A 57,671-nucleotide genomic window follows, 5' to 3' on the forward strand; every position below is an offset into this window, starting at 1 on the left:
GCGTGAAACCGACTTTTGTATCAATGCCTTAGGAGAGAAAGGCAAGTTAGTTGAGATGGGCTTTGAGTACAATTCGGGCACGAACCCACATTTCCTTACCGGTGATGACATCATTCTGCTGGATAGCAAGGCATGATCCCTTACGGAAGACAAGATATCAACCAACAGGATATTGATGCGGTTGTCGAGGTGTTGTCATCGAACTGGCTGACTCAAGGGCCTAAGGTGCCAGCCTTTGAGCAGGCAGTGTGTGAATATACCGGCGCTAAGTTTGCTGTGGCGGTAAACAGTGCGACTTCGGCTTTGCATATCGCTTGCCTCGCTCTGGGAGTGGGCCCAGGCGACAGAGTATGGACTTCGCCCATTACCTTTGTTGCGTCGGCTAACTGTGCCCTATATTGCGGCGCCCAAGTCGATTTTGTCGACGTTAATCCCGAAACAGGTAACATGTCTCCCGAGGCGTTGAGGGCTAAGCTCATTGAGGCTAAGCGTCAGGGGACCTTGCCTAAGGTGGTGATCCCTGTTCATCTGTGTGGTCATAGCTGCGATATGGCTGCCATTGCCGCGCTGGGTGATGAATATGGCTTTAAGATCATCGAAGATGCTGCCCATGCAATAGGAAGTCGCCACGATGGGCATAGATTAGGTAGCTGTCAATACTCGGATATTACCGTGTTTAGTTTTCACCCCGTCAAGGTGATCACCAGCGCAGAAGGGGGGATGGCAATGACCAACTGCGCAGACATTGAGGCAAAGCTGGTGGCGTATCGCAGCCATGGTATCGTCAAGGGCCCTAATGAAATGGTGCGTCCCGATGAAGGTGGTTGGTACTACGAGCAGCACGAGTTGGGATTCAATTATCGCATGACGGATCTCCATGCGGCGCTTGGCTTGTCACAGCTGAGCCGACTCGAGCACTTCGTTGCCGAGCGTAATCGTCTAGCGGTTATCTATGATAGTAAGTTTAGTGATCTCCCCTTAACATCTGTCGATCCCTTACCGGGCTCAGAGAGTTCCCGACATCTCTACATGATACGTCTACATCAGAGTGAAAGGCGACGTGAGATCTTCGATACCCTGCGTGCCGAGGGGATTCAGGTGCACGTGCATTACTTCCCTGTTCACCTGCAGCCCTATTATCTGGAACGTGGTTTCAAGGAAGGAGATTTTGTTCATGCCGAGGCATTTTACCAGCAAATTTTAACCTTGCCACTCTATCCCACATTAACGGTGAGCGATCAACAAAGAGTTATCGACGAGCTTACTACTTGCCTGGCATAACTTGTCAGGCCATCGCTTAGGTTATGTGAAAGGTTTCTCAAAAAACGATTTTCCCTTAATTTGTCTCGATCTCAGGTCGAACCGTGTCGTTCCTCATTGTCAATAATCAGCCATCAGCATCTTGATCTCTTCCATCAGCTGTTTTATTCCCCGATGATCCGCAAAGACCTGTTTGCTCTGGGTTTGTAGCGCCTCTCTCAACGACTCGCGCGTGACCAAATCTGTGAGCATTGCGCAGGCATGTTCAAGTGACTCGCTGATGATACAGCAGTTCTCCGCTCTGAGTCGCTGTAGCTCATTTAAGTCAACTAAGTGTTTTGGTGGCAGTAGTAGGGTCGCGGCGCCAGAGTAGATAGCTTCAAATAGCGACAGACCATAGCAGGTTAAGATCACTTCGGCGCCGGCAATCAACTCATCTAAGTTTTTGGGATCCTGTACCAGCTTAATATTGCTATGTTGCGGGATATCGGGCGTGGGGGCCAAAGGGCCCTGTATCCAGGTTATCGGCCAGTCCAAATCTAGCTCTGTTAACATGGCGGGTAACTGTGCGCCATAGCCCAGTGCGTCGCTTCCTCCGGTTAACACTAAAACCTGCCGTTGCTTCGTGTTGTTTGGCCTGGCTCTAAACAGGTAGTTTTGCCAGCCATAGGAGACTTTGTTATCTGTTAAAGCCGTATAAAAACTCGGAATGAATAACCTGTCGAGAGTTTCAATCAAGGGAGATAGCTTATCTATGCCAACAAGCTTAGCACCGTGCTGTTTAGGGGCTTTTAAGGCCTGAGTGAGCGAAGTCGGTGCTATGAACTCTGGGTGAAAATCGAGGAGCAGTAGCGGATTCTTATCCTCACTCATGGCATTTAACAGAGATTTCTCGGTTTGATACCAATGGATCTTGGCTGAACTGCTAGATAAGGGTTCACCATCGTATAAGACGTGTATGGTGGAGCCTATGCCTAAATACTCTTGCAACGCATCGGCGATGAGCTCTATACGCCTAAAATGACCTAACCCAATATCTGCGCCCAGATGGCAATAAAGGCTGGCTTTAGCATATTGTTTATCTGCGGCCTTTTGGGTGACATGGGCGTTGATACTGGCCAGCTGAGGGTCTTGCAAGAGTTGTTGGTGTACCCAGGCTAGGCTGACGATGGAATCGGACTCATGATTCGTATACCAACGCCGGTACGTCTCGGCCATGAAACGATAATCAGCCTGAGTATCTACCGAGATTCTGTGTGATATTTGGCCATAATCACCGCTATCACAGATGGCGACTCTGTCGAGTACTGGTGTTAGTTTATCGGCGTAACCTACATGCTCTCTAGACATGGTGCATTGGCTTGCCGCCAGCAACTTTTTCCAACCATTGCGGCTATAAAAAGAGAGCCCTTCGTGTAGGGTTTTTATGTTTTCCTCTAGCATGATGGCATCTTTGCCTGAACGCTTTAGCGCTTTCAGTCCATGATCGATAAATTCTGGATCGATCAGCGGGCAATCACCACAGACGTAGAGAATATAATCTGGGTCTTGCCTCTGGATGATCTTATCCAGCCTTGCCATCAGGTCGTTGACGTCTCCTTCAAAGGGGTGGCAAATGATCTGCTGTTCGTTTGCCCAATCGACGAGAGGTTGGTTGAAACTGTCGGCCGTTGTGGCCAGTTCGCTGCAATCTACTTCTTTGCATTGCTCCAGACGACGCCAGATGTGGGCAATCATAGGTTCGCCAGCTAACGGCAGCAGATGCTTTCCTGCGAGACGACTCGAATTGAGCCGGGCACCGACAAGGGCAAGAGTCTTAGTCACTATTTAGGCTCCTTGGTGGGAGTGATGCAAAGCGTGATATCGAGCAGCTTTCCGTCCGATTTAAGGGTTTCATCGGCCTCGGCGAGTGAGAACCAGAGGCGGTTTAAATACTGAGCATCTATCTGTTTCGAAGAGAGCATGGGCAAGGCTGCGCAATGGGCTGGATCCCAGCAGACTTGTATTCCTCGATTTTGATTACCAAAGCGGAGCATCCCATTGGTGGCTCCCAGGGCGCTGCTACTGGAGACGATAGAGGAGATAGGCGCACCCTGATCTATGTCTTGGGTAAGCTGGAAAAACTCTGCATTAATGCCGCCAAGATGGGTCTGATACCAGGCGCGTTGCTGGCAATTGAGTAGGGTCATGTAGCCAAGGCGTATCGAGGCCTCAGGCCTGTTTGTATCGCCGAAATGAACGCCTGTGTGAAGGCTTTCGCCATCGAGACGATACCATTTCAGTATGCTACCGCTCTTGAGTGTTTGTCGGCAGAAGATAACCAGACAGCCGTTTTGCTCACCTAACTGATACTCCACCCGGTTAAGATCGGCCACCCTGTCGCGATCTCTAAAGCGTTCGAGTAGCAGATGATTACTATAGAAATCGGCGCCATAGCTGATGTGGTCGAAGTAACCATGGGATAGCGTCCCTATTACTGGGACAAATTCGTGGCTGGAAAATGCCAGAGAGTCGATGGCTAATCCCCGGTGACCATTAAGCGTCAATTTGATCCATGGTGTCGTGACATGCAGCCTGCGGCGCTCATCATCGTACTGAATGTCGATATCCTCTCGGGGTTGCCAAGGGGCAAAGATGGGCGCGCTATTTTGGACGGGAGGCAGTGACAAATCATCGTAGCGACGCTGAGTCAGATGGGTTCTTAGATCGCTTGCCCAGAGGCGACACAAGCTCCGCCATTGATTGTCATCACCTTGGTTTGTTTCCAATTGTCCTAATTTCTGATGACATTCGGTGTTGAGCAGCAGGTCGTTACGACCGCTGATGCCCCAACGGCATATGTTGTATTTTGCCTGTTTCTTCACCGAGATTGGGTGCTGGGCATTCGTCAGTGCCAGAGGTTCGCCGTTCTGCCACAGAGATAGTATTTGTGAAGGGGTCTTCCAGCAGTAGGCTTTCTGGCTCGCCAGATAGATAAAGAGTTGCTTTATTCTTTGCCATTCGCCGCTTATTTTTTCAGCCTCGGTATGGTAGCGACCAGGCCTGAAGTCGAAGACTTCGGCGTCGCTGCCATAGACGGGGAATGCGAGGGTGTCTGGTTGGAGAATTTTCTCAAGGTAGTGGCCGTAGTCGGCGAGGGTCAATTCACCATGGACATAGCGCTGAAATTTTTGAAAGGCGATGGCGTGGTTCCAGATAGCCTTGATCTCGCGACCGCTGGCACTCTTTAAGCTTTGCGGCCTATGTAGTAGGTCGGCGTGCCAGTCGCTGTTATGAGAGTAGGGGTTATCCCACTCAACGACGACGGCATCAAAGTCCGCATCTATGTAGATATCCAATAGTCCCGCCGAGACCGCCTGTTCGTTGAGATAGGCTATCTTAGGTGTGATACCCAATATCGACTGATAAGTAGACTGACCCAGTCTGAGATTGGCTTGATTCACGCTTGCCGGGATCAGGGGGCCAATGATCTGGCTGTCACCACTGGCGATTAACTCGCACTTGCCTTGATGTAGCAGCTGTTTAAACCTTTCGACCCAAGCCTCATCGACCGCCAGAATCGACTCTAGCGTATAGGCGGTCATCTCGATCCCCAGAGGAATTCCTGAGTCGACTATCTCGAGCAGCGGCCAGTAACAGGAGCTGACCACCTCTTTATGGCTGGCGGTATCGATAGAAGAAAAGGCCAGGTTGAGGTGAAACACTGTGTATAAATGAGTGGGGGACTGCATTGTGCTGCTCTGTTTCAATAATGTCTCTGTCAAGGTCTACTTCCGCCCATATATGCAAATTTCTCGGCCAATATTAAGTGTGGCGAAGGCTTGATAGAGGGCACGTTTAAGATCATTTTTACCTGCTTTTGCAAGCTGACTTTCGAATCGAACGCGTTTGTGATGGCAGTTGCGACCTAGTTTGCCGTTACCAATATAATTGTCACCCATAAGAAGAAACATATCTAACGGAAAGCTGGATTCCTTATGCACTACGGTAAACTCTTGCCTTTCGAGTAGTCGTTGCAGGCTATCGGGGGAAAAGTAGTTGATATGGTGCTTGGGACATACCCACCAGGGTTGGTAGTCTTCAACCTCAGTAAGTGTTTGTTGAAATGGGTTGTAATCGTTGGGCGTACTAATGCATAAGATGCCGCCATCATTGAGCATGTCATACATGAGCTCAATTAATTCGATAGGGTTGGGAACATGCTCCAGCACTAGACTGGCGTTGATCACATCGAATTTGCCGAGAGCTTTGCTGGTTTCGCTGGTGAGATACCCTACAATTTCGTCGACCCCCATCTGTTGAGCATAGGTTACCGCATGAGGAGAGGGTTCGATGCCTTTTACCTTCCAGCCACGTTGTTGACCATGCTTTAGGAAATAGCCAGCCCCTGCGCCGACGTCTAACAGTGTACGTCTAGTATTCGGTAAGTATTGCTCGAAAGTGTCGTATCTATCTGAATACTGTAAATTTAACCAAGCCTCGTCTTCTTGTTTTTGTTTGAAGAATTCAGGCTTTTCAGTCACGTAGAATTCTTCCTTGTAGAATTTGTCCAGTATTTCAAATGAGGGAAGCGGTGAGATATGGGTAAATCCACATGTCTCACATTCGATGATGTCAAAACCCTCTTTTGAGTCCAGTTTGCGGCCTATGTGCTCACTCATTATTTAGTGTCCTTTCCGGCTCTGAGGTAACTGCATAAGAGGAGTGTCTAGAATGGCTGTTGGACGTCCCGAGTACCACTCTCCATCAATCCTAAAACGTGCATGGCTATAGACTGACTCTATCTGTTTTTCTAGCTGCGGTAATGTTTTTGCGGTCAAGACAAAGACACCGCTGCGGTTCGCATGAGACATGATTGGGGGTAATTGATCGCCTATTTGCGGATAGAACTCGAGCTTTTGACAAAAGCCTTGCTCACGGGTCCATTCCAGACCTTCAACGGCCTCTAACTGGCCAGGAGGAAGGAAAAAGTAGCGATTTGCGACCCATAATTGATGCTGAGCGTTAAGTTCTGTTAGATCGACTGGGTTATCTAATGCGATATCTATGACCGTCTTAACATAGTTGATCCCACTGGACAGCGGCACGAGACTGGCAGAAAAATCGCCGCCACTAAGGCGAGCGGCCATTTCGATAATCATAGGGCCACGCTTGGGACAGACGACAATATCTCCTTTCGCAACCCCTTTTTCAATGCCAAGCGCGCTGGCGGCACGCTCTGCTAGCGCCGAGATTTGGACCTGGGCTTCTTGGCTATGACGACTCGGTAACCAACCACCATTTTCCATTATATTGGGCCAGAAGCATTCCATACCTTCGTAGACCCTGTCTGCAAAGCCTGGTGTCGCTTTCTGTTCGTTGACTATGATACTTTCGGTGCTGATTTGGGGACCATCAATAAACTCTTCTAATAAGATCTCGCCATTTAGTGAGAAAGACTTTGCGTGGGTTAGCGCCGCGTTGACCTCTTCCTCTTGGCGAATAATTCTAACCCCTCGGGAACCCGCCCTATCGGTTGGTTTTATGATGAGCTTGTCGCAGCCCCACTCGCGCCATCGCGCCATAATATCGGCTTCGGTTTCAACTTGAGCGTAAAGCGGGATCGGGATACCCATCTGTTCGAAGCGCTGTTTCATCGCCAATTTGTGGGTTGCCCAATAGCCTGTTTGTTCGCTGGGGCCAGGCCAGCCAAAATGTTTGGCGATAGCGGCCATGATATGCGGTATGTCACTTCCCATGGTAGATACACCGCTGAGCTCTACGCCTTCTTGTAGTAGTTGGTGGCAGTAGTCGATGACACTTAACTTATCGGAGAAATCGATCGCACGTGCATAATCGGCTAGCTTTAAACCGGGGGCTTGTGGGTTAGCGTCGACGGCAACCACGCAATAGCCCATCTGCTGCGCGGTTTGTATCATAAAGCACTGATCTGAGCCCGCACCCAACACTAAGAGTGTTTTTGTTTGCGGTCTCATACTTGCCACTCCCAGCGCTCAGCCGCTTGCTGATACACACTGTCGGTATCAATGGCGCCCATTTGAGCTAGAGTCTGTTTATCGCCTGCGGGTAATATGCCTTGCTCTAATGCGCTGACTAAAAGATCGCAAGTGAGTTGCTCTTCATTGATTAGCTGATTTATCGCGACACCAACACCTGTATCTTTCAGGCCTTCTTCTAAACTAATGACATTTTTATGGGTTTGCAGCAGCGGTACAAGGCTATTAAGGGGCAATGGTTTTAGCCACCTTAGGTTTACCACCTTAAAGACTTGCTTTTGCTCTGACATAATTTTTTCGCGTAATGCGATGGCGGTCTGTAGCTGATTGGCCACGGCGATAATTAGGCCATCGTCACCAGGGCAAACGATTTCCACCTCTTCCAATGGTGTGAGTTCACTTGGTAAGTAGCTCTCTTCTTGTGCCGGCACAGTTTCATAGGGATGTAGCACTATCATTGGGCCTTGGGCGATAGATGTGTGTGAATCGGCTAAGCGAGCCTGCATAATTGCCTGAAGATCGCGGGCTGTGCCAGCATAGAAGACTTTTATATCGGGTAGTGTACGTAGCAGGCCAAAATCATAGATGCCATGGTGAGTGGGTCCATCAAAACCAGCGAATCCCGAACGGGCACTAATCACAGTGACGGGGTGCTTTGGAAAACAGATATCGTGAAATAGCTGATCCCAGGCGCGCTGCATAAAGGTGGATTGGAAACACATGAACACCTTATTTCCGGCCATGGCGAGTCCTGCAGCCATGCCGACGGCATGTTGTTCGGCCATACCGACATCGATCGCGCGCTTGGGAAAGGCCTTCATCAATGCTTCCACACCAGACGCATAGGGGGTAGCTGGCGTGAGAGCATAGACAGTTTCATCTTCTTCCATATGCTGCATTAAGGCGTCACCCACTATGCCTTGATAGGTTTTCCCTGTTAGCGTAGCGGCAACACCTTCGCCCGTTTCAGGATTGAATGGCATAGAAAAATGCAATTTATAAGGGTGATTGTGCGCCAGTGCGAGTCCACGTCCTTTCTCTGTTTTGACATGAATGATAACTGGCCCTGTTTGTGGATGTTTTGCCACTTGTTGGGCTTTTTCCATTCCCTCAAGTAGCTTGCTCATGTCGTGCCCGTCATCGATTGATACATAGCCAAAGCCCATGCCTTCGAACCAATTTGCGCAGCGTCGCTGCCAGTCTGGTGCAGAAAACAGGTTATGCAAGCCTCCGACATTGGGTGGAATGCTCATGCCGTTATCGTTGATCACGATAAATAGTGGGAGTTGGTACTCGGCTGAGAAATTTAGTCCCTCGAAAGCCATCCCTTCAACCATGGAACCATCGCCGATGAAGGCTAGTACACTGCCTTGTTGCGCATTTTGCAACTTGCTAAAGGCTAGGCCGCAAGCGATAGGTATAGCAGTGCCCGCATGTGATGCTTCCATCAAGTCATATTCGCTCTCGTGATTTGATACGAATCGCGACATACCGCCCATCTGGTTGAGGGTGTCGAAGGCTGCCATTCGACCAGTGAGAAGTTTATGGGTGTACCCTTGATGACCGACGTCAAAGAGTATGCTGTCACCATCTGATGCCGCAGTAGGCTGAATATTGAACGCGTGATGGAGTGCTATGGTGAGCTCGATAACCCCCAAGTTTGCACCGATATGTCCCCCGGTTTGGCTAATGCTATCGATGAGGAAATGTCTGATTTCCGCAGCTAATTGTACTAACTCAGATTCGGTAAGTTGTTTAATATCATTGGGTTGTTGTATTGCGTTTAATCGTTTCATCCGAAGTACATTCCGCCATTAGTGTTGATGCAGTGGCCAGTGATATAAGAGGCCGCGTCAGACAGTAAAAAAAGCACGCTATTTGCGACTTCGTCGGGTGTTCCCATTCGTTTCAGAGGGATCACGGCTTCGGCCTGTTGTTGTAATGCATCTAATTGTTGTTTATTGAAAATTTCTGTTTTAATCCAGCCGGGAGCAACCGCATTTGAGCGGATATTCTTCTCTGCCCCCAGTCTGGCAACAGAACGGGTTAGACTGATTAAAGCTGCCTTAGTCGCTGCATAATCGGGCGCCTTGTTGCCACCCGTCTGACCGCCCACAGATGAGATATTTACTATGGCTGCACCTGACGCCGCGTGTCGTAAGAATTCTTGGCTGAGTATAAATGGGCCTTTGAGGTTAACCGCGAAGGTATTGTCCCACTGTTCATCACTGAGCTGATTGAAGTCACCTTGTTGTAGTATGCCTGCATTGTTGACCAGCAAATGAATGGGCTGATTGAAGTGTTCCTGCGCGTGAGTAAACAAATTTGCGGCTTGTTTGCGACAGCTAGCATCACTCTTAACTAAATAAAAATCATCACCGAAGTGATTAAACGCTTGGCGGCATTTGTCTGCAGCAGCGTCGTTGCTGGCGTAGGTGCCTATGACCTTGCAGTTGGATTCGAGTAACGCATGGCAGATAGCTTTACCTATCCCTCTGGAAGCGCCAGTGACTAATGCCACTTTGCCATTAAAATCAAACTTAATCATAGTAAGGTGCCTTCAAATCGATTTGAAAAAATGGTCAAAAATTGATCTGCCTCTTGTCGGTTATTAAATGCTATCCAGAAAAAACCTACCAGGCTGGTGTTGTCGCTATGTTGCTGGTGTTTTTTATAGCGTCGTGGTTCATAAAAAAATTCCAACATGGCCGAGTGATCATTCAAAAACTGTTCGACCTCGGTAAAGTCTATGTCAGGTGCTAGTGGAAATAGCGCCTTCCACATCACGACTCTTTCGGGGGCCGCGGTACTTGATGTAAGAGTGTCTGTGCCATTTAGTAAAGAAAACCACCGAAGAACAGGACTTTGAGCATGTGAAAAAGGGATGAGTTTAGTGGTAAAGACATCACCATGAAAGCGTGGTGAGACCTCCAATAAGGTAAATTTGCCCGCTTTGTAGAGTAAATCGGCTTTTACAGGGGCATTGTCTATACCTAGAGCGCGACAAGCTTGCTCTGTCAGGAGATAGGCCTGTTCGATGTCATGGGGGGGGAGTGCACTTGGCGCAAACCCGTGGGTTGGAAAGTGGTAAGGAGGCTTAGAAAAATAGCGATCACCAATGCCGCAGGGAATGAACCTTCCTTGCCACATGATGCCTATAGTGTCGATGCCGAAGCCATCGAAGTATTCCTCCATTAGTACCTGCTCACCATACTGCATTGCTAGCGCCACAGCATCGGAGACGGCTTCAGGCGAGTTGACTGAGGTCACTCCTTGGCTACCACAGGCATCAAGTGGTTTTATGATGATAGGGTAAGCTAGTTTGAGTAATTCATCTTCTGGTGGAACCGCGTCCCATAAGGCCATCTTTGGCGTTGGCAACCCTTGAGATAGCCATACCTTTTTGGCAGCTGATTTGTTGAGTGACAGAGTGACTGCTTCTGGAGAGCATCCTGGGAGCCCAAACTTTTGGTGGACCTCTGCCACTGCCGCCAGGCCGAAATCGCTGCCTGAGTAGGCGCCGATGAAATTAAATTTTTCATTGAGTTGATTAGCGAGTGCCGACAGTGCCTCGACATCACTGCCGCCGATCTGGTAATACTCATCGGCCATGTCGATTGCGGGGGCATCGTTGCGAATATCAGTGACTATGGTTGCCAGGCCGAGAGATTTGGCCCAACGAATATGTTCACGTTGCATATGGCCAGCGCCAATAATGAGAATGGCTGAGGGGAGGTTACTCATCGGATAAGGGCTCCTTAGTGTTGTTAAATAGCTTGAGAAGCACTGATAGTTGGGTATCTTGATAGAGTCTTGGGCCGTCTTCTTCAAAGCGGATAGCGGTTGGGATAAGCTTTCCCTTGGTAAAGTCAGGAAAGTGCCTAGTCAACAAACCTTGGACAATATCTGGCAATACCTCCCGTTGGGCGGCGGCGGGTATTAGTCGATCTAGAATCAAGTCGCCAGTCAGATCGGCATGAACTTCGATGAGTCTGGCTTGTTGCTGTTTATCGATACGAAAACTAAAGGCCAGCAGATAGTTTAAATCGGGGAAGCCTTTGGCAAATCGCGTTGCCGCGTCAATAAGCTGCATTTTGATACTCTCTGCTACCTGAGTCGGAAATAGGAGTCCAATCGCCCTTAATTCACCTTGATTAAACTGGTTGAGTTCTTCCCACCAGGCGATGGGGGTGACACACCCCTTGTCTAGATGAGCGAGCAGGCTGATATCATTCCCTTCGATAAAGCATGCGATATCGGCGGTTCCGTCAGCGGATGCGGCCTTGGCCGATTCGATGGCTGACTTAAGTAGATGCTCTTGGGTGCAGAGTGTAACGGCTTTCTTACCGCTTAACGGGAAATCGGGTCTGACAACGACAGGTAACTCTGAAGGCTGGTTGGGATGCTTGCTGCTGGTTCCCTTAGGTACAGGTATGTGGTTGGCTTCGCAATACTCTCTTAATCGTGACTTAATGGTACATAAAGCGACAAGCTCTTGGCTTAGCCCAAATAGGTTGAGCTTCTCATCGATGGCTGCGGCGGTATATAAGGCTGGCCCAGAGGTTCTTGCTAAAAGAGTTCGTATCGGCAACTCTATGTTGCTTAGCATAGCCAGAAGAGGCTGTGCATCATAGGTGCTTGCCTGGATAAACTTATCTGCATGCGGGTAGGCTGCACAGTTTTCATTTCTATCAACGACACATACAGATAGCCCATGTAATTTGGCTGCAAGTATCAAAGGCAATTGGGCCTCTCCGCCACCGAGACAAAGGGCCCAGTTGCATGTGGCTGATGTTGGCGATTGGGATATAGTCATAAGAATGCTAGCTGTACAGTGTGACGATGCTTGCATGTAAATTATGATTCGCCTCTAGCGTTTGTTTGATCTCCTGCTCAAATACAAACGAGGAGATTACGATTGCGAGCTCAGGATCCTCTAGTATCAAGGTGCTAGGTGCGACAATCGTAATATCGTATAGTGATTTCCCCCATTTTTGTGGGTCGGAGTCGACAATCGTGATTGGTGCGAAGTGCTCCAGTAAGGTGGTTTCTTCTAGAAGTTGAGCCGTGTGCACACCGCCGCCCCAGATAGCAATATTTTTTGCCTCCGCCGTACCAATATCAATTTTATGATTAATATCTTGCCAGCGAGCCTTATCTCGATTGACATACGCTTGGCACATGGACAGCGCTTGCTGATCTTTCTCTATCAAGGGTGAAATTTTACCTTTACGACCATGACACATCTGTATTGGGTAAGGATCTTTTTCAGTTAAGTCGGTGACCACAGGTCCGAGCGGCTCTATGCCACAAGCTTTCATGAGATTTATCATGGATAGTGGTGAGAAGTAAGAAAGATGTTCAAAGGTGAAGTAACTCGTCGGCCAAGACTCTTGATCGATGAGAGAGGGGACTTCGATGAAAATATGACCACCGTCTTTAAGCATTTCAAGACACTTAAGCAATACTGCTTTGGGGTCAACAAAATGCTCTAATACATGTGTGAGAATAATAAGATCGTACTGGGCATCTTTGCTGTTGAAGTCCTCGATAAAGCCTTTATTCAGAGCCAAACTATATTGGCTTTTTGCTAGTGCAATTGCGCGAGAAGAGGGATCAATGCCATCGACCTTCCAACCTGCCTGCTGGAATCTGTGTAGGGTATAGCCATCGGAGCAGCCGACCTGAAATGCGCGTCCCTTAGGTGACATGAATTTTGATAAATAGGCAAGTTGTCTATCGAGCGCGGCAACTTTGGTGGCTGAAGGTTTGCCATCTCGTCCAGGATTTGTGTAATTTGACATTTCACTGTATGTCTTGCGAATCTTTTGCTGATCAGGCAACGGATTTTGGTATACCGCACCACAGTTATCGCAAACTGTAATGCATAGAGCCACCTCTCCTAGTCCGGTTAAATGGTATGGCTTGTTAAATACCTCGGTGGATTGAGCGTGTTGACAAACAATACAGGGTCTAATTGTCATTATGGCCTCTTAGAAATGGCTTTTGGTTTGTTGATTCAATTATCTAAGGTGCTTAAGCGGCCTTAAACCGTCGCTGGGGTCGGCGCGCCAGTCTCGGTCAGGAGCTTCGCTTGGGGCCAGCACCTTATCTACACGTCCATCTATGGTCGTCGCATCACGACATTCGCTGATCACGGGCTGTATCTGATGCGGTAGCCAGCAGTGGCCGGCGGCGTACTCGGCACCCTGTTCGTCGAGATCTATGTGAAACTCAATGCAATCTGCTTGCCAACGATTGACGGCGCGGCGGATGACGGCCGGTTGAACGCTGTGATCGGACCAACCGACCTTGACGCCGTAGCGTTCCCGGAAAGTGCCTAGTACGGCAAGGTTACAGTCTGCCATTGGAGTGGGGTAGGCTGAGACGCAGTGTAATAGGGTGATCTGCTGACATCCCGCCTCTTGTAGGGTCTCAATGGCGTGATCTATCTCCTCCAAGTTTGCCATGCCGGCAGAGATGACCACAGGCTTACCGGTTCTTGCGCAGGCGATAAGCAGATCGTCCCATAGCAATTCATAGGAGGCGATTTTGTAAAAATCGACATAGGGTGCCAGTTCTTTGACTGCATCTAGGTAGAAGGGCGTACATGAAAATTGAATGCCGTAGCTGTCACAACACCGCTTTAGCTCTGGTAGAAAATTAACGGGTAACTCCCACTGCTTTCGCGCCCTATGCATCTCGCTTCGAGCAAGGATTTCGGGGGCAAACAGTTGATCGATTTTAAACAGCTGAAACTTTACCGCATCGCAGCCTATTTCTGCCGATGCCTTGATAAATTCGAAACACCTGTCGAGATCTCTATGATGATTGCTGGAAACCTCAGCAATGAATAAAGGTGCTTGTGTTGTCATAATTGCCCACAATTATTCTGGTTAGGGTTAGTAAGGTAACTCTTGATAATAACTTTTTTTAATTAGCGTGTTACAACTAAAATAGTTGAGGTAACTCATATTCTAAATAATCAGCCAGTGCCAGCCAGTCTTGCCTCTCTTGCGCTTGCAACATAGGAGAGAGTATTTGGCCAAACTCTGGCTGCTGAATGATTTTAGGGTGATCTTTCTCTATCTCATCGATGCAGTGGCGCAGTAGCAATGAGGCTTCTGCTTCGTGACCTAGTCGAAACTGATGTGCAGTATTGATAAGAGACTCAGCTAGGCTCATGCGTTTGGCTCCTTGTAACGAGTTCCTTGTATACATGCACCTGAAAGACTTGCGCGATAAAAGTCCACTTCCGGGTGCCTGGCGATATAAAGCTCTAAATATCTTAGATAGGCTCTTAAGTTCAGATCGGTTGTGATTCGATTGCCATGGCCATCTAGCACCCAGTGTCGAGCGGCCCTCATTCTGTTGTCTATGGCGTTAACCCAGGCACGTTCCTCTACATCTTCTTGCTTGAATGAGTGAGCACTCCAAAATGCATGGCTCTTGTTGTGACAGTAACCGAAGTCGCAGCCAAATAAGGTGATCTGTTTAGCCTTCAAATTAACCGCTAGATCAATGGCCGGGTGAATGACGCTACCACTGATATAGAGTCTCAACTTAGGGTATTGCTGAGCCAAGGCGTCGTAGACATTGCTCTGTCCATAGGCAATGAACCTAGGCCCTCGCCAGTTTTCCAAAACCCTTGGGTTTGCCTTGGGGAAATACACCAGCTTAATGTTGTCTGTGTCCTCAAGTGGCAGATGGTAGCTATCGATAAGGCTGTCGACGGTTATGACAATATCGGGTTTGATGCCATGATGGAGCAGTCCCTTGAGCGCCGTATCGGCTGCAATCATCACTGGTTTATTGGGCTGTTTACTGAGTGCTTTGAGGTAGTCGTAGTGCTCTTCAAGCGAGGGACCGCTACCTATGACAATGGCCTTATCGGATCTCATCGTCTCAATCAGCGAGGCAGCATCGGGATCTTTGATGATCAGCGCCTCATTGCACTTAAACCTATCCTTGGTTAAAGGGTCATCAAGCCTATGTCGCTTATTGGCAAAATCTTGGTTTAGCTCTATGACCAATAGATCCCTTAGCCTAGCGTGGGCCTCGTCGCAAAGTGATAGTTCGGGGGTAATCGCGATATAGGGGTAATCCAGTCTGGTGTCGGGGTTAAAGGATAGGCTCACACTTGTGTGATTTAACCATTCACTCTGATCCGTATAGGATAGCACTAAGGCCAATACCGCTAAGTTTAAGATGCATACTTTGATCTGGCTATATTGAGGATTATCGATCAGCAGGCTGGGTACATCACCCATACCTATGCCATACAGGGTAACCGTTTGGGTCTCTTGGGGTAAGGTATGGATCAAGAGTCTTGCTTCGGCTAGCCGGTCATGGCGACTACTCAGCTGAATACCGTTAACACTAATGGTTTGATTCTGGCCGGTTACGAGTGCGGCGTCGAGATGGTCGAATGATACTTGTTGAAGTGCAGAGGCAATGATAGGCCAACGCTGGCTGATGATGTTGAGATTGGCATTAAAAAGCTCAGTCATTGACACTGTCCCTCGAAGTCATGCTTCATCTATTAGGCTAGTTCACTAACTGGTCTCCCCACAGGGACTCGAACCCCGATCGATCGCTTAGGAGGCGACTGCTCTATCCTGTTGAGCTATAGGGAGACGAAAGTGATTATACTGTTTTTCATCGCGATGAAAAGGCTTTAGATTTAGTTGCTTAATTAGTGCACTAATTAAGTTAGATTTTCATCGCGATGTCGTTAATTTGTATGTTGATTGCACCATTGGCGCCTTGCAGTATGGCGGTGGCGCTTTCCTGGGTCACCTGATCTATGGTGATTTGGGCTCGAGATTCGCTGGCAACCGCCCGCATGTTATCCAGGCGATCCGGCAGATTCTGCTGTAGCACCAGTTGGAATTTATCCCCAACTTTCACGCCATGATTACGCCCCAGATTGATGATAACCCGGTTGTCGACGCGGGAGACCACCTGCCCAAGTAGCGGGCGGCAATCGAGCACCTTGTCGATATCTTCGCTGGCCTGGGTCAGCAGCATCTCGATGTTTTTACCATAGCTAGAAGCCCAGAAACGGTTGCTATGGGCCGGCACCGTGGCCTGGCGTTCAAATTCCCAAGGGGCAGAGGCGTCATAGTATTCACTCCAGATCTGCTCGCCGCTGATGCCGTGGTAGAGTGAGAGGCGTAGCTGAAACTGGCGTTGGGGATAGCTATCCCATAGGCCAAACAGGCTGCCTTCGACTGGCGCCGTGGAGATGTCGATGATTTCTGGCAGTAGTATATATTGGCTGTCGGTGATCTCGCTGAGCCAGCTGGGGAGGCGATAGCCGCGGATGTCGATGAGGGACTGCTCGATATCCAGACGTTCATTGGCGTGGACATGGGCAAAGCTCGCCTTGCCTTCCCGGCCTATGATGGTGCCGAGTTTTTCTGACAGGGCTTTCTCGAAGTTACCTAGATTGCCATATCTAAGTTGGCTGCGATCGGCTATTTGCGCCTGGGGCACCAGAATCGCGGCCTTGAGTTGACTCGCTCCGCAGGTCTGCACTTTAGCATTTTGCAGTACATCGACCCTTAGATTGACGGTGAGCGTATCGTCCTGGATACGCTCGCTGATCAGCTCGACGCGGCCCGCCTCGGCCTGTTGCGTCATAGAAAACTGGGTCTGCGTCAGCTTGCCGTTTTGGGTATGCTGCACGCTGGTAAACTGGCCGCCCGATTGTAGGGTGACATAGCTTAAGGCCTGCGCGATGGCATCTTCTCTCGCCTGAGTGATATTGCCGTTGATGATCTTGGCTTCGCCTTGGGCCTCGAGCCACTGAGCCATTACCTGAGTGTTAAAGGCGGCGAGTAGCAGCAATAGTAATTGAATTCGTTTCATCGTATCTGTCTCGACTGAGCTGGTTTACCTGGCGCGTAGGCGGTGCCAAAATGCTGACAGTTTTGCGCTCATTTTAAGGTTTCCATTAATTAAATAAGCTCAAAGCAATATCTATGCCCGAGTTGATTCATCCCAGGTAAAATGCCTGAAGGGTATGAGGTGAGAGCCTATTTTCCTGATGACTTTGCCAAGTTAGCGCGTTAAGTGTGGGGCAAGTGTAAAATGAGTAGGGCTAAGTTTATGGCATATATATTGCTGCGTTATTGCCAATAGGTTTGGCTGGCCACAAATATGGCGCAGCCGAGTTGCTATATTGGCCTGGGTCAATATCGAAAACCATGGGACATCATGATGCGAAACGCTTTGATAATATCTTCCCTGTTGCTGTTGGGGGCCTGCGCGGCAAATGAGCCTGCCATGCCAAGCTTGCAGAGCGGCAATAGTTTGCCTGCTAGCTCGTCGGTGATACACCTGACTCAGCAGCTGGCAAATGAGCTGGTGCGCCAAAACGATCAGTTGACGCCTAAGCAGCCCTTGCTGGTGGCGACGCCTGTCTTGCTGGACAATCTTAAGTCGACTAACGCCTTGGGGCTGCAGATACAGCAAGGACTGATCGCGGCCATGCATGATCATCAGTTTAATCTGGTGGATCTTAATGTGGGCGAGAACGTTAGGGTGACGGACCAAGGCGAATTGCTGCTGACGCGGGACTGGCGCCAACTGCCCGCGGATCTGCCGGTTGAACATGTGCTGGTATCGACCATGAGTCTGAAGCCCGATGGCGTGGTGGTAAACAGTCGTATCGTTAATGTTACTAATAATCGTGTGGTGTCTGTGGCAGGGGCGAGTGTCAGCCAGGCCGAGTTGTCTGACTATCTTAGCCTCTCTGAGAAGGTGGTCGCCCATGACGGCAAGCTGATCCGTTATAACAGCCAGGGTCAGGCAGATGTACAGATTAAGGGAGTCAAGCAATGAGATATTTAGTTGTGGTGTTGCTGCTAGTTTTGAGTGGCTGTGCGTCTCAAGACAGGTACATTCAATGGGAAACCCAGGCGCCAGAGAGTTTTCCTAAATTAACGGCTATCGGCTACGCGCCGCTGGCGACTCAGCCGGCCAAAGAGGCGTCGCAGAGAGTGTTGATGGCGATGCAGGCATCGAGAATCGCCGCCTACCGAGAGCTGGCAGAACAAGTTTATGGCCAGCAGCTATCGGCATCTAGCAGTGTGAAGGATTGGATGCTGTCCGATGACAGCATTCAGGCGTCGGTGAGCGGGGTGATCCGCGGTGCGAAAGTGGTGAAGAGCTATCCGGTTGGAGAGCATTATGTGACCGAGCTTGAGCTCGACTTCCGGCAGGTATGGGCCTTATACCAACAGCAGCATCGACCGCAGACGGTGAAGGAAGTGACCTATTTCTAGGGCCTGTTGATCTTTGCCGTTTGTTTTTGCAGCAGTTTGAAGGTGATTTATACAAGGCAGAGCCTGTGTCGTGTAGCCTTCTACACAAACTGGCGATAACGCCGTAGAAATGGCCTACAAACGCTGCCCAACGGGTTCATCTAAACGCGCGCTGCACTTTGTTGTTCGCCATTCACATAGAGTAACTATGCTTCATGGCTCTCGCCTCGCGCAAAACGCGTTTAGATTGAACAAAAATTAAACTTGAAAGATCAACAGGCCCTAGTCGCCAGCAATAAGAAAAGCCTCTGTTAAAGAGGCTTTTTTATGTCTAAAGATTGCTTTTAAGGAATGGCTAGGCTTTCAGATTATTGCCAAGCGTCGAGATGGTCGAGGTCTTGCCTTTGCCGTCATAGGTGAGGCTATTGGCGTTACGACTGGCCTGAAGGGCCTGGGAGAAACGATTGACGCTGGCCATGCTGTGTTCGATAAGCGCGGAATTTTGCTCGTTAAGCTGTTTACACTCCGCTAATGCCTGCTTGGCGTTGTCTACCTGGGCAATAAGCTGGGGCTCCTGAGTGAGCCTGGGGAGTTCAGGATGCGCAGCTAATTCGGTATCACCTAGTTTGATCTCATTTAGCAACTGGGCCTTTTCATTGGCGAGACGCAGCAACTGATCCGCATCTTGTGCGATCAGCGCATCCTTCTCTGCCGTGATGGTCTGCTTTAAGCTGTCCAGTAACTTGTGTTGATTGGCGATGATATCGATTATCTGCGTCATAACGAATTAGTTAAGATCCTGAAGTTCCTTTTCAAACTGCGCGATATTAGTGGCGAGTTTGTCGGCATCTATCTTATAGCGTCCCTCGGCAATCGCGGCCTTAATCTGTTCGACCTTCTTGATATCGATTTCAGGAATGTCATTTAACTTGGCCTGGGCGCTTTGTAGTTGCTGTGCCTGAGAGGTGATAGAGACTGAGTCGCTCTTCACCGTCTGTGATGGAGCGTTAGTGGCTGCCGTCGCACCTTTGTGCTGCGAGGCTTTCGCGCTGGCATTGCCAACCCGGTTATTAGTGTTTGTATTTACGTGCTTAATATCTATAGGCATTGTGGGGTCCAACTTACATAAATGAGATCAACATACTTGTCTATCGGCACTCATGGTCAAAGCTTTAGGATAAAGTTTCAAAAAACAGTATAAATTTTTGCGCGCCAAAGGTCATCAGGATCACATCCTGACTTCCACTTCGCCAATGCCTGTCACGTGTGCATCAACTGTCTTGTTAGAGCGGCTATTGCGTACCCGTATCTTATCGCCAAGGTTACCATCTTTTAACGCTTCACCGTTGGTTTTTATCTCGAAATTATCGGATCGCGCATAGATGGCAACGATATCTCCCTTGCAGACAAAGCAGAGGTTACCGGCAAACAGCGGCTGATTGGCGGGGATTCTTCGCTTCACCCGGGTGCCAGTCACCGCCGCTGGGTCATCAAATTGCTGGCCCCTGAGTTGGTTCTGCTCGACATAGTCGAGACGTATTTGATCCAGTTCGATGAGATCGCCGGGCCCCAAGGTCTGATTGGCGACCACCACAGGGAAGAGCACCTCGACACGAACCGAAATATAGATCTGCCAGGGGTAGTCGAGATCTGGGCTATCGCAGCTGATCTTGACTGTGTTGTTTTTACTGATGGCTCGGTCGCTGGCGATTTCCGCCTTAGGCTCACCCAAACAGGCGGGGGGCTTTAGCCGGGTATCCAGGCTTTGGGGGGTAATAATGACCTTGGCGTCCTGGGGTAAGATAATTTTTTCCTGTACTACCTCTGTAGCTAATCGCGCTATGGTCGATACAGAGGGGACACTGGTTGTCTCCGCCGCCTTTAAGGGCAGAGAGATGAGTAACAAAAACAGAAAATATGCAAAATTTACTTTCATAATGAATTGACTAGCTTGATTAGCCAGATTACACCTATACTTCGTTTGAAGCGCCAAGGCTTTGCCATTTTTTTGTGAGAAATGAGTGTCATAAATTTGACAAAGTAAAGGTCTGGTTGTCATATAACTAGATAAAGCAATTAGTATGCCTATACTCATATTTACCATGGGAACGGCTTCGCATTCACCCGATAACAGGGCAAAGGCATTATGTCGAGTATTCTTGAATCAGTTAACAAACGCACCCAACTCGTAGGACAAAACCGCTTAGAACTATTGCTGTTTAAATTAAACGGGCGGCAAAGGTTTGGTATTAACGTATTTAAGGTGAAAGAGGTACTGCAGTGCCCGCCGCTGACCGGTCTGCCTAAGCTCAACCCTTTTGTGAGAGGCGTGGCCCATATTCGCGGCCAGACGATTTCGGTGATCGACCTCAGCGCGGCTACCGGCGGTAGACCGATTGAAGATACCGAAGGTTGTTTCATCATCATCTCCGAGTACAACCGCAGTGTGCAGGGCTTCCTGGTTAAGTCGGTCGAGCGCATCATCAACATGAATTGGGAAGCCATCATGCCGCCGCCGCAAGGGGCGGGCCGTTACTCTTACCTGACCGCCGTGACCGAGATTGAAGGCGAGCTGGTGGAGATTCTCGATGTCGAGAAGATCCTCGATGAGATCTCGCCGGTTAAGACTCAGATCAGTCAAGAGGTCGACGAGCAGCTGACCATAGACAGGGAGCGTCATTATCACATCATGGTGATCGACGACTCGGCCGTGGCGCGCAAGCAGATTATTCGTGCCCTCGAATCATTGAGTCTGCAGATAGATACCGCTAAAGATGGTCGTGAGGCGTTAGAGAAACTGGTGACAGTCGCTGCCGAGATGGATAATGTGGCCCATGAGATCCCTCTGATCATTTCTGATATCGAGATGCCGGAGATGGACGGCTATACCCTGACGGCTGAGATCCGCGACAACCCGAAATTGAAAGACATTAAGGTGGTGTTACATACTTCGCTTAGCGGCGTATTTAACCAGGCCATGGTCGAGAAGGTGGGTGCCAATGACTTTATCGCGAAATTTAATCCTGATGAATTAGCGGCAGCGGTGAATAAACATCTTAGTTTGTAATTTGTACTAAGTTGGGCCTGAGCCTAAATTTGGTAAGTTTAGGCTTGTATCAGTGAGTTAGCTAATGTATAACGCTGACCTCTGCAACGCTTGCTATAGTGTATGTTGTAGCCTGTTTTCTTTTTTGATATTGGGATATCAAGGTGCCGAATAAATCACTTGCCGAAGCCGAGTACAACCAATTTAAATTATTTCTGGAACAACACAGCGGTATTGTGTTGGGCGACAATAAGCAATATTTGGTTCGTAGTCGACTCGCGCCTCTGATGGGGAAATATAATCTTCCCTCATTATCTGAAGTGGTTAAACATTCGATGAAGCCCACCGAGCGGCAACTTCGTGCCGAGGTGATCGACGCCATGACTACCAACGAGACCCTGTGGTTTCGCGATCGCTATCCCTTCGAGCTGTTAGCCAATAACCTCTTGCCCGAATATGCCCGCTTGGGGCGTCCGCTGAAGATCTGGTCGGCCGCCTGTTCGTCGGGGCAGGAACCCTATTCGTTGGCCATGACTATCTTGGAATACCAGCAGCGTAAGCCTGGTGCCTTGCCCGGCAGCGCGACTATTCTGGCAACGGATCTGTCACCCTCAATGCTAGAGCGCTGTAAGGTTGCCGAATATGACAACCTTGCCCTGGGCCGTGGCTTGTCCGATGAGCGCAAACGTCAGTTTTTTGAACCCACGGGCACTGGCTCCATGGTGGTGAAGCCCAACGTCAAGCGTCTGGTGAATTTCAGGGCGCACAACCTGCTTGAGAGCTATACCTTGCTGGGTAAGTTCGACATCATTTTCTGTCGTAACGTGCTTATCTATTTTGCCCCTGAGGCAAAGGCCAAGATACTGCGGCAATTTGCTGCCGCCCTTAATCCCAAGGGCATACTGTTTCTGGGGGCATCCGAGTCGATTGCCGGTTTGACCGACGAGTTTGACATGGTCAGGTGTAACCCGGGTATCTATTACCAGAAGCGGACCTGATGCACTTACTAGGGCGCAAGTTTAGCCAGTTAAAGTGCTAATTCTCTGAGTTCGCTATCAAGTTTCAAATGCCAGCAATCGCTGGCATTTTTTATGCTTTGCATTTCTATCGCGCATCTATCTGTGCAAGTTATCCAGAGTCGATTTTATTGGCACAAGTATTGCTTTGTTTATGACATTCGTGTGTGGAGGCAATTTTATGGCGATTAGTTTCGATAAGGCATTGGGGATACATCAGTATACCTTGGGGATACGATCGGCGCGGGCCGAGGTGATCTCGTCAAATATCGCCAATGCCGATACCCCCCATTACAAGGCGAAAGACCTTGATTTTGATAAGGCGCTACAGGCGGCGCGTACGGCCCAAGGCGGGCTGGCGATGAGCCGTAGCAACGAGAAACACTTCGACTTGGCGGCGCTTTCTCAGCAACACATTAGTTATCGGGTGCCAAATCAGCCCGATACCGGTGATGGCAATACGGTGGATATTCAGCAGGAACAGTCTGAGTTTATGCAGAATGCGCTCGAATATCAGATGTCGTTAGGTTTTCTTGACGGTAAGTTTTCCGGCCTGAAAAAAGCCCTTAAAGGAACGTAATCATGAGCCTTTTTAATATCTTCAATGTGGCAGGCTCCGGCATGTCTGCTCAGTCTGTGAGGCTGAATACCACTGCCAGTAACATCGCCAATGCCGATTCGGTCTCCAGCAGTGTGGATAAGACCTATCGCGCCCGCCATCCTGTGTTTGAGGCGGAGCTGGCCAAGGCGAGCCATCAGCAGCAGACCAGTCAGGCGGTAAAGGTGGCCGGTATCGTCGAGAGTGACAAGCCGTTGCAGAAAGAGTATTCGCCGGATCATCCATTAGCGGACGCCGATGGGTTTATTTATAAGCCAAATGTCAATGTGATGGAGGAGATGGCCAACATGATCTCGGCGTCTCGCTCCTATCAGATGAACGTGCAGGTTGCCGATGCGGCAAAGTCTATGCTTCAGCAAACCTTACGCATTGGCAATTCCTAGGGGGTAAGTCGTGAGCCTAGTTAATCCATTAAATACTCAGGTTGCGCCAAACAGTTCGACCCAGAGCGCCAAGACGGTGGCGCCTCAGGCTTCCAGTAGTCAGGCAACCACCCAGACCACGGGAAATCCTTTTCTCGACAGCATGCGCCTGCAAGAGGAGTCGTCGATTCCTGAGGCCAAGAGCCAGGAGCTGACCCAGGAGGATTTCTTCTCCTTACTCAGTCAGCAGTTGTCGATGCAAGATCCGTTTAAGCCGGTGGATAACGACCAGATGATCGCTCAGATGGCATCCTTCTCTACCGTGGACGGCATCACTAAGCTCAACGAGGAGATCGTCAATCTTAATACTGTGATGACCTCGAGTCAGGCGTTGCAGGCCTCGGGACTAGTAGGACAGAAGGTGTTGATCCCATCGGATACCGGGCATATTTCGGCGGAAGAGCCTGTGCTGAAAGGGGTGATCAGTACGCCAGAGCCTATCGAGTCGATCACGGTACGCATCGAAGATGAGAAGGGGCAGTTGGTTAAGACCTTCACCGTCGACGGCAGTGATGGCGGCAACATCGATGTGGCCTGGGATGGACTGGATAAGGATGGGGAACCCGTTGCCAGCGGTAATTATTCCATCAAGGCATCGGGCAAAGTCGATGGTAAGAGTGAAGATTTAGCCGTATCGACCTACGCTCACGTGACGAGTGTTTCGCTGGGGACGGCAAGTACCGGCGCGATTCTCAACTTGAGAGGCATAGGCGGTATCAAACTCGGTGATGTTCTGGCCGTGTCTGAAACCTAGACAAAGCAGAGCGTTAGGGCATTTAGGTCCAGAACAGATAACAAATTTTTAGTGAGGTGATTTATGTCATTTAACATTGCATTGAGTGGTATCGCGGCGGCGCAAAAAGATCTCAATACCACGGCGAATAACATCGCCAACGTGAACACCACAGGCTTTAAGGAGTCGCGCGCCGAGTTCGCCGACGTGTATGCCAGTTCTATTTTTGCCAACAGCAAGACCACAGTCGGTGGCGGTGTGACCACAGCCCAGGTGGCTCAGCAGTTCCAGCAGGGCAGTCTGCAATTTACCAGCAATGCGCTGGATATGGCGATCAATGGCGGTGGTTTCTTTGTCACCTCATCAGAAGTGGGCTCGCAAGATCTCTCCTACACTCGCGCCGGTGCCTTTAAGGTGGACGCCGACAGCTACTTGGTTAACTCGGCCGGTGCCTATCTGCAGACCTTCCCGGTTGATAAGGATGGTAACTCGACCTCTGTGAGTCTCACCACCACTCAGCCGGTGAAGATCCCTGATACCGCGGGTAGCCCGCAGAAAACCGACAACATCGGCATTCAGATGAACCTCAATGCGGGTGAGTCTACTCTAGATCCGGCTAACTTTAATCCGAACGACCCAGACACCTACAACAATTCGACCTCGGTCACCATGTATGATTCACTAGGTGAGCCTCACATTCTGACCACCTATTTCGTGCGCCCACCCCAGGCGGCCTATACCGGCACCAGTAACTGGGTGGCCTTCTACGCGGTAGACGGTAAGCAGGTCGATCTTGCAGGCGCCGCGGGCACCTATGGTCGTGATACTACGGGTGACGGTGTGGCCGACTCGTCCGGCACGGCGGTTAATTCCAGCGGCTGGAAGGGCTCAGTGCTGTCGTTCAACGACACAGGTGCCTATATAGGTAGTGATCCTGCGGTGATCACCACAGAGACGCTCGGGGTCAGTGGCGCCAACGTGTTAGGCCCTGGTACAGACGGCAGCCAAACGCTAACCCTCAACTTCAACAGCCCGACCCAGTACGCTTCACCGTTCGAGGTGACCGAGCTGAGTCAGGACGGTACTACCGTTGGTCGTCTGACTAACGTGGAAGTGGGCGCCGATGGTTTGATCAACGCCAGCTACAGCAATGGCTCAACCGTGCCGCTGGCCCGTGTCGCCCTGGCGCGCTTCTCAAACGAGCAGGGACTGACTCAGGTGGGTAATACCGCTTGGAAGGAGAGCCTGGATTCTGGTCCGGCACTGGCGGGTGAGGCCAACAGCGGTACCTTCGGTAGCATTCGTTCCTCGGCGCTTGAGCAGTCAAACGTGGATCTGACCACAGAGCTGGTGGACCTTATCTCGGCTCAGCGTAACTTCCAGGCTAACTCGCGTACGCTGGAGGTTAACAATACCCTGCAGCAGACGGTACTGCAGATCCGTTAATCCCTTAGTGAAATGTGTTGCCCAAGCGGCAACACATTTCCGCTTCACTTGCCGCTTAGCCTTTCCTCCCTTCGCTTCATTTCTATCTGCTTGATTTAAGCAGTCTAACCAAATCCATTGCTTGGCATGATGTTTGCTTTGTTCTGTTATTAGACAGTTTTAGTTGAAACATTGACGGAGCAGCAAGTGGATAAATTACTCTATGTCGCCATGAGTGGCGCCAAGCAGAATATGCATTCGCTGGCAGTGCGTGCCAACAACCTTGCCAACGCCAATACCGACGGCTTCAAGTCGGATCTTGAGCAGGCCAGATCCATGCAGGCCTTTGGCGAAGGCTTGCCGACAAGGGTGTTTTCCATGACAGAGAACCCGTCGGCCAACTTTGCCGCCGGCCCCATCAAGACCACGGGCCGGGATCTCGATATCGCGGTGAAGGGCGATGGTTGGATAGCCGTGCAGGCCGTCGATGGTAGCGAAGCCTACACCCGCTCTGGCAGCCTGAGTTTCGATACCTCGGGTCTGCTGCGAAACGATAGAGGCAACCCCATTATGGGAGATGCCGGCCCCATCGTACTACCGCTTCCTATCGAGAAGGTCGAGATTGCCCAAGATGGCACCATCTCGGTCAGACCGCTTGGCTCCACCGCCGAGGTGATCGAGGAAGTTGGCCGCATCAAGTTAGTCAACCCTGGCAATCAAAACCTGATGCGCGGCGAGGATGGCCTGTTCCGTCAAATGTCTGGCGTGAATGCCGCGGCCGACCCCAATGTTGCGGTGGAGAGTGGGGCTATTGAGGGCAGCAATGTCAATGCCGTCGACGAGATGGTCTCTTTAATCGATCTGCAGCGTCAGTTTGAGATGCAGGTCAAGATGATGAAAACCGCCGAAGAGATGGATCAAGCCTCTTCGTCATTAATGCGCATTAGTTAGGAGATAGATTATGCATCCGGCGTTATGGATTAGTAAGACTGGCTTAGATGCCCAGCAAACAGATATCTCGGTGATCTCCAACAATGTGGCGAACGCGAGCACAGTTGGATACAAGAAGAGCCGAGCCGTCTTCGAAGACCTGCTCTATCAAACCGTCAACCAGGCGGGGGGGATCAGCGCCTCTAACACTAAGCTACCCAACGGCCTGAACATAGGTGCGGGTACCAAGGTGGTGGCGACTCAGAAGATGTTCACCCAGGGCAATATGCTGACCACAGATAACTCACTGGATCTGATGATCGAAGGTCCGGGTTTCTTCGAGGTGCAGCTGCCCGACGGCACCACAGCCTATACCCGCAACGGTCAATTTACCTTGGACGATACCGGGCAGATAGTGACCCCGGGTTCGGGTTATGTGCTGCAGCCAGCCATCACCATCCCTGATGATGCCACTAGCATTACCGTCTCTGCAGAAGGTGAAGTGTCGGTAAAGACCCCTGGTGCTGCGGAAAACCAGGTGGTTGGCCAGCTGAGCATGTCAGACTTTATCAATCCGAGCGGCCTGGACCCTATGGGGCAGAACCTCTATCTGGAAACCGGTGCCAGCGGCACGCCTATTCAGGGCACGGCTTCACTGGATGGCATGGGTGCCATTCGTCAAGGGGCGCTCGAAACCTCCAACGTTAACGTGACCGAAGAGCTGGTGAACCTGATCGAGAGTCAGCGTATCTACGAGATGAACTCTAAGGTGATCTCGGCCGTCGACCAGATGCTCTCTTACGTCAATCAGAATTTGTAGAGGTTTGATATGACTAAGTTTGAATTGACTAAGTTTGAATTGACTAAGTCACTTGTCTTGGTGGTTGCGCTGGCATTGGTAGGCTGTGCCTCAACCAACCAGAAGCCGATCGCCGATGATCCCTATTATGCTCCCGTGTATCCCGAGGCGCCGCCGACTAAGATCGCCGCCACGGGCTCCATGTATCAGGACAGCCAGGCCTCAAGCCTCTATTCGGACATCAAGGCGCTTAAGGTTGGCGACATCATTACCGTGATCCTGCAAGAGTCGACCAAGGCGAAGAAGAGCGCCAACAACGAGCTAAAGAAGGGCTCAGATCTGACGCTGGATCCCATCTATGCCGGTGGCGGCAACGTCACCATCAGCGGTTCGCCTATCGATCTGCGCTACAAAGACAGCATGAACACCAAGCGTGAGTCTGATGCCGATCAGAGCAACAGCCTGTCGGGCAGCATATCGGCCAACGTGATGCAGGTGCTCAACAACGGTAACCTGGTGATCCGCGGCGAGAAGTGGATCACCATCAATAATGGCGATGAGTTTGTCAGGCTCACCGGCATAGTGCGCTCGCAAGATATTCGTCCCGATAACACCATCGACTCTCAACGTGTGGCCAATGCCCGTATTCAGTACAGCGGTACAGGTACCTTTGCCGATGCGCAGAAGGTGGGTTGGTTGAGTCAGTTCTTTATGAGCGACTGGTGGCCCTTCTAAGGAGCGATGCCATGAAGATGAAAATAATATTGGCCTGTGCCCTGATGGTGTTTTCAAGCGTCAGCTCGGCCCAGCGCATCAAAGATATCGCCAACGTGCAAGGGGTGCGTAGCAACCAGCTGATCGGCTATGGTCTGGTGGTTGGCCTGCCGGGCACAGGCGAGAAGACACGTTATACCGAGCAGACCTTTAAGACCATGCTGAAAAATTTCGGCATCAATCTGCCCGATAACTTCCGTCCTAAGATCAAGAACGTCGCCGTGGTGGCGGTAAGTGCCGACATGCCCGCCTTTATCAAGCCGGGGCAGACGCTGGACGTGACCGTATCAAGCTTGGGTGAGGCTAAGAGCCTGCGCGGCGGCACACTATTGCAGACCTTCCTCAAGGGGGTCGACGGCAATGTTTACGCGATTGCCCAAGGCAGCATGGTGGTCAGCGGCTTCAGCGCCGAAGGGCTCGATGGCTCTAAGGTGATTCAAAATACGCCGACCGTGGGTCGTATCCCCAATGGTGCCATCGTCGAGCGTACCGTGGCGACGCCATTTTCCACCGGCGATCATCTGACCTTTAATCTGCGCCGCGCCGATTTTTCGACGGCTAAACGTCTCGCCGATGCTATCAATGATCTCTTAGGCCCAGGGATGGCTCGTCCACTGGATGCCGCCTCGGTGCAGGTGAGCGCGCCGCGGGATGTGTCTCAGCGAGTCTCTTTCCTGGCGACGCTGGAAAATATCGAGGTGGAGCCAGCATCTGAATCGGCCAAGGTGATCGTCAATTCTCGTACCGGCACCATAGTGGTGGGCAAAGACGTGCGGCTACTTCCTGCGGCGGTGACCCATGGCGGCCTGACGGTAACCATCGCCGAGGCGACGCAGGTGTCTCAGCCTAATCCGCTGGCAGGTGGCAATACCGTGGTTACCAGCGACAGCACCATAGATGTGTCCGAAGAAGACAACCGCATGTTCCTGTTCAACCCTGGCACTACCTTAGATGAGTTGGTCAGGGCGGTGAATCTGGTCGGCGCCGCGCCTTCGGATGTATTAGCCATCTTAGAAGCGTTAAAGGTGGCAGGTGCTTTGCATGGTGAGCTTATCATCATCTAAATTTTGTCGCAGACGAGTTAGTCGTCGCCAAGGCATCGGGACTCAACATGGATAAGCTGTCAAACGCATCGCATTTCTTGGACATAGGGGGTCTGGACTCCCTACGTGCCAAGGCGCAGAAAGATGACAAGGCGGCGCTTAAAGAAGTGGCGCAGCAGTTCGAAGGCATCTTCGTGCAGATGTTGATGAAAAGCATGCGTGATGCCAATGCTGTGTTTGAGTCCGATAGCCCCATGAACAGCCAATACACCAAGTTTTACGAGCAGATGCATGATCAACAGATGTCAGTCAATCTGTCGGACAAGGGGATGTTGGGTCTTGCTGATCTCATGGTGCAGCAGCTCTCGCCGCAGACGAGTCAGCTAACGCCGGCTTCCGTGCTGCGTGGCGGCATGGAGAGTCCGGTTACAAAGTCGGCGCCTAAGCCATTTGCTGCTAACGGTGCCGACGGTTCTGAAAAACCAATGCCACAGATACTCAATGAGGTGATGAGCGGCAAGGTCTTGCCGTCTCAGGCGCCAACAGGTTTGGCTAATAAGGGTTTTGAGAGCCGTGAGGCGTTCGTCAAGGCTGTCTATCCCCATGCAGAGCAGGCGGCTAAGGCTTTGGGTACCAGCCCAGAGGTATTGATTGCCCAGTCGGCACTCGAGACGGGGTGGGGACAGAAGATGGTGCGCCGCGCAGACGGTCAGCCCAGCAATAACCTATTTAACATCAAGGCCGATCGCCGCTGGGAAGGCGAGCGTGCCGGCGTGAGTACCCTGGAATTTGAACATGGGGTTGCGGTGAAGCAACGCGCCGATTTCAGGGTGTATCAAGATATTAAACAAAGTTTTGACGATTTCGTCTCTTTCATTTCCGAAGGCGCTCGTTATCAGGATGCAATGGAGAAGGCCGCCAACCCTGCCGCCTTTATCCGTGGCCTGCAGGATGCCGGTTATGCCACAGACCCTGATTACGCAGACAAGGTGATCAAGGTGATGCAGACGGTAACTCAAGCCGTAAATAAAGAGCTCGGCGCCGGCATGCTTGGCAAGTGATGAGTGGGGAGTGATAAGTGATGAGTGCGCAATTTGAAGCAAATGCAACAAGAGGTGAAGCATAATGTCGATGGATCTGCTTAATATCGCCCGTACCGGCGTGCTTGCCTCACAGTCGCAGCTGGCGGTAACCAGTAACAATATCACCAATGCCAATACCCAGGGTTATCACCGTCAGGTCGCCGAGCAGTCTAGCCTGGAATCCCAGCGCCTTGGCAACAGCTTCTATGGCGCTGGTACCTATATTACCGACGTGAAGCGGATCTATAACGAGTATGCCGCGCGCGAGCTGCGTATCGGTCAGACGGCGCTGAGTCAGGCGCAGACCACACAGACCAAGACGAGCGAGCTCGACCAGCTGTTCTCTCAGATAGGTAAGGCTGTGCCTCAGAGCCTTAACGATCTCTTTGCCGGACTCAATAGTTTGGCGGATCTGCCTGATGATATGGGCATTCGCGGTAGCCTGCTGGGCAATGCCGATCAGATAGCCAAGGCGCTTAATCAGATGCAGTCGCAACTCGATGGTCAGATGAAACAGACCAACGATCAGATCTCGGCCGTGACGGATCGCATCAACGAGATCAGCTCTGAACTTGGCCACATCAACCAGGAGCTGATGAAGTCTCAGGGCGCCGACATGCAGCTGCTCGATAAGCAGGACGCCCTGATCCAGGAGCTCAGCGAATATGCTCAGGTAAATGTGATCCCGCTAGAATCGGGTGCCAAGAGTATCATGCTCGGTGGCGCCGTGATGTTGGTCTCTGGTGAAGTCTCGATGCAGATGGGATCGACCACTGGTGACCCTTATGCCGGCGAGCTGCGCATTACCACCACGGCAGGCGATCAGACCTTAGTGGTCGACCCTAGCAAGATGGGTGGCAGCCTGGGCGCCTTATTTCAATTTCGCGACGAGACACTGATCCCGGCGCAGCTGGAGATGGGCCAGCTGGCGTTGGGGATTGCCGACAGTTTTAATCAGGCTCAGGCGGCAGGTTTTGATCTGAACGGCCAGGTGGGCAGCGACCTATTTCTCGATATTAACGATCCTGCTATGTCAGTTGGCCGCGCCGGTGCTTATGAGAACAATACGGGCAATGCGGCCTTAAGGGTAAACATAGATGATGTAAATGCCCTGTCCGGTGGAAGCTATGAGCTGACCTTTACCGCGCCGGCCACCTATGAGCTTAAGGATCTAGATACAGGCACTGTGACGCCACTTACCTTAAATGGCAGTCAGTTGACCGGTGGTGACGGCTTTAGCATCAATATCGATTCTGGCGTCATGGCCTCCGGGGACAGATTCGAGATACGTCCGACATCGGGTGCCGCGGCTGGCATCAAGGTGGTGATGACAGATCCCAAGGAGATAGCCGCCGCCGCGCCTAAGATAACCCAAGATGCCGCTAATTCTGGCAATACCCAGGTGAAGCTGGTGAGCATAGATAATCGCAGCGCAGCAGGTTTTCCCCTAACCGGCAGTGAGCTGACTTTTGAGATTGATACCGCGGCAAATACCTTCGAGGTGTTCGATGCGGCGGGCAACTCTCTCGGCGCCCCGGCAGCCTTTACGCCGCCATCTATCAGTGCCTATGGCTTCACCTTCGAGGTGGATAGCAGCGCACCGGCCACAGACAGATTTACCTTCGATCTCAGCTTCGCCGAAGGAGATAACAGCAATGCAGTAGCCATGGCAAAACTCGCGGAAACCAAACTGATGAACAATGGCGGCTCGACTCTTGCGGATGTGTATGAAAATACCAAGTTGCAGGTGGGTGGCAAGGCCAAAGCCGCCGAGGTGGCCTTTGGTTCGGCCGAAGCCGTGTATTCCCAGGCCTATACCCGGGTGCAGAGTGAGTCAGGGGTAAACCTAGACGAAGAGGCCGCCAATTTGATGCGCTTCCAACAGTCTTATCAGGCATCGGCCCGGATCATGACCACGGCCACAGAAATTTTTGACACCCTCTTTAGTTCGGTGAGATAGGAGCCTTAATTATGCGGATCTCAACGGCGCAGATGTTTCAGCAGAACATCAACAGCGTGCTTAACAAGCAATCAGCGACCAGTAAGATCATCGATCAGATTGCCAGCGGCAAGCGGGTGAATACTGCGGGGGACGATCCCGTGGCGGCTATCGGTATCGATAACCTGAATCAGCAAAATGCCCTAGTCGATCAGTTTATGAAGAATATCGACTATGCCACCAACCGTCTGGCCTTGACCGAGAGCAAGCTGGGCACGGCAGAAACCCTAACCGGCTCGGTTAGAGAGCAGATCCTGCGTGCAGTGAATGGCAGCCTGTCGGATTCTGAGCGGCAAATGATTGCCGATGAGCTTAAGGGCACATTGGAAGAGCTCGTTTCGGTGGCCAACACCAAAGATGAATCGGGCAACTATATGTTTTCAGGTTATGAAACCGGTAAGCAGCCCTTTGCATTCGATGCGGCCGGCAACGTGGTCTACAGCGGTGACAGTGGCGTGCGTGACGCCATAGTGGCATCTGGCGTCACCCTGGGGACAAATATTCCTGGCGATCAAGCCTTTATGAATGCACCTTCCGGCCTTGGCGACTTTAGCGCCAATTATTCGACGGGTCAGGTAGGAGATTTTCGGGTGCTGAGCGCTACCAACAGTAACCCGGCCGCACTCGATACATATAGCTTTACCATGAATGGTACAACCCTTGAGGTTCGAGATTCGTCCGCGACTCTGGTCACGACGGTTCCTGGTTTCGATGCCGCCGATCCTATTAGCTTCAGTGGTATTGAGGTGAAACTCGATGGCCAGCCTGCCCCTGGGGATACCTTTAGTATCACGCCGCAATCCCAGGTGAGCGTCTTCGATACCATCAGTCAGGCAATCACTCTGCTCGAAGATCCTAATAAGGTGAATACTCCCCAAGGTAAAGCTGAGTTGGCACAGATGTTGAATAATATCGATAGTGGTGTCAATCAGTTGAGCATTGCCCGGGGAGAAGCCGGTAATAGCTTGAAGCAGATTGAGCGTTACAGTTCGACCCATGTGGAAGAAAAGCTGGTGAACAGTTCGGCGCTCTCAATGCTGGAAGATTTGGATTATGCCTCGGCGATAACTGAGCTCGAGAAACAACAGTTGGCCTTAAATGCCGTATCGAGTGTGTTTAGCAAAGTCGGGTCGACGACACTTTTTGATTATATCTAAACGGGCTCAGGCCTTTGACAAACTTAACTTGTAATTTATTAGCCAAGCTCAACGTCTTGGCAGTGCAACCAAGAAGAGGAAAACACAATGGCTATTAATGTTAATACCAATGTCACATCGATGAAGGCGCAGAAGAACCTAAATACTTCTTCTCAAAACCTGGCAACCTCAATGGAGCGTTTGTCGAGCGGTCTTCGTATCAACAGTGCGAAAGACGATGCTGCGGGTCTCGCGATCTCGAACCGTCTGAACTCTCAGGTTCGCGGTCTTGAGGTCGGTATGCGTAATGCTAACGACGCTATCTCTATCGCGCAGATCTCTGAAGGTGCGATGCAAGAGCAGACTAACATGCTGCAGCGTATGCGTGATCTGTCGATTCAATCTGAAAACGGCGCCAACAGCACTGCCGACTTACAAGCGTTGAAAGATGAGATGGACCAGCTTGCAGAAGAGATCACGGCGATCGGTAACAGTACTGCATTTGGTAATACCAAGTTGCTGACGGGTGAGTTTTCTGCCGGTAAGCTGTTCCAGGTAGGTCACCAGGATGGTGAAGATGTCACTATCTCTGTGGGTACGTTGAACGCCGGTGTATTGTCGGTGAACAGCCTTACTGTGTTAACCTCAGCTGGCCGAGATGCTGCCATCGGTAAGATTGATGCGGCTATTAAGGTGATTGACACTCAGCGCGCCAAATTAGGTGCGGTGCAAAATCGTCTGGCCCATAACATCAGTAACAGCGCTAACACCCAGGCCAACGTTGCCGATGCTAAGAGTCGTATCGTGGATGTAGATTTCGCTAAAGAAACTTCGACCATGACCAAGAACCAGGTGCTGCAGCAGACAGGTTCTGCCATGCTCGCCCAGGCTAACCAGTTGCCTCAGGTTGCCCTGTCACTACTGGGTTAATGCCTCTGGGTTAGTCCTCAAGAAACGGTGCAGACTAGTTTTTGCACCGTTTTTGTTACTTTTTCGCGCGTTAAGCTATTGATATATAACAGCTATAAAAAATAGCCTATTTTTTATAAAAAATTTTCTAAAGATCGAAAACCCTCTGCCGTTAAATATACTGTAACCCAGTAAGACCGGCCTGGCTTAAGTAGACAGGCTTAGTTTTAAGCCAGGTATAAAGAGGAATCGATTATGGCTATTACAGTAAACACTAACGTAACATCTCTAAAAGCACAGAAAAACCTAAATGCTTCTAGCGGCAACCTAGCGACCTCTATGGAGCGTCTATCAAGTGGTCTTCGCATCAACAGTGCGAAAGACGATGCTGCCGGTCTTGCGATTTCGAACCGTCTGAACTCTCAGGTTCGTGGTCTTGAAGTTGGTATGCGTAACGCTAACGACGCTATCTCTATCGCGCAGATCTCTGAAGGTGCAATGCAAGAGCAGACTAACATGCTGCAACGTATGCGTGACCTGACTATCCAGTCTGAAAACGGTGCGAACAGCGCAGATGACTTAGCCGCTCTGAAAGCCGAAATGGATCAGCTGGCCTTAGAAATCACCGAAATTGGTAACAACACTGCGTTTGGTAACACCAAGCTACTTAATGGTTCATTCTCTACAGGTAAGAGCTTCCAGGTTGGTCACCAAGATGGCGAAGATATCACTGTTAAAGTGGGTAAATCTGATGCGACCTCTCTAGGTGTTAATGCTCTGACTAACGCAACTTCTGCAAACCGTGGTTCGGCTCTAGCAGCTATCGATGCGGCAATCACCACTATCGATACACAGCGTGCAGAACTTGGTGCGATTCAGAACCGTCTAGCGCACAACATCAGCAACAGCGCCAATACTCAGGCTAACGTTGCCGACGCTAAGAGCCGTATCGTAGACGTGGATTTCGCGAAAGAAACCTCTGCTATGACTAAGAACCAAGTGCTTCAGCAAACCGGTTCAGCTATGCTAGCTCAAGCTAACCAGCTGCCACAGGTTGCCCTATCACTACTCTAATAGAGTAATGGGTTAGACCGAGTTTGATGAAGATAAGGGAGGTTCGGCGACGGATCTCCCTTTCGTGATTTTAAGGATAAATTAACGAAGTAGAGGTACAGGTCATGGATATTAATACCGTTAATTCATCGAATGCTACAGCTGCTAAAATTGATATAGGCATGACGCCCGTTAAAGCAAATGCGGCAGAGGATGTGGAATTAGCTAAAGGTTCGATAAAGGCAGTCGAGCAGAGCAATCAAGCCGAAGCGGCAGAGGCCGAAGAGCAATCGCCAGAAGCGATGCAGAAGCTGGTCGAAGAGATGTCAAATATGATGTCTGTGATGCGCAAGGGATTAGCCTTTAAGATTGACGAAGATTCTGGCACAAATATTGTTAGCGTTATGGATATTGATTCGGGTGATGTTATCCGTCAAATTCCAAACGAAGAAGCATTGAAGTTGGCGCAGAAACTTTCTGAAGTCACTGGATTATTAATGAAAACTGAAGCTTAAGCTTCAGCCGGCGTTGAGTAGAGGTAGTTATGGCATTAACAGCAACAGGCATAGGTTCAGGGCTTGATATCAACACGATTGTGGGGGTGCTGGTTGATGCTGAGAAGGTGCCCAAAGAAGCGATCTTCAATAAGACAGAAGACACCATAGATGCGAAAGTCTCTGCCATGGGCTCGCTAAAGAGTGCACTGTCTAGTTTTCAGGATGCGCTTGAAAAACTCAAAGATGGTAGCAGCTTAAACCAACGTCAGGTTTCAACCGGTGACAGTAGCTACTTTACGGCCACTGCCGATAAGAATGCGCAGACGGGTAGCTATAACATAGTGGTTGAGCAACTCGCCCAGCGTCACAAGGTGGCTGGTGCCTTCACGGCCGATGCCAGCGCCGCGGTCGGTGAGGGGAGCTTGGGCTTCACGGTCAACGGCCAAAGTTTCTCGGTCGATGTGGCCGCTGGAGACTCACTATCGGCCATAGCCGATAAGATAAACAGCGCCGATGACAATGTCGGGGTGACTGCTACCATAGTGACCACAGATGGCGGTAGCCGTCTGGTGATCAGCTCAGATACCGAAGGGACGGATAACAACATCAGTGTTACCGCCACAGATACAACTGGTACAGGCCTTAGCGACATGTTTGGCGCGGGCAACTTAAGCGAAGTACAGGCCGCTAAAGAGTCGATTGTCTACATCGATGGCCAGAAGCTACAATCGCAAACCAATGAAATCAAGAATGCCATTGCCGGTGTGACACTGAATCTCACCGATGCCGATCTTAATAAGACCTCGGTACTTAAGATTGAGTTAGACGAAGACGCCGTAAAAGAAAATGTTCAGGGCTTTGTCGACGCCTATAACAGCCTGATGAGCACCATAGACAAGGTTTCGTCCTATGATGCCGACAAAGAGAAAGCTTCGGCGCTCCAGGGGGATTCGATGATACGTTCGATCGAATCTCAGATGCGCAACATGATCTCTAATCGCATCGATCTGGGAGGCGGACAGTCGGTAGCCCTCTATGATATCGGTATCGAGGCGGATCGCTACGGTAAGCTGTCGGTCGATAGCACTAAGCTGGACAAAGCCATCAGCGAAGATATGAGCAGTATCGAAGGCCTATTTGCAACCGATACGACAGGTTTGGCTAATAGGTTAGATTCCTTGGTCAATGGTTACGTAAAGAGTGGCGGCCTGATCGATTCTCGCAACAATGCCTATACCGCCGATAAGAAGCGCTTAGATGAGCAGCGTGAAGCCTTTTCTCTGAAAATGGAACAGTTACAAGCCCGTCTGTTTAAGCAATTTAATGCGATGGACCTGGTTGTCGGTAAATTAAATCAACAGTCTGCTGGTATCGTTAATGGGCTGAATTCTCTGCCTGGCGTGATTTCTCAGAAGGGCTAATCAATAGTGTTGCAAGAAGGAAGTGCATTGGAGTCTTTAGATAAGTTAAATGAAGACATTACTCAGGTCATGCAGCATCTGGAACAAATACCTGCCGAACAGGAAGATGCTGATGAGTTGGTATCAAATTTGCTTGACTTGGTTGGTCAGCGTCAACTTTTACTCGATAAGGTGCTCGCCTCACCTAAAGAGGAAGACAGGGCCCTATTACAGTCCCAGCTGGAATTGACCAGCAGCTTTACCACGCAGGCCGTAAACCTGTTAAAGCATCGTCAGGAATTACTGCATGTCGGACGTAAGAGTCAGCGCCAACTTAATGTTTACAAGTCTATAGATGCAGAAAGGTAGGTTTTTATGAGAAAGTCACTGCAGTCATATCGCAAGGTGTCTTTAGAGAGCGAAATCTCTGTCGCTTCACCACACCGTATCATTCAAATGATGTTTGAAGGTGCGCTTCAACGATTGGCACAGAGTCGTTATGCAATAGAAAACAATGATATAGAGAACAAAGGTATCTATATCGGCAAGGCCATTGGCATCATTACCGGACTCAATAACAGCCTGAATATGGAAGCAGGGGGCGAGATCGCCAGTAACCTTAGCGACCTCTATGATTTCATGCTGCGTAAGCTCTCTGAGGCCAACATGAATAACGATGTGCAGGCGATCGATGATGTGAGTGAAATCATCCGTACCATCAAGGAAGGCTGGGACGCCATTCCCCAAAATGAGCACCATCTAGCATCACACACAGAGGCAATTTAATCGTCTCGACTATCTTTCTGAACAATAACTTTTTGTCAGGCGTCAAACGATTGGCGCCTGATGCTTGATACGTTGAGAATTTGCTCTAAAATCAGATGAGTTAGTCAGAAAATGAATCTGATACTTGCTAATGTGCTGCTGATAATACACTATTCCGTGTGATAGTCATTTTTTGGAAAACTGGATTAAAACGATTATCTCGCTTTCGAAGCAACTAACACTAATAATTAATGCGAATAACACTGAGTGCTTTACGGCCTTCTTAAATGATGCAAACAGATCAACGAATTCTACTTGTCGGTAATCAGTCAGAGCGAATTAATCGCTTATCTTGTGTTTTTGAGTTTCTTGGTGAGCAGGTAGAGTTGCTTGCCGTCGACAGACTCGAATCTCGAATGTCGAATACCCGCTATAGAGCACTTGTCATTGCACAAGAGGCTCAATCTAAGACCTTGTTGCAATCTATTGCCACCTCAATGCCTTGGCAACCCATCTTGTTGTTAGGCTCTAATGGCGACGTGTCGGCAGGCAATGTATTGGGTTGTATCGAAGAGCCGTTAAATTATCCTCAATTGACCGAACTCCTGCATTTTTGCCAGGTGTTTGTGCAGGCTAAGCGTCCGGATATACCTACCAGTGGTAATCAGACCAAGTTATTTCGCAGTCTGGTCGGTCGCAGTGAAGGCATTGCCCAGGTGCGTCACCTGATCAACCAGGTGGCCGGTTCCGACGCCACCGTATTGGTTCTAGGTCAGTCGGGTACCGGCAAAGAGGTGGTTGCACGCAATATCCACTATATTTCCGATCGCCGTGATGGTCCCTTCATCCCGGTAAACTGTGGCGCCATTCCGCCAGAATTGCTCGAGAGTGAGCTGTTCGGTCATGAGAAGGGCTCATTTACCGGCGCAATCAGTGCCCGTAAGGGACGCTTCGAGCTCGCCGAAGGGGGCACCCTGTTTCTCGATGAGATCGGCGACATGCCCCTGCAGATGCAGGTTAAACTGCTGCGTGTGCTACAGGAGCGTGTCTTCGAGCGTGTGGGTGGCAGCAAACCAATTCATACCAATGTGCGCGTCATCGCGGCGACTCACAGAGAGCTAGAGACCATGATCGCCAACGGCGAGTTTAGGGAAGATCTCTTCTATCGCCTCAATGTGTTCCCTGTTGAGATGCCCGCCCTGTGTGAACGTAAAGACGATATCCCGCTATTGCTGCAGGAGTTGGTCAGCCGCGTCTACAACGAGGGGCGTGGCAAGGTGCGCTTTACCCAACGGGCGATTGAGTCGCTCAAGGAGCATAGCTGGTCGGGTAACGTGCGTGAACTGTCTAACCTGGTCGAGCGCCTCACTATCCTCTATCCAGGTGGCTTGGTCGATGTTAATGACCTTCCCCTTAAATACCGTCATATCGACGTGCCTGAATATCAGGTGCAGGTCAGTGAAGAGGAGCTGGAGCGTGATGCGCTGGCCTCTATCTTTAGCGATGAGGTGGCGGTCGATATTCCTGAGAGCCGTTTCCCTAGTGAACTACCACCCGAAGGGGTGAACCTCAAGGACCTGTTGGCCGAACTTGAGATCGACATGATTCGCCAGGCGCTGGATCAGCAGGACAATGTGGTGGCTCGCGCCGCCGAGATGCTGGGGATCCGTCGCACCACACTGGTGGAGAAGATGCGCAAGTATGGCATGAGTAAGGACTAACTCCGGCTTCGAGCTCTCATTTGCTCACCTTATCTAATAAAGGCCCATTTCTGGGCCTTTGTCATTCCTGACACATAATCCACTGTTAATTATGAACTTTTAGTTGGCATGCTCCCTGCATTAACTTGCTTAGCAGCAAATTATTGACGGAGTGGTTATGGCCGCGAATCCAAAGGTGGCATATACAGCGCAGGCACAGGTAGCTCTGGCTCCTTCCCAAGTCGCGGGCGGCGAGGTGGCAAACGATGCCATCTCCAGCCGCATGGAACATATACTCCAGGCCATGCCATCGGGCGTGGTGATCCTCAATGGCGATGGCATAGTGACCGACGCCAATCCCGTTGCCGTGCAGTTGCTGGGGCAGCCCCTGGCTGGCATGCGCTGGCTGCAAGTCATCAATCGTGCCTTCTCGCCCCAAGATGACGATGGCCACGAGGTATCATTGAAAAATGACCGAAGGGTAAAGCTGGCGATCACTCCCTTAACCCCTGAGCCCGGTCAGTTGATCGTACTGACGGATCTGACCGAAACCCGCCTACTGCAGAAGAACCTGTCTCATCTGCAACGCCTCTCTGCCTTAGGCAAGATGGTGGCGAGTCTGGCCCACCAGGTGCGCACGCCGTTGTCAGCCGCCTTGCTCTACGCGGCTAACTTAGGGAGTCCTAAGTTGACGCAGGCCTCGAGGGAGCGTTTTCAGGGCAAGCTTATCGACAGGCTCAACGAGCTGTCGCAACAGGTCGACGATATGTTGCTGATGGCCAAGGGGCGTCAGCAGGAGTTGACCGATGTCTGCAACATGCAGCAGGTCGTGGACTCTGTGATGGCCAACTGCGAACCGATTGCCGAGCGCAAAGGCTGCCAACTGCATCTTAAACTCGACACTCATCATCATTTTAAGGCTAACGCGGCGGCGCTGAGCTCGGCGATCAACAATCTGGTGATGAACAGCCTCGAGGCCGGTGCCAGTCAGATCTGGCTTAGTGCCCAAGATGAGACAGATTCTATTGCCTTCGAGGTAATAGATAATGGTAAGGGGCTAGCTGCCGACATGCAGGAGAAGGTGTTGGAACCTTTCTTTACCACCAAGTCGCAAGGAACTGGCCTGGGCTTAGCCGTTGTGCAGACGGTTGTTGCCAATCATCAGGGCCGCCTGCAACTCAATTGTATTGCGGGAAAGGGATGTCGCGCCTCGTTTAACCTGCCGGCTGTTGAGGCCGAATCTAGGCTGGAGGTAAGCCATGGCTGAAGCCAAGATATTACTCGTTGAAGATGACACGGCGCTGCGCGAAGCCCTGGTGGATACCTTGTTGCTGGCACAGTATGAATGCGTCGATGTCGAATCTGCCGAGGCGGCTATCGTCGCGCTCAAGGGGCAGGATTTCGATATGGTGATCAGCGACGTGCAGATGGAGGGGATAGGCGGCCTTGGCCTGGTAAACTATCTTCAGCAGCATAATGCCCAGATCCCTATTCTACTGATGACGGCTTTTGCCACCATAGACAGCGCGGTCAGCGCCATTAAACTTGGCGCGGTGGACTATCTGGCGAAGCCCTTCGCGCCTGAGGTGTTACTTAATCAGGTGTCGCGTTATCTCAAACCTAAGCTGATCGAAGATCAACCTGTGGTCGCCGACGAACGCAGCCTGGCGCTCCTGGCGCTGGCGCAGAAGGTGGCCCAGTCCGATGCCTCCGTGATGATCATGGGGCCGAGCGGCTCGGGTAAAGAGGTGCTTGCCCGCTATATTCACCAACACAGTCAGCGGGCTGGTGAGCCCTTTGTGGCGATAAACTGCGCCGCGATCCCGGAAAATATGCTCGAAGCCACCCTGTTTGGTTATGAGAAGGGGGCCTTTACCGGCGCCTATCAGGCCTGTCCCGGCAAGTTTGAACAGGCCCAGGGAGGCACACTCTTGCTCGATGAGATCTCCGAGATGGATCTCGGGCTGCAGGCCAAGCTACTCAGGGTCTTGCAGGAGCGGGAGGTCGAACGTCTCGGTGGCCGTAAGACCATCAAACTCGATGTGCGCGTGCTAGCGACCTCGAACCGTGACCTTAAAGCCATGGCAACCAAGGGCGATTTCAGGGAAGACCTCTACTATCGCATCAATGTGTTCCCGCTGACTTGGCCGGCGCTGCATCAACGCCCGGCAGATATCTTGCCGCTGGCGAGACACTTAGTATTGCGCCATACCAAGGCTGCCGGTTTAGCCGTGGCGCCAAGCTTAGATGAACAGGCGAGCAGGCGCCTATTGGGCCACAGGTGGCCGGGTAACGTGCGAGAGCTGGATAACGTGGTACAGCGTGCCCTTATTTTGCAAACTGGCGAATTTATCACGGCCAAGGATATCGTTATCGATACCCAGGATGTGATACTTGAGCCCATAGGTGAGAGTGAGAAAACCAACGAGCCCGAAGGCCTGGGAGATGAACTTAAGGCCCAGGAGCATGTGATCATCCTAGAGACTCTCAATCAGTGTAACGGCAGCCGTAAACAGGTGGCCGAAAAGCTGGGGATCAGTGCCCGTACCCTGAGATACAAGATGGCACGCATGCGTGACATGGGGATTCAGATCCCGGCCTGATAGGTTGTGAGCCATATAGCCTAGCCCTGTCGCTGGGGCATACCTTTCATCATAAGCCGACACCCAGTAATCGTGGGTTTGTCGGCTTTTTATATTTTTGGCAAACATATTGCATTGGTCTGAATAAGAATAGATTTCGTCAATTTCACGACGATAGCGGAGGCCAAGATGCAGATAGGTGCCAATTCATTACTGCAAGAGATGCAGACACTCACGGGCGAGATCAAGCCTAATGGGATCACACCTAATATCACTCAGCAGGTGGCGAACACCAGCGGCAGCGACTTTGGCAGCCTCTTGTCCGAGGCCGTAGGCAATGTCGGCGCGCTGCAGGCCACATCCTCCTCCTTACAGGCACGCCTGGACATGGGCGATACCCGAGTGACCCTGTCCGACACTGTGATTGCCAGAGAAAAGGCCAGTGTGGCATTCGAGGCCACGGTTCAGGTACGCAACAAGCTGGTGGAAGCCTACAAAGAGATCATGAGTATGCCTGTCTAGGCATGGATCCCCTAAAGATTAAGAAAGATAACGGCAGGTATTTATCGTGAGCACAGATATGGTAGTCGGAACTGGCGCTGGCACAACACAGGATATGGTGGCAGGCGGCGTACAAGAAGAACATAAGCCCAGCGGCGGAATGTTTGGCGGTGTCGACATGCTCAGGCAGATCACTATGATCCTGGCGCTGGCGATCTGTCTGGCATTGGCCGTCTTCGTCATGTTGTGGGCCCAGGAGCCCGAATACCGTCCGCTGGGTAAGATGGATACCCAAGAGATGGTGCAGGTTCTCGATGTGCTGGACAAGAACAAGGTCAACTATCAGATCGATGTCGATGTGTTAAAGGTGCCGGAAGATCAGTACCAAGACGTCAAGATGATGCTGAGCCGTGCCGGTATCGATAACTCGCCGAGTCGTGACGATTACCTGTCAAAAGACAGCGGCTTTGGCGTCAGCCAGCGCATGGAAGCCGCCAGACTCAAGAACAGCCAGGAGCAAAATCTGGCACGTACCATCGAAGAGTTAAAGAGCGTTAGCCGCGCCAAGGTGATCCTGGCCATTCCTAAAGAGAACGTATTTGCCCGCAATCGCTCTAAGCCGAGCGCGACCGTGGTGGTTAATACCCGTCGTGGTGGACTGGGTCAGGAAGAGGTCGATTCTATCGTGGATATCGTCGCCTCGGCGGTACACGGCCTCGAGCCGACTCGCGTCACGGTGACAGACTCTAACGGCCGCCTGTTAAACTCTGGCAGCCAAACCGCAGGTTCGGCGCGGGCGAGACGCGAGCTTGAGCTCGTTCAGCAGAAGGAAGCCGAATACCGCACCAAGATAGAATCGATTCTGATGCCGATTCTGGGGCCGGAGAACTTCACCGCCCAGGTCGACGTGAACATGGATTTTACCTCTGTCGAGCAGACCGCCAAGCGTTACAACCCGGATCTACCGGCGGTGCGCAGCGAGATGACGGTCGAGAATAATTCCATCGGTTCTAGCACAGGTGGCATTGCCGGCGCGCTGAGTAACCAACCGCCTATGGAAGCCAATATTCCTCAGCAAGCCACGGGGGCGAATTCGCAGGAGCAAAGCATGCCGGGTTCTAGCCACAAAGAGGCGACCCGTAACTATGAGCTCGATACCACCATCAGTCATACTCGTCAGCAGGTAGGAGTCGTCAGACGAGTCAGCGTGTCTGTCGCCGTCGACTTTAAGACCGGGCCGGCAGGCGAAGACGGTCAGGTGACGCGCGTCGCCCGTACCGAGCAGGAGCTGAGCAACATACGTCGTCTGCTCGAGGGCGCGGTAGGCTTCAACACCCAGCGCGGCGACATGATAGAAGTCGTGACTGTGCCTTTCATGGACCAACTGGTTGAAGAAGCACCGGCACTGGCCATCTACGAAGAGCCTTGGTTCTGGCGCGCCATCAAGCTGGTCATGGGGGGGCTTATCATCCTGGTACTCATACTGTTCGTGGTACGTCCTATGCTCAAGCGTCTGATCTATCCCGATGGACAGAAGATGCCGGATGCCCCCTCTTTGGGTGACGAGTTAGCAGAAATTGAGGATCAGTATGCCGCCGATACCCTTGGCATGCTCAATCGTCCCGATGCGGAATACAGCTACGCCGACGACGGGTCAATTTTGATACCGGATCTGCACAAAGACGATGATATGATAAAGGCCATACGTGCACTGGTGGCCAACGAACCTGAGTTGTCTACGCAAGTCGTCAAGGGATGGTTACAAGAAAATGAGTAAAGAGAAAGAGATCGACACAGCCAGTGGTGAGTTTAACACCAAAGATCTGACCGGTATCGAGAAGACCGCCATCCTGCTACTCAGCCTCAGCGAAGCCGATGCCGCCTCGATTTTAAAACACCTCGAGCCTAAGCAGGTCCAGAAGGTGGGTATGGCGATGGCCGCCATGAAAGACTTTGGTCAAAACAAGGTGATTGGCGTACACAAGCTGTTTCTGGAGGAGGTACAGAAATACTCCTCTATCGGTTTCAACAGCGAAGAGTTTGTGCGTAATGCCCTGACGGCAGCCTTGGGTGAAGATAAGGCCGGTAACCTTATCGAGCAGATCATCATGGGGGGCGGCGCCAAGGGGCTTGAGTCGCTCAAGTGGATGGACGCCCGTCAGGTCGCTACCATCATTCAAAACGAACACCCGCAGATCCAGACCATCGTATTGTCATATTTGGAGCCGGATCAGGCGGCCGAAATTTTTGCCCAGGCGCCCGAAAATACCCGCCTCGACTTGATGATGCGCATCGCCAACCTCGAAGAGGTACAACCGGCGGCGCTGCAAGAGCTTAACGACATCATGGAGAAACAGTTTGCCGGTCAGGGCGGTGCCCAGGCGGCGAAGATGGGCGGCCTGAAGGCGGCAGCCAATATCATGAACTACCTGGATACGGGCGTCGAGAGCCAGCTAATGGAGACCATGCGCGAGACAGACGAAGAGATGGCGCAGCAGATCCAAGATCTTATGTTTGTCTTCGAAAACCTGGCCGATGTCGACGACATGGGTATTCAGACCTTGCTGCGTGAAGTGCAGCAGGATGTGTTGATGAAGGCCCTCAAGGGGGCGGACGATCAACTCAAAGAGAAGATCCTCGGCAACATGTCCAAGCGCGCCGCCGAGCTGCTTAAAGACGATCTCGAGGCCATGGGCCCAATACGGATCAGCGAAGTGGAAGTGGCTCAGAAGGAGATCCTCTCTATCGCTCGTCGTCTGAGTGACGCAGGGGAGATCATACTTGGTGGTAGTGGCGGAGAAGAGTTCCTCTAATGACCATGTCTGGCGACAAGAAGCCCCAAGAGGGCCAAGACACACAAGGGACCCAAGCCGATTTTAGCCATTGGCAGCTGCCCGATGTAACCCCTACCGTGGATGAGCCCAAGGAGAATATGTTTGGGCGCATCGCCCCGCAAAAGGCCGCCAAGGCGGTCGATGAGCCTGTGATGCCACCCACCTTGGAAGAGATAGAATCGATCCGCGCCGAGGCCGAGGCCGAAGGCTTTGCCCAGGGCCAAGCAGCCGGTATTGCTAAAGGGCTGGAAGAGGGTCGACTCCAAGGATTAGAGCAGGGGCATGAGGAAGGTTATCGTCAAGGCGAAGCTCAGGGAATGGAGGCCGGCCTCACCGAGGCGAAACAGACGATTGCTCAATTTGAAGCCTTGATGCAACAGCTATCAATGCCACTCTCATTGCTCGATACCGAAATCGAACAAGCCTTGGTACAACTGAGCATGACGCTGGCCAAGGCGGTGATCGGCCATGAGTTAAAGACACACCCCGAACATATTCTGGCGGCCCTGCGTCAAGGCGTCGACGCGCTGCCGCTCAAAGAGGAGGGGGCCCATCTGCGTCTGCATCCCGACGATCTGGCGATTGTCGAGCGACTCTATGAGAGTGCCCAGCTGACGAGAAACCGATGGGAATTAGAGGCCGACCCCACCTTGAGCCGCGGCGAATGCATAGTGAGTAACAGTCGCAGCCGGGTCGATATGGGCCTTGAGCATAGAATAAAAGCCGTATTCGATAAGCTGGTTGCCAGTGAAGAGCGCCTGGAGCAGCAGAGGTTGCAACAGCTTGCCGCCATGGAGAAGGTCTCCGAGCCTCAACCCCAAGATGGTGAGGCAGCACAAGGCGGCCATAAGGTGACAGATAGCCAGGAAACTGACAGCCAGGCAACTGACAGCCAGGAAACTGATACTCAGGAAACTAAAAGCCAGGCCGCTGTCGACACCTCGACACAGTTAGAGCTGGGCGAACAGCCAATACCTAGTGATGCACCGCAAGAGACGAGCCCAGATGAAGACACGTCAAAGCCGACTACTTGATAAGCTAAGACATCATACCCAGGCGGTCGCGCCATTTATGCCCGAGGCCTCGGGCCAGCTGGTGCGCGTGGTTGGTCTCACCCTGGAAGCCACCGGCTGCAAGGCGCCCGTGGGCAGTCTGTGTAGCATAGCCACCATGGCAGGAGATCTAATCGCCGAGGTGATAGGCTTCGATGACAAGCTGCTCTATCTGATGCCCATCGAGGAGCTAAGCGGCGTGATGCCAGGTGCCAAGGTGACGCCGCTCGGCGAGCAGACAGGACTGAATGTCGGCATGGGCCTACTTGGCCGCGTGCTCGATGGTAATGGTGCGCCGATTGACGGTTTGGGCCAGTTGCATACCGATCAGAAAGCTACCCGTCATGCCACCATGCTAAACCCCTTGGCGCGCCGTGCCATTAGTGAACCTTTGGATGTTGGGGTGCGCGCCATCAACGCCATGTTGACCGTGGGTAAGGGCCAACGTATGGGCCTGTTCGCTGGTTCGGGGGTGGGTAAGAGTGTGCTGCTGGGCATGATGACCCGGGGCACCACGGCCGATGTGATCGTGGTTGGTCTGGTGGGGGAACGTGGCCGCGAGGTGAAAGAGTTTATCGAAGAGATCTTGGGCGCCGAGGGACGTGCCCGCAGCGTTGTGGTGGCGGCGCCCGCCGATACCTCTCCGCTGATGCGCTTAAGGGCCTGTGAGACCTCGACCCGCATCGCCGAGTACTTTCGCGATCTGGGTTATAACGTGCTGCTCTTGATGGACAGCCTGACCCGTTACGCCCAGGCGCAGCGTGAGATCGCCCTAGCGGTCGGTGAGCCACCGGCTACCAAGGGCTATCCGCCTTCTGTGTTTGCCAAGCTGCCTAAGCTGGTGGAGCGCGCCGGTAATGGCGGCGCCGGCCAGGGCTCAATTACCGCCTTCTATACCGTGCTGACCGAGGGGGACGATCTGCAGGATCCGATCGCCGATGCGGCGCGGGCGATCCTCGATGGTCATATCGTATTATCGCGGGCATTAGCCGATTCGGGTCATTACCCGGCAATCGACGTCGAGGCCTCTATCAGCCGTGTGGCGCCTATGGTGATCAGCGATGCGCATCTGGAGGCTACGCGCCGGGTGAAGCAGATGTATTCTCTGTACCAACAGAATCGCGACCTCATCTCTATCGGTGCCTATACTCAGGGGAGCGACCCACGTATCGATAACGCCATACGGCTGCAGCCTGCCATGAATGCCTTCTTGAGACAGACCATGAAGGAGGCCATCAGCTTCGATTCCAGTGCCTTGATGCTGGGGCAGTTAAGTGCCCAGTGTCAGGTCTAGTCTGGCATTAATCCTAGAGCGAAACTGCCATGGCAAAACATGATCCCTTAGAGACAGTACTCAAGTTAGCCCTCGATGCAGAGGAAGCTGCGGCTACACAGCTTCGAGGTGTGCAGCTGACCCTCAATAAGTGCCGGCAGCAGCTCGATGCCCTTCGGCAGTACCGTCTGGACTACATGAAACAGATGGAAGGTAAACAGGGGCAAGTGATTGCCGCCAGTAGTTATCATCAATTTCATCAGTTCATTCGTCAAATCGATGAGGCGATCGACAAGCAGGTATTCGCCGTCGCCGAAACCGACAAGCAGCGTGTGAAGGCGCAGGAATATTGGCAGGGCAAGCAACAAAAGCGCAAGGCGGTCGAGTTGTTGTTGAGCCATAAGGCCGAGGCCAAACAAAAATTTGAGGCTAAACAGGAACAAAAGATGATCGATGAGTTTGCCTCTCAGCAGTTCTTCCGCCAGTCCACTCGTTAAACCTAGCCCATCGATGAGAGCTGCGGAGACATTCGCCGCTTTTTTCCCCTTAGGCTTCTCTTATCAAACCGCGTCTTTTTTAATCCTAGTTGTTAATAACTTGGCATATTTATTGCTGGATTTTGGTTAGTAAGGGCTATTGAGTCCATAGCGACAGCGAATAATTGACGCTCGGGCGGCACGTGAACTTAGCGAGCCCCAAATGAGTGTTGGAGGAAGCATGCCACAGATGACCCAGATACTCCTATCCAATGTAGAGTCCGGCAAAGAGAAAGGCGGGGTGTTGCCCAGTTCGTCCGATGCGACTGCCGAGTCAAAGTCAGAAAACAAAGGTTTTTCAGAGGCTTTGGCTAAGGTAAGCAGTCAGGATGAGAAGAGTTCACAGGCGAAAGCTCGCCCGCAAAGCCAGGCCGATAATCTGGCTGCTGGCGATAGCGTCAACAAGGCCGATGCTAAGCAAGCTAAAGACTCTGATCAGGACAAAGAGAGCGACGATGTCTCCAATGTGCTGGCGCAGATCCAGCTTGCCAACAAGTTAGGGGATGAGGCGGAGTTTGCCGCCGACGGCGTTATTTTGCCGCTGGGTGAAGGTGATGGTGAGTCTCCAGCCGACAATGAGCTGTTTCCTACCTTTGTAAAAGGGGCTAAGGATAAAGTCGCCGGTGAAAAGGAAGTGCTAGAAGGCATAGGCGAGTCACTTAAGCCTGGCGCCGGGGACGATCATATTCAGCCGGTTATCAATCCTAATGGAGTAGGTAGCGAGGCTATCCTGGCACATCTTCCCGATGACGCCCTGAATGAGGTGATGGCCCAGACTGGTTTGTCCGAGGATGAATTGATGGCCTTGCCGCCCCAGATGCTAGAGGGGCTTATTCATGGTGTGACTGATAAAGGAAAGCTGGGTCAGGGCCAAGGCAAGGCAACAGAGACCGATGAGGCAAATCTCGCGGCGCTGATCAGTGACGCCAAGCAGTATCTCGCCGCCCTGGCCGGTCAATCGCAAACCCAGGCGGCTTCTTCTCAAGTTGGATCATCACAGATGGCTGGCGGTGCCAGTGATTCTCAAATCAGCCAAGCTGGTATTGGTCTGGCAGGTATTGCTCAAGTTGAGTCCAGCCAAGGGGGCTTAGGCTCTGTCATGAAGGCGAACGGCTTAGATGCTGCAGTCGATGACAAAGGGGCTAAAGCCATATTGGGCGAGGCCAAATTCGGTGAATCTAAGTTGGGTGAAGCCAAGCTAGCCGTCGAGCAGACACAAAACAGTGTTGGCAAACTTGCCGAAGCCCGTGGCGATGCCAAGGGGGCGCAAGAGCTCTTGAGGGAGGCTAACCTCTCCGTTGCCATGTCATCAAAGGCTGGCGAGGTGGTCGATGTTGCACCTGATACTAAGATTAATGGCTTGTCGCTACAGGGATTGCAGGGGGCAAGAAGCGAGGCCATCCCGCAATATCAGATGTCTATCAAGCCTCAGGGTGAACCTGTGGTTCAGATGCAGGAGATGATCCAAAAGTTCTCCCCCGTGATGCGTCAGCAGCTCGTCGCCATGGTGAGCCAAGGCGTGCAGCAGGCTGAGATTCGCCTGGATCCGCCCGAGCTTGGCCACATGATGGTTCGGGTTCAGGTGCAGGGGGATCAGACTCAGGTGCAATTTCATGTGACTCAGACCCAGACGCGGGATCTGGTTGAGCAAGCCATTCCACGTCTGCGGGAGCTACTGGCCGAGCAGGGGATGCAGCTGACCGACAGCAACGTCTCCCAAGGCGGCAAAGAGCAGGGTGGTAATGGCGAGCAAGGCGAGGGAGTGGGCCATGGTCTGTCTGAGATGGATGAAATTTCGGCAGAAGAGAGCCTGTTAGTGTCGAATAACGCAACAAGTTATCGTTCGGGTATAGATTATTACGCGTAAGCAGGTAACCTATAGGTTGGTATGATTGCCCAATCGTTTGATATGCGCTAAAAAATCATGACTATGCTGAGTGTGAGCCGAGTGTGATAGGGATAAGAGATGGCGGAAGAAGAATCGTTAGAACTTGAAGAGAATGTAGAGCCTAAGAGTAAGAAGAAGCTCATTATCTTTGCGGCCATAGGTGCACTCTTGGTGGTCTTGCTGGGTGTGGGCGCCTGGTTGTTGCTGTCGGGTGACGAGCCGAGCGATGAGGCGATGGCTGAAGGGGAGCAAACCGAGCAGAGCGAGCCGGCAAACAGCCGTGAAGCCTTCTATGTGGGGATGCCGAGACCCTTCCTGTTTAACCTGCCGGGGCAGAATCGCTCCCGTCTGGTGGAGATCAAGGTGCAGCTCATGGTGCGTGGCTCTGACGATGATGTGTTGATCAAGAAGCATATTCCGCTTATCGAGGATGCGTTGCTGACTACCTTTAGTAGTGCCGACGTGCAGAAGCTCAGCTCCCTTGCCGGTAAGGATGAGCTGCGCCAATTGGCCTTGCTGAATGTACAGAATACCCTGCAACCTGTGACCGGACGTAAAGTGGTTGAAAAGGTGCTGTTTACCGGCTTCGTGATGCAGTAATGCCGGTGATTTATAAGCTAACAAGTATGATAGGACGATATTGTGAGTGATCTATTAAGCCAAGACGAAATTGATGCGCTACTTCATGGTGTCGATGACGTCGAAGAGGAAGAGGTGAGTGACGCGCTCGATGCGCGCGCCTATGACTTTTCATCACAAGATCGTATCGTCCGTGGTCGTATGCCGACCCTGGAGATCGTCAACGAACGTTTTGCTCGCCATCTTAGGATCAGCATGTTTAACATGATGCGCCGCGCGGCCGAGGTGTCGATTAACGGCGTGCAGATGCTCAAGTTTGGCGAATATGTCCACACCCTGTTTGTACCGACCAGCCTGAACATGGTGCGCTTCAGCCCCCTGAAGGGGACAGCGCTGATCACCATGGAGGCCCGCCTGGTCTTTATCTTGGTGGATAACTTCTTCGGCGGCGACGGCCGTTTTCACGCCAAGATCGAGGGGCGGGAATTTACCCCAACTGAGCGGCGTATCGTGCAGCTACTGCTGAAGATCATCTTCGAAGATTATAAGGAGGCCTGGGCGCCAGTGATGGATGTCGAGTTTGATTATCTCGACTCCGAGGTGAACCCGGCCATGGCCAACATAGTGAGTCCCACAGAAGTCGTGGTGGTGAGTTCCTTCCACATAGAGGTGGATGGCGGCGGTGGTGACTTCCACATCACCATGCCATATTCGATGATCGAACCGATTCGTGAACTGCTCGACGCCGGGGTACAGAGCGACACCCAAGATACCGACATGCGTTGGTCTCAGGCGCTTAAAGATGAGATCATGGACGTCGAAGTGGGCCTGGATGCCACCATAGTCGAGAAAGAGATCTCGCTGAAGGATGTGATGGGCTTTAAGGCCGGCGACATTATTCCGGTGGAGATGCCTGAGTATATCGTGCTGCGGGTCGAGGACCTGCCCACCTATCGCTGTAAGCTGGGGCGTTCGCGCGAGAATCTGGCACTGAATATCAGGGAGAAGATCCCACGGCCCGAGACGGTAAAGACCGAGCTACAACTCGTGACTAAGAAGAGTAAGTCTCGGGATCTCAACAATATTTAATGGAATGCGTTTAAGGTAGAAATCAATGAGCACAGAAGATACAGGTGACGATTGGGCCGCAGCCATGGCCGAACAGGCGCTGGAGGAGGCTCAGGCGGTCGAACTCGACGAGCTGGACGATAGCTCGAAGCCGCTGACCGAAGAGGAAGCGGCCAAACTCGATACCATCATGGATATTCCTGTGACCATCTCCATGGAGGTGGGCCGCAGCTTTATCAATATTCGTAATTTGCTGCAGCTGAACCAGGGGTCTGTGGTGGAACTTGACCGGGTCGCCGGTGAGCCGCTGGATGTGATGGTAAACGGTACCCTCATCGCCCACGGCGAAGTGGTGGTGGTCAACGACAAGTTTGGTATTCGTCTCACCGACGTCATCAGCCAAACCGAGCGTATTAAGAAACTCAAATAAGGAAGGCCTATGGGGATCTCATCCTTGATGGCCGTTGCGGCCGCCGCGACGAGCACTCAGGCGCCTATCGAGCGGGAATCGGCATTGACTACCATGACGAATATGTTGGGTGGTCTGCTGGTGGTGATCGCCTTGATCTTCCTGCTTGCCTACCTGGTTAAACGCCTCAAGCTTGTGCCCACCTCCCACGGCGTGCTGAAGACCCTGGCGGTCACCCCGCTTGGACAGAGAGAGAAGATGGTGTTGGTCGAGGTCGATGGCCAACAATATTTGCTGGGAGTGACGCCGCAGCAGGTTTCGCTTATCGATAAACTCGATACCCCAATCACCATAGAACAGGACTCCTTTGCCAGCCGCTTGCGTCAGGCAAAGTCTTCACAGTCATGAATGTAATGAAAATCATGAAGCGGATCTTGACCTCATTCTTGCTACTCTTGGCGGTGATGGCGCCGCAACTGGCGCTGGCCCAGGACGGCATACTCCCGGCGGTGACGGTAACGACAGGTGCCGACGGCTCTACCCAATACTCGGTGACCATGCAGATACTGCTGCTGATGACGGCGCTGAGCTTTCTGCCCGCCATGGTCATCATGCTCACCTCTTTCACTCGCATCATAGTGGTGCTGTCGATTCTGCGCCAGGCCATCGGCCTACAGCAGACGCCGTCGAATCAGGTGCTGATCGGCATGAGCCTGTTCATGAGCTTTTTTATCATGGCGCCCGTGTTCGACAAGATCTACGATCAGGCGGTCAAACCCTATATGGATGAGGCCATGACCATAGAGCAGGCCTATGATAAGGGCAAGGAGCCGCTGCGGGCCTTCATGTTGGCCCAGACCCGTCTTACTGATTTGGAGACCTTCGTCGAGATCTCTGGCTATCAGAATATTCAATCGCCCGAAGATGCGCCCATGAGCGTGCTGATCCCGGCGTTTATCACCAGCGAACTCAAGACTGCCTTTCAGATAGGTTTCATGTTGTTTGTGCCATTCTTAGTGTTAGATCTGGTGGTCGCCAGTATCTTGATGGCCATGGGTATGATGATGCTGTCGCCGATGATCGTCTCCTTGCCCTTTAAGATCATGTTATTCGTGCTAGTGGATGGCTGGAGCCTGGTGATGGGCACCCTGGCCAACAGTTTTGGGATCTAGGAGCTGCTATGACACCCGAAGCCCTCATCGACATCTTTCGTGAAGCACTCTCGGTCATCGTGACCATAGTGTCGATGATCATCGTGCCCGGCCTAGTGGTCGGCCTGGTGGTGGCGGTGTTTCAGGCGGCGACCTCCATCAACGAGCAGACCCTGAGCTTTCTGCCGCGTCTGCTGACTACGCTTTTTGCGCTGATGATATTAGGCCATCTGCTGGTGCAGACCATGATGGAGTTCTTCCTGCAGATGGTGAACCTTATCCCTCAGGTGGTGGGTTAGGTATGAAGCGCCGCGCCCGCCCGGCTATCGAGCGTTGCTGAGATGGAGATCTTGCTGTCGACCATAATGCAGACGCTGTCGGCCTACATGTGGCCGCTGTTTCGAGTGTCGAGTATGTTGATGGTGATGGCCGTATTTGGCGCTAACACCACGCCCACCCGTGTGCGCCTGCTGCTCTCGGTGGCGATAACCTTCGCCATCGCCCCCATGTTGCCGGTCAATACCGAGGTAGAGCTGTTCTCATTAGGTGCGGTATTCGTTACCGTGCAGCAGATATTGATCGGCGTCGCCATGGGGTTTGTGACCCTGCTCATCATGCAGACCTTCGTGTTGACCGGACAGATCATCGGCATGCAGACCAGCCTAGGTTTCGCCTCCATGGTGGACCCTGGCTCAGGCCAGCAGACACCTGTTATCGGTAACTTCTTCCTGCTGCTGACGACCATGATCTTCCTGGCGGTAGATGGTCACCTGGTGATGATCCGCATGTTGGTGGCGAGCTTCGATACCATTCCCGTGTCCATGCAAGGAATAAGCATCGCCAGCTATCGGCGTTTGGCAGAGTGGGGCGCCTATATGTTCGGCGCGGCGCTGACCATGTCCATCTCGGCGATCGTTGCGCTCTTGCTGATCAACCTCTCTTTTGGGGTGATGACCCGCGCCTCGCCGCAACTTAACATCTTCGCCATCGGTTTTCCCGTGACCATGGTGAGTGGTCTGATTATTCTCTGGTTGACCCTGACGCCTATCATGGCGCATTTCGACGAGGTCTGGCGTTCGGCCCAGTTGCTGCTGTGCGATCTGGTGCAGCTGCAATGTAGTACGGCTGGGAGTTTCTGATGGCCGATAACGATACCAGTCAGGAGAAGACCGAAGAGGCGACCCCCAGGCGACGCGAACAGGCGCGAGAGAAGGGGCAGGTCGCCCGATCTAAGGAGCTGGGCACCTCTGCCGTGTTGATGTCGGCGGCGGTTGGCTTTGCCGTTATTGGGCCGAGCCTGGGGCAGTCATTGATGAGCGTGATGACGAACCTGTTTACCATGAGCAGGCCGGAGATCTACGACACCAATAGTATGTTCAACATCTGGATGATGGTCTTCAGCGAGCTGGCGATCCCTATGGCCAGCTTCGTGCTGTTTCTTGCCTTTGTCGCCTTCCTGGGGAATGTCGTGCTCGGCGGCATCACCTTCTCGGCCAAGGCTTTCATGCCTAAAGGCAACAAGATGAACCCCATCAGTGGCTTTAAGCGCATGTTCGGGGTGCAGGCCTTGGTGGAGCTGACTAAGGGGATCGCCAAGTTCTCCGTGGTGGCCCTGATGGCCTATCTGCTACTGAGTTATTACTTCACCGATATTCTTACCCTGTCCCAGGGGCACCTGCCGGGCAATGTCTATAACGCGCTGGATCTGCTGGTGTGGATGTTTATCGTGCTCTGCTCCTCTACCGTGATTATTGTGGTGATCGACGTGCCGTTTCAGATTTGGAACCATAACAAACAGCTGCGGATGACCAAGCAGGAGATCAAGGACGAGTATAAAGATACCGAGGGCCAGCCCGAGGTGAAGGGCAGGGTGCGTCAGATGCAGCGTGAGATGGCGCAGCGGCGCATGATGGCCGAGGTGCCCAATGCCGACGTGATAGTGGTCAACCCAGAGCACTATGCGGTGGCGGTAAAATATGATGTGACCAAGGCCGCCGCGCCCTATGTGCTTGCCAAGGGGGTAGACGATGTGGCCTTTAAGATCCGTGAGATCGCCCGCGAGCATGATGTCGCTATCGTCTCAGCACCGCCATTGGCCAGGGCTATCTATCACACCACCAAGATAGATCAGGAGATCCCCGAGGGGCTGTTTACTGCCGTGGCCCAGGTACTGGCCTATGTCTTCCAGCTGCGTCAATATCAGCAAAAGGGTGGTAAGCGTCCGACGCCTATCCCTGTCAATCAGCCTATCCCCGATGAGCTAAAATACTAACGCTTTAAGTTGGTTAACTCTTATTTTGCGTCTGTACTGTCTGATATTTGTTCGTTTGTTATCCGTTCGAGTCGCTGCGAACTAAGCCAGCCTTAAGTTGGCGTACTTTTTGCTGAAACCTAGCTAGATGTCAAAGTTCAGGCGCTAGATTGATGGATTTGAAAGCAAGCTTAGGTCAACTAAAACAGGTAAAACCAGCCAACTTCAAAGGGATAGGCACACCTATCTTGGTACTTGCGGCGCTGGCGATGATCGTCTTGCCCATGCCGGCCTTTCTGCTGGATATCCTGTTCTCCTTTAATATCGCCCTGGCGCTGGTCGTTCTGCTGGTCGCCATCTATACCGACCGCCCCTTGGACTTTGCCGCTTTCCCAACGGTTCTGCTTGTTGCCACCCTGCTGCGTTTGGCGCTTAACGTCGCCTCGACCCGTATCGTATTGCTCGAGGGTCATAACGGCGGTGACGCCGCGGGTAAGGTGATCGAGGCCTTCGGCTCAGTGGTGATCGGTGGTAACTATGCCGTGGGTCTGGTGGTGTTTCTTATCCTGATCATCATTAACTTCGCCGTGGTGACCAAGGGGGCAGGACGTATATCTGAGGTGAGTGCCCGCTTTACCCTGGATGCCATGCCTGGTAAGCAGATGGCTATCGACGCCGACCTTAACGCCGGAGTCCTCAATCAAGATCAGGCGCGTATTCGCCGCGCCGAAGTGACCAAGGAAGCCGACTTCTACGGCGCGATGGACGGTGCCTCTAAGTTTGTAAAAGGGGATGCCATCGCGGGCATCATGATTCTAGTGATCAACATCCTGGGTGGTTTCGTCATAGGTATGGCGCAGCACGGCCTGGACTTCTCCTCTGCGGTCGAGATCTACACCCTACTGACCATAGGTGATGGCTTGGTGGCGCAGATCCCTGGCCTCTTGCTCTCCATTGCGGCGGCCTTGATGGTGACTCGCCAAAACGAATCTGGCGACATGGGTCAGATGGTGATGAGTCAGATGTTCGACAATCCCAAATCACTGGCCATCGCCGCCGGCGTGCTGCTGATCATGGGAATCGTGCCCGGCATGCCTCATTTTGCCTTCTTAACCTTCGGCATCATTACCGCGGCGGGCGCCTATTTTCTGCATCGCAAGAAAGATCTCGATAGGCAGCGTGCCCTGGAGATCGCCAAGACCTCGCCGGCAACCCCGGGTGATGCCAAGCCCAAAGAGCTTAGCTGGGATGATGTGCAGCAGGTCGATACCATTGGCCTGGAGGTGGGCTATCGCCTGATCCCTCTGGTGGACAAGGGCCAGGGTGGTGAGCTGCTCGGCCGCATCAAGGGCGTGCGTAAGAAGCTGTCTCAGGAGCTGGGCTTCCTGGTACCCGCGGTGCATATTCGCGATAACTTAGACCTTGCGCCAAACACCTATCGTATCTCGCTGATGGGAGTAGCCTCCGGTGAAGCGGATATTCGTCACGATTGTGAACTGGCCATCAACCCCGGCCAGGTCTACGGTAAGCTGGATGGCGTCGAGACCACAGATCCCGCCTTCGGACTCGAGGCGGTATGGATAGCACCAGAGCTAAGAGAACACGCTCAGACCTTAGGCTATACGGTCGTTGATGCCGCTACGGTAGTGGCCACTCACCTGAGTCAGCTATTG

Annotated in this window: 58 protein-coding genes and 1 tRNA gene (2 of these 59 running past the window's edge); 42 read left to right on the forward strand and 17 right to left on the reverse strand. The window is 51.9% G+C overall.

The genetic code is table 11. From position 1 onward, the window contains the following. Window positions 1-136 carry the final stretch of a UDP-N-acetylglucosamine 4,6-dehydratase (inverting) gene (gene pseB / locus L1D43_RS03960; RefSeq protein WP_239850032.1) on the forward strand. Its footprint begins 860 nt before the window's first position, so only the last 136 of its 996 coding nucleotides appear in the window; the start codon falls outside the window, past its left edge; the stop codon is at window positions 134-136. Next, window positions 133-1,281 carry a UDP-4-amino-4,6-dideoxy-N-acetyl-beta-L-altrosamine transaminase gene (gene pseC, locus L1D43_RS03965; protein WP_239850033.1) on the forward strand — a complete coding sequence of 383 codons (1,149 nt, stop codon included), beginning with the start codon at window positions 133-135 and terminating at the stop codon, window positions 1,279-1,281. Before pseB ends, pseC begins: the two co-directional genes overlap by 4 nt. Before the next feature lie 99 nt (window positions 1,282-1,380). Here pseC and L1D43_RS03970 read toward each other — a convergent pair whose 3' ends face one another. The 14 genes from L1D43_RS03970 to L1D43_RS04035 all read right to left on the reverse strand — a co-directional run bounded on the left by L1D43_RS03970 (window position 1,381) and on the right by L1D43_RS04035 (window position 17,129). After that, window positions 1,381-3,084, reverse strand: coding sequence for an NTP transferase domain-containing protein (locus L1D43_RS03970; RefSeq protein ID WP_239850034.1), 1,704 nt, complete (start codon window positions 3,082-3,084; stop codon window positions 1,381-1,383). Then, window positions 3,084-4,991 carry a glycoside hydrolase gene (locus tag L1D43_RS03975; protein ID WP_239850035.1) on the reverse strand — a complete coding sequence of 636 codons (1,908 nt, stop codon included), beginning with the start codon at window positions 4,989-4,991 and terminating at the stop codon, window positions 3,084-3,086. The genes L1D43_RS03970 and L1D43_RS03975 overlap by 1 nt, the downstream gene beginning before the upstream one ends. 36 nt (window positions 4,992-5,027) lie before the next feature. Then, a complete protein-coding gene (locus L1D43_RS03980) occupies window positions 5,028-5,921 on the reverse strand; it encodes a class I SAM-dependent methyltransferase (protein WP_239850036.1) in 894 nt (297 codons plus the stop codon). 3 nt (window positions 5,922-5,924) lie between these two features. Beyond that, entirely contained in the window at window positions 5,925-7,235 is a 1,311-nt protein-coding gene (locus L1D43_RS03985) for an ATP-grasp domain-containing protein (protein ID WP_160796659.1), read from the reverse strand. Next, on the reverse strand, window positions 7,232-9,052 hold the full coding sequence (locus tag L1D43_RS03990) for a 1-deoxy-D-xylulose-5-phosphate synthase (protein WP_160796657.1): 1,821 nt from the start codon (window positions 9,050-9,052) through the stop codon (window positions 7,232-7,234). Before L1D43_RS03990 ends, L1D43_RS03985 begins: the two co-directional genes overlap by 4 nt. Beyond that, on the reverse strand, window positions 9,049-9,804 hold the full coding sequence (locus L1D43_RS03995; RefSeq protein WP_160796655.1) for an SDR family oxidoreductase: 756 nt from the start codon (window positions 9,802-9,804) through the stop codon (window positions 9,049-9,051). Before L1D43_RS03995 ends, L1D43_RS03990 begins: the two co-directional genes overlap by 4 nt. Then, window positions 9,801-11,000, reverse strand: coding sequence for an ATP-grasp domain-containing protein (locus L1D43_RS04000; protein WP_239850037.1), 1,200 nt, complete (start codon window positions 10,998-11,000; stop codon window positions 9,801-9,803). The genes L1D43_RS03995 and L1D43_RS04000 overlap by 4 nt, the downstream gene beginning before the upstream one ends. Next, on the reverse strand, window positions 10,993-11,847 hold the full coding sequence (locus L1D43_RS04005; protein ID WP_239850038.1) for a hypothetical protein: 855 nt from the start codon (window positions 11,845-11,847) through the stop codon (window positions 10,993-10,995). The genes L1D43_RS04000 and L1D43_RS04005 overlap by 8 nt, the downstream gene beginning before the upstream one ends. A gap of 232 nt (window positions 11,848-12,079) precedes the next feature. Then, complete coding sequence (locus L1D43_RS04010) at window positions 12,080-13,240, reverse strand: class I SAM-dependent methyltransferase (protein ID WP_239850039.1); 1,161 nt, start codon at window positions 13,238-13,240, stop codon at window positions 12,080-12,082. A 39-nt stretch (window positions 13,241-13,279) separates the two neighbouring features. Further along, on the reverse strand, window positions 13,280-14,131 hold the full coding sequence (locus L1D43_RS04015; protein WP_239850040.1) for an N-acetylneuraminate synthase family protein: 852 nt from the start codon (window positions 14,129-14,131) through the stop codon (window positions 13,280-13,282). A 76-nt stretch (window positions 14,132-14,207) separates the two neighbouring features. After that, complete coding sequence (locus tag L1D43_RS04020) at window positions 14,208-14,441, reverse strand: hypothetical protein (RefSeq protein ID WP_239850041.1); 234 nt, start codon at window positions 14,439-14,441, stop codon at window positions 14,208-14,210. Continuing rightward, on the reverse strand, window positions 14,438-15,766 hold the full coding sequence (locus tag L1D43_RS04025; RefSeq protein ID WP_239850042.1) for a 6-hydroxymethylpterin diphosphokinase MptE-like protein: 1,329 nt from the start codon (window positions 15,764-15,766) through the stop codon (window positions 14,438-14,440). Before L1D43_RS04025 ends, L1D43_RS04020 begins: the two co-directional genes overlap by 4 nt. Before the next feature lie 50 nt (window positions 15,767-15,816). Beyond that, a tRNA-Arg gene (locus L1D43_RS04030) sits at window positions 15,817-15,892 on the reverse strand. Window positions 15,893-15,968: 76 nt separating this feature from the next. Further along, window positions 15,969-17,129, reverse strand: coding sequence for a flagellar assembly protein FlgT (locus tag L1D43_RS04035; RefSeq protein WP_239850043.1), 1,161 nt, complete (start codon window positions 17,127-17,129; stop codon window positions 15,969-15,971). Window positions 17,130-17,546: 417 nt separating this feature from the next. Between L1D43_RS04035 and L1D43_RS04040 the strand changes: the two genes are divergently transcribed. Then, window positions 17,547-18,104 (forward strand): FlgO family outer membrane protein, encoded by a 558-nt coding sequence (locus L1D43_RS04040; RefSeq protein ID WP_345773692.1) that lies wholly within the window; start codon window positions 17,547-17,549, stop codon window positions 18,102-18,104. Next, window positions 18,101-18,547 (forward strand): LPP20 family lipoprotein, encoded by a 447-nt coding sequence (locus L1D43_RS04045; protein ID WP_239850045.1) that lies wholly within the window; start codon window positions 18,101-18,103, stop codon window positions 18,545-18,547. Before L1D43_RS04040 ends, L1D43_RS04045 begins: the two co-directional genes overlap by 4 nt. 334 nt (window positions 18,548-18,881) lie before the next feature. Here the strand turns inward: L1D43_RS04045 and L1D43_RS04050 are convergent, their stop codons facing one another. The 3 genes from L1D43_RS04050 to flgA all read right to left on the reverse strand — a co-directional run bounded on the left by L1D43_RS04050 (window position 18,882) and on the right by flgA (window position 20,462). Beyond that, window positions 18,882-19,307: a flagellar protein FlgN gene (locus L1D43_RS04050; protein WP_239850046.1), complete on the reverse strand. Its 426-nt coding sequence runs from the start codon at window positions 19,305-19,307 to the stop codon at window positions 18,882-18,884. A 6-nt stretch (window positions 19,308-19,313) separates the two neighbouring features. Then, a complete protein-coding gene (flgM, locus tag L1D43_RS04055; RefSeq protein WP_041510614.1) occupies window positions 19,314-19,634 on the reverse strand; it encodes a flagellar biosynthesis anti-sigma factor FlgM in 321 nt (106 codons plus the stop codon). A gap of 120 nt (window positions 19,635-19,754) precedes the next feature. Continuing rightward, on the reverse strand, window positions 19,755-20,462 hold the full coding sequence (gene flgA, locus L1D43_RS04060) for a flagellar basal body P-ring formation chaperone FlgA (protein ID WP_239850047.1): 708 nt from the start codon (window positions 20,460-20,462) through the stop codon (window positions 19,755-19,757). Between the two features lie 210 nt (window positions 20,463-20,672). Between flgA and L1D43_RS04065 the strand changes: the two genes are divergently transcribed. The 38 genes from L1D43_RS04065 to flhA all read left to right on the forward strand — a co-directional run. Next, window positions 20,673-21,593: a chemotaxis protein CheV gene (locus tag L1D43_RS04065; protein ID WP_041510616.1), complete on the forward strand. Its 921-nt coding sequence runs from the start codon at window positions 20,673-20,675 to the stop codon at window positions 21,591-21,593. Window positions 21,594-21,730: 137 nt separating this feature from the next. Then, window positions 21,731-22,570: a protein-glutamate O-methyltransferase CheR gene (locus L1D43_RS04070; protein WP_052813781.1), complete on the forward strand. Its 840-nt coding sequence runs from the start codon at window positions 21,731-21,733 to the stop codon at window positions 22,568-22,570. Between the two features lie 199 nt (window positions 22,571-22,769). After that, window positions 22,770-23,168: a flagellar basal body rod protein FlgB gene (gene flgB / locus L1D43_RS04075; protein WP_041510618.1), complete on the forward strand. Its 399-nt coding sequence runs from the start codon at window positions 22,770-22,772 to the stop codon at window positions 23,166-23,168. A gap of 2 nt (window positions 23,169-23,170) precedes the next feature. Further along, window positions 23,171-23,590, forward strand: a complete 420-nt coding sequence (gene flgC / locus L1D43_RS04080; RefSeq protein ID WP_041510619.1) for a flagellar basal body rod protein FlgC — start codon at window positions 23,171-23,173, stop codon at window positions 23,588-23,590. A gap of 10 nt (window positions 23,591-23,600) precedes the next feature. After that, complete coding sequence (gene flgD, locus L1D43_RS04085; RefSeq protein WP_041510620.1) at window positions 23,601-24,383, forward strand: flagellar hook assembly protein FlgD; 783 nt, start codon at window positions 23,601-23,603, stop codon at window positions 24,381-24,383. A 63-nt stretch (window positions 24,384-24,446) separates the two neighbouring features. Beyond that, window positions 24,447-25,808 carry a flagellar hook protein FlgE gene (gene flgE, locus L1D43_RS04090; protein ID WP_041510621.1) on the forward strand — a complete coding sequence of 454 codons (1,362 nt, stop codon included), beginning with the start codon at window positions 24,447-24,449 and terminating at the stop codon, window positions 25,806-25,808. A 186-nt stretch (window positions 25,809-25,994) separates the two neighbouring features. Further along, window positions 25,995-26,738, forward strand: coding sequence for a flagellar basal-body rod protein FlgF (flgF, locus tag L1D43_RS04095; protein WP_041510622.1), 744 nt, complete (start codon window positions 25,995-25,997; stop codon window positions 26,736-26,738). 10 nt (window positions 26,739-26,748) lie between these two features. After that, entirely contained in the window at window positions 26,749-27,537 is a 789-nt protein-coding gene (gene flgG / locus L1D43_RS04100) for a flagellar basal-body rod protein FlgG (RefSeq protein ID WP_011865151.1), read from the forward strand. A gap of 39 nt (window positions 27,538-27,576) precedes the next feature. Beyond that, entirely contained in the window at window positions 27,577-28,251 is a 675-nt protein-coding gene (gene flgH, locus L1D43_RS04105; RefSeq protein ID WP_041510685.1) for a flagellar basal body L-ring protein FlgH, read from the forward strand. An 11-nt stretch (window positions 28,252-28,262) separates the two neighbouring features. After that, a complete protein-coding gene (locus L1D43_RS04110) occupies window positions 28,263-29,354 on the forward strand; it encodes a flagellar basal body P-ring protein FlgI (protein ID WP_041510623.1) in 1,092 nt (363 codons plus the stop codon). Between the two features lie 47 nt (window positions 29,355-29,401). Continuing rightward, window positions 29,402-30,394 (forward strand): flagellar assembly peptidoglycan hydrolase FlgJ, encoded by a 993-nt coding sequence (flgJ, locus tag L1D43_RS04115; RefSeq protein WP_239850048.1) that lies wholly within the window; start codon window positions 29,402-29,404, stop codon window positions 30,392-30,394. 64 nt (window positions 30,395-30,458) lie between these two features. Next, a complete protein-coding gene (gene flgK, locus L1D43_RS04120; protein WP_239850049.1) occupies window positions 30,459-32,375 on the forward strand; it encodes a flagellar hook-associated protein FlgK in 1,917 nt (638 codons plus the stop codon). An 11-nt stretch (window positions 32,376-32,386) separates the two neighbouring features. After that, window positions 32,387-33,571 carry a flagellar hook-associated protein FlgL gene (gene flgL / locus L1D43_RS04125; protein ID WP_239850050.1) on the forward strand — a complete coding sequence of 395 codons (1,185 nt, stop codon included), beginning with the start codon at window positions 32,387-32,389 and terminating at the stop codon, window positions 33,569-33,571. A gap of 87 nt (window positions 33,572-33,658) precedes the next feature. Then, window positions 33,659-34,480 (forward strand): flagellin, encoded by an 822-nt coding sequence (locus L1D43_RS04130; RefSeq protein ID WP_041510626.1) that lies wholly within the window; start codon window positions 33,659-33,661, stop codon window positions 34,478-34,480. A 234-nt stretch (window positions 34,481-34,714) separates the two neighbouring features. After that, on the forward strand, window positions 34,715-35,533 hold the full coding sequence (locus tag L1D43_RS04135) for a flagellin (RefSeq protein WP_239850051.1): 819 nt from the start codon (window positions 34,715-34,717) through the stop codon (window positions 35,531-35,533). A 104-nt stretch (window positions 35,534-35,637) separates the two neighbouring features. Continuing rightward, a complete protein-coding gene (locus L1D43_RS04140) occupies window positions 35,638-36,027 on the forward strand; it encodes a flagellar protein FlaG (RefSeq protein ID WP_041510628.1) in 390 nt (129 codons plus the stop codon). 29 nt (window positions 36,028-36,056) lie between these two features. Then, window positions 36,057-37,430, forward strand: coding sequence for a flagellar filament capping protein FliD (gene fliD, locus L1D43_RS04145; protein WP_239850052.1), 1,374 nt, complete (start codon window positions 36,057-36,059; stop codon window positions 37,428-37,430). A gap of 27 nt (window positions 37,431-37,457) precedes the next feature. Beyond that, window positions 37,458-37,778 carry a hypothetical protein gene (locus L1D43_RS04150; RefSeq protein ID WP_239850053.1) on the forward strand — a complete coding sequence of 107 codons (321 nt, stop codon included), beginning with the start codon at window positions 37,458-37,460 and terminating at the stop codon, window positions 37,776-37,778. A gap of 6 nt (window positions 37,779-37,784) precedes the next feature. After that, window positions 37,785-38,195: a flagellar export chaperone FliS gene (gene fliS, locus L1D43_RS04155; RefSeq protein WP_011865162.1), complete on the forward strand. Its 411-nt coding sequence runs from the start codon at window positions 37,785-37,787 to the stop codon at window positions 38,193-38,195. Window positions 38,196-38,461: 266 nt separating this feature from the next. Next, entirely contained in the window at window positions 38,462-39,895 is a 1,434-nt protein-coding gene (locus L1D43_RS04160) for a sigma-54-dependent Fis family transcriptional regulator (protein WP_041510632.1), read from the forward strand. A 157-nt stretch (window positions 39,896-40,052) separates the two neighbouring features. Next, the gene (locus tag L1D43_RS04165; protein WP_239850054.1) at window positions 40,053-41,141 is read left to right on the forward strand and encodes a HAMP domain-containing sensor histidine kinase; all 1,089 of its coding nucleotides are present in this window, start codon (window positions 40,053-40,055) and stop codon (window positions 41,139-41,141) included. Then, window positions 41,134-42,477, forward strand: a complete 1,344-nt coding sequence (locus L1D43_RS04170; RefSeq protein WP_239850055.1) for a sigma-54 dependent transcriptional regulator — start codon at window positions 41,134-41,136, stop codon at window positions 42,475-42,477. The genes L1D43_RS04165 and L1D43_RS04170 overlap by 8 nt, the downstream gene beginning before the upstream one ends. A 168-nt stretch (window positions 42,478-42,645) precedes the next feature. Further along, complete coding sequence (gene fliE / locus L1D43_RS04175) at window positions 42,646-42,978, forward strand: flagellar hook-basal body complex protein FliE (protein ID WP_041510635.1); 333 nt, start codon at window positions 42,646-42,648, stop codon at window positions 42,976-42,978. Between the two features lie 58 nt (window positions 42,979-43,036). Further along, entirely contained in the window at window positions 43,037-44,734 is a 1,698-nt protein-coding gene (gene fliF, locus L1D43_RS04180) for a flagellar basal-body MS-ring/collar protein FliF (RefSeq protein WP_239850056.1), read from the forward strand. Next, window positions 44,727-45,770 (forward strand): flagellar motor switch protein FliG, encoded by a 1,044-nt coding sequence (fliG, locus tag L1D43_RS04185; protein WP_041510637.1) that lies wholly within the window; start codon window positions 44,727-44,729, stop codon window positions 45,768-45,770. The genes fliF and fliG overlap by 8 nt, the downstream gene beginning before the upstream one ends. After that, a complete protein-coding gene (fliH, locus tag L1D43_RS04190; RefSeq protein ID WP_239850057.1) occupies window positions 45,770-46,825 on the forward strand; it encodes a flagellar assembly protein FliH in 1,056 nt (351 codons plus the stop codon). The genes fliG and fliH overlap by 1 nt, the downstream gene beginning before the upstream one ends. Continuing rightward, the gene (fliI, locus tag L1D43_RS04195; RefSeq protein WP_239850058.1) at window positions 46,797-48,137 is read left to right on the forward strand and encodes a flagellar protein export ATPase FliI; all 1,341 of its coding nucleotides are present in this window, start codon (window positions 46,797-46,799) and stop codon (window positions 48,135-48,137) included. The genes fliH and fliI overlap by 29 nt, the downstream gene beginning before the upstream one ends. Window positions 48,138-48,166: 29 nt before the next feature. Beyond that, the gene (gene fliJ / locus L1D43_RS04200) at window positions 48,167-48,613 is read left to right on the forward strand and encodes a flagellar export protein FliJ (protein ID WP_239850059.1); all 447 of its coding nucleotides are present in this window, start codon (window positions 48,167-48,169) and stop codon (window positions 48,611-48,613) included. Between the two features lie 220 nt (window positions 48,614-48,833). After that, window positions 48,834-50,519, forward strand: a complete 1,686-nt coding sequence (locus L1D43_RS04205) for a flagellar hook-length control protein FliK (RefSeq protein ID WP_239850060.1) — start codon at window positions 48,834-48,836, stop codon at window positions 50,517-50,519. Window positions 50,520-50,618: 99 nt separating this feature from the next. Further along, complete coding sequence (gene fliL / locus L1D43_RS04210; protein ID WP_239850061.1) at window positions 50,619-51,140, forward strand: flagellar basal body-associated protein FliL; 522 nt, start codon at window positions 50,619-50,621, stop codon at window positions 51,138-51,140. Between the two features lie 42 nt (window positions 51,141-51,182). Then, a complete protein-coding gene (fliM, locus tag L1D43_RS04215) occupies window positions 51,183-52,208 on the forward strand; it encodes a flagellar motor switch protein FliM (RefSeq protein WP_011865174.1) in 1,026 nt (341 codons plus the stop codon). A 25-nt stretch (window positions 52,209-52,233) separates the two neighbouring features. Then, window positions 52,234-52,617: a flagellar motor switch protein FliN gene (fliN, locus tag L1D43_RS04220; protein WP_239850062.1), complete on the forward strand. Its 384-nt coding sequence runs from the start codon at window positions 52,234-52,236 to the stop codon at window positions 52,615-52,617. 9 nt (window positions 52,618-52,626) lie between these two features. Continuing rightward, the gene (gene fliO / locus L1D43_RS04225) at window positions 52,627-53,004 is read left to right on the forward strand and encodes a flagellar biosynthetic protein FliO (protein ID WP_239850063.1); all 378 of its coding nucleotides are present in this window, start codon (window positions 52,627-52,629) and stop codon (window positions 53,002-53,004) included. 56 nt (window positions 53,005-53,060) lie between these two features. After that, window positions 53,061-53,768 carry a flagellar type III secretion system pore protein FliP gene (gene fliP, locus L1D43_RS04230; RefSeq protein ID WP_235375400.1) on the forward strand — a complete coding sequence of 236 codons (708 nt, stop codon included), beginning with the start codon at window positions 53,061-53,063 and terminating at the stop codon, window positions 53,766-53,768. A gap of 8 nt (window positions 53,769-53,776) precedes the next feature. Further along, entirely contained in the window at window positions 53,777-54,046 is a 270-nt protein-coding gene (gene fliQ / locus L1D43_RS04235; RefSeq protein WP_011865178.1) for a flagellar biosynthesis protein FliQ, read from the forward strand. A 42-nt stretch (window positions 54,047-54,088) separates the two neighbouring features. Further along, window positions 54,089-54,886: a flagellar biosynthetic protein FliR gene (gene fliR, locus L1D43_RS04240; protein WP_011865179.1), complete on the forward strand. Its 798-nt coding sequence runs from the start codon at window positions 54,089-54,091 to the stop codon at window positions 54,884-54,886. After that, window positions 54,886-56,019 (forward strand): flagellar biosynthesis protein FlhB, encoded by a 1,134-nt coding sequence (gene flhB / locus L1D43_RS04245; RefSeq protein ID WP_041510645.1) that lies wholly within the window; start codon window positions 54,886-54,888, stop codon window positions 56,017-56,019. The genes fliR and flhB overlap by 1 nt, the downstream gene beginning before the upstream one ends. Before the next feature lie 152 nt (window positions 56,020-56,171). Further along, on the forward strand, window positions 56,172-57,671 hold the 5' portion of the coding sequence (gene flhA, locus L1D43_RS04250) for a flagellar biosynthesis protein FlhA (protein ID WP_041510646.1). Its footprint extends 600 nt past the window's final position; only the first 1,500 of its 2,100 coding nucleotides appear in the window; its start codon is at window positions 56,172-56,174; its stop codon lies off the right edge, out of view.

Source organism: Shewanella sp. Isolate8, from assembly GCF_022398495.1.
In the GTDB taxonomy this organism is placed as follows: Bacteria; Pseudomonadota; Gammaproteobacteria; order Enterobacterales; family Shewanellaceae; genus Shewanella; species Shewanella aquimarina.

Excerpts from the sequence above, each read along its gene's own strand:
- L1D43_RS04050 (WP_239850046.1), bottom strand. The coding sequence starts at position 19,307 with ATGACGCAGATAATCGATATCATCGCCAATCAACACAAGTTACTGGAC.
- fliQ (WP_011865178.1), top strand. The coding sequence starts at position 53,777 with ATGACACCCGAAGCCCTCATCGACATCTTTCGTGAAGCACTCTCGGTC.
- L1D43_RS03995 (WP_160796655.1), bottom strand. The coding sequence starts at position 9,804 with ATGATTAAGTTTGATTTTAATGGCAAAGTGGCATTAGTCACTGGCGCT.
- fliO (WP_239850063.1), top strand. The coding sequence starts at position 52,627 with ATGGGGATCTCATCCTTGATGGCCGTTGCGGCCGCCGCGACGAGCACT.
- L1D43_RS04025 (WP_239850042.1), bottom strand. The coding sequence starts at position 15,766 with ATGACTGAGCTTTTTAATGCCAATCTCAACATCATCAGCCAGCGTTGG.
- L1D43_RS03980 (WP_239850036.1), bottom strand. The coding sequence starts at position 5,921 with ATGAGTGAGCACATAGGCCGCAAACTGGACTCAAAAGAGGGTTTTGAC.
- fliN (WP_239850062.1), top strand. The coding sequence starts at position 52,234 with ATGAGCACAGAAGATACAGGTGACGATTGGGCCGCAGCCATGGCCGAA.
- flgA (WP_239850047.1), bottom strand. The coding sequence starts at position 20,462 with ATGAAAGTAAATTTTGCATATTTTCTGTTTTTGTTACTCATCTCTCTG.
- fliH (WP_239850057.1), top strand. The coding sequence starts at position 45,770 with ATGACCATGTCTGGCGACAAGAAGCCCCAAGAGGGCCAAGACACACAA.
- L1D43_RS04170 (WP_239850055.1), top strand. The coding sequence starts at position 41,134 with ATGGCTGAAGCCAAGATATTACTCGTTGAAGATGACACGGCGCTGCGC.
- L1D43_RS04165 (WP_239850054.1), top strand. The coding sequence starts at position 40,053 with ATGGCCGCGAATCCAAAGGTGGCATATACAGCGCAGGCACAGGTAGCT.
- L1D43_RS04020 (WP_239850041.1), bottom strand. The coding sequence starts at position 14,441 with ATGAGCCTAGCTGAGTCTCTTATCAATACTGCACATCAGTTTCGACTA.
- fliE (WP_041510635.1), top strand. The coding sequence starts at position 42,646 with ATGCAGATAGGTGCCAATTCATTACTGCAAGAGATGCAGACACTCACG.
- L1D43_RS04035 (WP_239850043.1), bottom strand. The coding sequence starts at position 17,129 with ATGAAACGAATTCAATTACTATTGCTGCTACTCGCCGCCTTTAACACT.
- fliJ (WP_239850059.1), top strand. The coding sequence starts at position 48,167 with ATGGCAAAACATGATCCCTTAGAGACAGTACTCAAGTTAGCCCTCGAT.
- fliF (WP_239850056.1), top strand. The coding sequence starts at position 43,037 with ATGGTAGTCGGAACTGGCGCTGGCACAACACAGGATATGGTGGCAGGC.
- L1D43_RS03985 (WP_160796659.1), bottom strand. The coding sequence starts at position 7,235 with ATGAGACCGCAAACAAAAACACTCTTAGTGTTGGGTGCGGGCTCAGAT.
- flgG (WP_011865151.1), top strand. The coding sequence starts at position 26,749 with ATGCATCCGGCGTTATGGATTAGTAAGACTGGCTTAGATGCCCAGCAA.
- pseC (WP_239850033.1), top strand. The coding sequence starts at position 133 with ATGATCCCTTACGGAAGACAAGATATCAACCAACAGGATATTGATGCG.
- L1D43_RS04065 (WP_041510616.1), top strand. The coding sequence starts at position 20,673 with ATGTCGAGTATTCTTGAATCAGTTAACAAACGCACCCAACTCGTAGGA.
- L1D43_RS04110 (WP_041510623.1), top strand. The coding sequence starts at position 28,263 with ATGAAGATGAAAATAATATTGGCCTGTGCCCTGATGGTGTTTTCAAGC.
- L1D43_RS04040 (WP_345773692.1), top strand. The coding sequence starts at position 17,547 with ATGCCAAGCTTGCAGAGCGGCAATAGTTTGCCTGCTAGCTCGTCGGTG.
- flgK (WP_239850049.1), top strand. The coding sequence starts at position 30,459 with ATGTCGATGGATCTGCTTAATATCGCCCGTACCGGCGTGCTTGCCTCA.
- fliL (WP_239850061.1), top strand. The coding sequence starts at position 50,619 with ATGGCGGAAGAAGAATCGTTAGAACTTGAAGAGAATGTAGAGCCTAAG.
- L1D43_RS04205 (WP_239850060.1), top strand. The coding sequence starts at position 48,834 with ATGCCACAGATGACCCAGATACTCCTATCCAATGTAGAGTCCGGCAAA.
- fliP (WP_235375400.1), top strand. The coding sequence starts at position 53,061 with ATGGCGCCGCAACTGGCGCTGGCCCAGGACGGCATACTCCCGGCGGTG.
- fliS (WP_011865162.1), top strand. The coding sequence starts at position 37,785 with ATGAGAAAGTCACTGCAGTCATATCGCAAGGTGTCTTTAGAGAGCGAA.
- L1D43_RS04135 (WP_239850051.1), top strand. The coding sequence starts at position 34,715 with ATGGCTATTACAGTAAACACTAACGTAACATCTCTAAAAGCACAGAAA.
- L1D43_RS04000 (WP_239850037.1), bottom strand. The coding sequence starts at position 11,000 with ATGAGTAACCTCCCCTCAGCCATTCTCATTATTGGCGCTGGCCATATG.
- fliR (WP_011865179.1), top strand. The coding sequence starts at position 54,089 with ATGGAGATCTTGCTGTCGACCATAATGCAGACGCTGTCGGCCTACATG.
- L1D43_RS03990 (WP_160796657.1), bottom strand. The coding sequence starts at position 9,052 with ATGAAACGATTAAACGCAATACAACAACCCAATGATATTAAACAACTT.
- L1D43_RS03975 (WP_239850035.1), bottom strand. The coding sequence starts at position 4,991 with ATGCAGTCCCCCACTCATTTATACACAGTGTTTCACCTCAACCTGGCC.
- flgC (WP_041510619.1), top strand. The coding sequence starts at position 23,171 with ATGAGCCTTTTTAATATCTTCAATGTGGCAGGCTCCGGCATGTCTGCT.
- L1D43_RS04140 (WP_041510628.1), top strand. The coding sequence starts at position 35,638 with ATGGATATTAATACCGTTAATTCATCGAATGCTACAGCTGCTAAAATT.
- flgB (WP_041510618.1), top strand. The coding sequence starts at position 22,770 with ATGGCGATTAGTTTCGATAAGGCATTGGGGATACATCAGTATACCTTG.
- L1D43_RS04160 (WP_041510632.1), top strand. The coding sequence starts at position 38,462 with ATGATGCAAACAGATCAACGAATTCTACTTGTCGGTAATCAGTCAGAG.
- flgJ (WP_239850048.1), top strand. The coding sequence starts at position 29,402 with ATGGATAAGCTGTCAAACGCATCGCATTTCTTGGACATAGGGGGTCTG.
- L1D43_RS04010 (WP_239850039.1), bottom strand. The coding sequence starts at position 13,240 with ATGACAATTAGACCCTGTATTGTTTGTCAACACGCTCAATCCACCGAG.
- flgM (WP_041510614.1), bottom strand. The coding sequence starts at position 19,634 with ATGCCTATAGATATTAAGCACGTAAATACAAACACTAATAACCGGGTT.
- flgE (WP_041510621.1), top strand. The coding sequence starts at position 24,447 with ATGTCATTTAACATTGCATTGAGTGGTATCGCGGCGGCGCAAAAAGAT.
- fliG (WP_041510637.1), top strand. The coding sequence starts at position 44,727 with ATGAGTAAAGAGAAAGAGATCGACACAGCCAGTGGTGAGTTTAACACC.
- L1D43_RS04130 (WP_041510626.1), top strand. The coding sequence starts at position 33,659 with ATGGCTATTAATGTTAATACCAATGTCACATCGATGAAGGCGCAGAAG.
- L1D43_RS04045 (WP_239850045.1), top strand. The coding sequence starts at position 18,101 with ATGAGATATTTAGTTGTGGTGTTGCTGCTAGTTTTGAGTGGCTGTGCG.
- fliD (WP_239850052.1), top strand. The coding sequence starts at position 36,057 with ATGGCATTAACAGCAACAGGCATAGGTTCAGGGCTTGATATCAACACG.
- fliI (WP_239850058.1), top strand. The coding sequence starts at position 46,797 with ATGAAGACACGTCAAAGCCGACTACTTGATAAGCTAAGACATCATACC.
- L1D43_RS04015 (WP_239850040.1), bottom strand. The coding sequence starts at position 14,131 with ATGACAACACAAGCACCTTTATTCATTGCTGAGGTTTCCAGCAATCAT.
- flhB (WP_041510645.1), top strand. The coding sequence starts at position 54,886 with ATGGCCGATAACGATACCAGTCAGGAGAAGACCGAAGAGGCGACCCCC.
- flgL (WP_239850050.1), top strand. The coding sequence starts at position 32,387 with ATGCGGATCTCAACGGCGCAGATGTTTCAGCAGAACATCAACAGCGTG.